The organism is Microcoleus sp. PH2017_08_TRC_O_A, assembly GCF_020738665.1.
Lineage (GTDB): Bacteria > Cyanobacteriota > Cyanobacteriia > Cyanobacteriales > Microcoleaceae > Microcoleus.
Map to the genome: position 1 here is coordinate 57672 of NZ_JAEQCE010000036.1, position 40548 is coordinate 98219.

The 40548-nt window shown below is 44.4% G+C and carries 36 protein-coding genes and 1 tRNA gene; 15 read left to right on the forward strand and 22 right to left on the reverse strand.

The window, feature by feature from the left end:
• Nucleotides 1–76: 76 nt before the first annotated feature.
• The 5 genes from JGK22_RS14735 to JGK22_RS14755 all read right to left on the reverse strand — a co-directional run bounded on the left by JGK22_RS14735 (nucleotide 77) and on the right by JGK22_RS14755 (nucleotide 2686).
• A complete protein-coding gene (locus JGK22_RS14735) occupies nucleotides 77–271 on the reverse strand; it encodes a hypothetical protein (RefSeq protein WP_293186914.1) in 195 nt (64 codons plus the stop codon).
• Between the two features lie 67 nt (nucleotides 272–338).
• Complete coding sequence (locus tag JGK22_RS14740; RefSeq protein ID WP_293186913.1) at nucleotides 339–653, reverse strand: hypothetical protein; 315 nt, start codon at nucleotides 651–653, stop codon at nucleotides 339–341.
• Between the two features lie 56 nt (nucleotides 654–709).
• Nucleotides 710–928 (reverse strand): hypothetical protein, encoded by a 219-nt coding sequence (locus JGK22_RS14745; protein ID WP_293192599.1) that lies wholly within the window; start codon nucleotides 926–928, stop codon nucleotides 710–712.
• A gap of 24 nt (nucleotides 929–952) precedes the next feature.
• Nucleotides 953–1159: a hypothetical protein gene (locus JGK22_RS14750; protein WP_293186911.1), complete on the reverse strand. Its 207-nt coding sequence runs from the start codon at nucleotides 1157–1159 to the stop codon at nucleotides 953–955.
• 186 nt (nucleotides 1160–1345) lie between these two features.
• Nucleotides 1346–2686 carry an adenylosuccinate synthase gene (locus tag JGK22_RS14755; protein WP_293186910.1) on the reverse strand — a complete coding sequence of 447 codons (1341 nt, stop codon included), beginning with the start codon at nucleotides 2684–2686 and terminating at the stop codon, nucleotides 1346–1348.
• Between the two features lie 450 nt (nucleotides 2687–3136).
• Here JGK22_RS14755 and JGK22_RS14760 point away from each other — a divergent pair, with 450 nt between their 5' ends.
• From JGK22_RS14760 to JGK22_RS14780, 5 genes are all read left to right on the forward strand, one after another.
• Nucleotides 3137–4174 (forward strand): adenosine deaminase, encoded by a 1038-nt coding sequence (locus JGK22_RS14760; RefSeq protein ID WP_293186909.1) that lies wholly within the window; start codon nucleotides 3137–3139, stop codon nucleotides 4172–4174.
• A gap of 206 nt (nucleotides 4175–4380) precedes the next feature.
• Nucleotides 4381–5685, forward strand: a complete 1305-nt coding sequence (locus JGK22_RS14765) for an aspartate aminotransferase family protein (RefSeq protein WP_293206065.1) — start codon at nucleotides 4381–4383, stop codon at nucleotides 5683–5685.
• A 376-nt stretch (nucleotides 5686–6061) separates the two neighbouring features.
• On the forward strand, nucleotides 6062–6397 hold the full coding sequence (locus JGK22_RS14770; protein ID WP_293186907.1) for a DUF433 domain-containing protein: 336 nt from the start codon (nucleotides 6062–6064) through the stop codon (nucleotides 6395–6397).
• Entirely contained in the window at nucleotides 6394–6753 is a 360-nt protein-coding gene (locus tag JGK22_RS14775; protein ID WP_293206068.1) for a DUF5615 family PIN-like protein, read from the forward strand. The genes JGK22_RS14770 and JGK22_RS14775 overlap by 4 nt, the downstream gene beginning before the upstream one ends.
• A gap of 412 nt (nucleotides 6754–7165) precedes the next feature.
• Nucleotides 7166–10585, forward strand: a complete 3420-nt coding sequence (locus tag JGK22_RS14780) for a tetratricopeptide repeat protein (protein WP_293277107.1) — start codon at nucleotides 7166–7168, stop codon at nucleotides 10583–10585.
• 387 nt (nucleotides 10586–10972) lie between these two features.
• On the opposite strand, the gene tnpA is transcribed toward JGK22_RS14780, so the two are convergent.
• Nucleotides 10973–11425, reverse strand: coding sequence for an IS200/IS605 family transposase (gene tnpA, locus JGK22_RS14785; RefSeq protein WP_293218460.1), 453 nt, complete (start codon nucleotides 11423–11425; stop codon nucleotides 10973–10975).
• A gap of 524 nt (nucleotides 11426–11949) precedes the next feature.
• Between tnpA and JGK22_RS14790 the strand changes: the two genes are divergently transcribed.
• Entirely contained in the window at nucleotides 11950–13428 is a 1479-nt protein-coding gene (locus JGK22_RS14790; protein WP_293206074.1) for a hypothetical protein, read from the forward strand.
• Nucleotides 13429–13472: 44 nt separating this feature from the next.
• Nucleotides 13473–14951 (forward strand): TldD/PmbA family protein, encoded by a 1479-nt coding sequence (locus JGK22_RS14795; RefSeq protein ID WP_293198831.1) that lies wholly within the window; start codon nucleotides 13473–13475, stop codon nucleotides 14949–14951.
• On the opposite strand, the gene JGK22_RS14800 is transcribed toward JGK22_RS14795, so the two are convergent.
• Nucleotides 14929–15057 carry a hypothetical protein gene (locus JGK22_RS14800; protein ID WP_293186284.1) on the reverse strand — a complete coding sequence of 43 codons (129 nt, stop codon included), beginning with the start codon at nucleotides 15055–15057 and terminating at the stop codon, nucleotides 14929–14931. The two genes, JGK22_RS14795 and JGK22_RS14800, sit on opposite strands and share 23 nt — an antisense overlap.
• A 48-nt stretch (nucleotides 15058–15105) precedes the next feature.
• On the opposite strand from JGK22_RS14800, the gene JGK22_RS14805 reads away from it, so the two are divergent.
• Both JGK22_RS14805 and JGK22_RS14810 read left to right on the forward strand, forming a co-directional pair.
• The gene (locus tag JGK22_RS14805) at nucleotides 15106–16452 is read left to right on the forward strand and encodes a TldD/PmbA family protein (RefSeq protein ID WP_293206078.1); all 1347 of its coding nucleotides are present in this window, start codon (nucleotides 15106–15108) and stop codon (nucleotides 16450–16452) included.
• A gap of 205 nt (nucleotides 16453–16657) precedes the next feature.
• Complete coding sequence (locus tag JGK22_RS14810; RefSeq protein WP_293192577.1) at nucleotides 16658–17137, forward strand: GNAT family N-acetyltransferase; 480 nt, start codon at nucleotides 16658–16660, stop codon at nucleotides 17135–17137.
• Nucleotides 17138–17166: 29 nt separating this feature from the next.
• On the opposite strand, the gene JGK22_RS14815 is transcribed toward JGK22_RS14810, so the two are convergent.
• The 3 genes from JGK22_RS14815 to JGK22_RS14825 form a co-directional block, all read right to left on the reverse strand.
• Complete coding sequence (locus JGK22_RS14815; protein WP_293206079.1) at nucleotides 17167–18228, reverse strand: sucrase ferredoxin; 1062 nt, start codon at nucleotides 18226–18228, stop codon at nucleotides 17167–17169.
• Between the two features lie 73 nt (nucleotides 18229–18301).
• Nucleotides 18302–19450 (reverse strand): cupin domain-containing protein, encoded by a 1149-nt coding sequence (locus tag JGK22_RS14820; RefSeq protein ID WP_293206081.1) that lies wholly within the window; start codon nucleotides 19448–19450, stop codon nucleotides 18302–18304.
• 159 nt (nucleotides 19451–19609) lie between these two features.
• Nucleotides 19610–19762: a hypothetical protein gene (locus JGK22_RS14825; protein WP_293186292.1), complete on the reverse strand. Its 153-nt coding sequence runs from the start codon at nucleotides 19760–19762 to the stop codon at nucleotides 19610–19612.
• 649 nt (nucleotides 19763–20411) lie between these two features.
• Between JGK22_RS14825 and JGK22_RS14830 the strand changes: the two genes are divergently transcribed.
• The 3 genes from JGK22_RS14830 to JGK22_RS14840 all read left to right on the forward strand — a co-directional run bounded on the left by JGK22_RS14830 (nucleotide 20412) and on the right by JGK22_RS14840 (nucleotide 23603).
• The gene (locus JGK22_RS14830) at nucleotides 20412–21536 is read left to right on the forward strand and encodes a THUMP domain-containing protein (protein WP_293186293.1); all 1125 of its coding nucleotides are present in this window, start codon (nucleotides 20412–20414) and stop codon (nucleotides 21534–21536) included.
• Between the two features lie 65 nt (nucleotides 21537–21601).
• A complete protein-coding gene (gene yhdJ, locus JGK22_RS14835; RefSeq protein WP_293186295.1) occupies nucleotides 21602–22453 on the forward strand; it encodes an adenine-specific DNA-methyltransferase in 852 nt (283 codons plus the stop codon).
• A 4-nt stretch (nucleotides 22454–22457) separates the two neighbouring features.
• Nucleotides 22458–23603, forward strand: coding sequence for a restriction endonuclease (locus JGK22_RS14840; protein WP_293186297.1), 1146 nt, complete (start codon nucleotides 22458–22460; stop codon nucleotides 23601–23603).
• A 71-nt stretch (nucleotides 23604–23674) separates the two neighbouring features.
• Here the strand turns inward: JGK22_RS14840 and JGK22_RS14845 are convergent, their stop codons facing one another.
• Together JGK22_RS14845 and JGK22_RS14850 are read right to left on the reverse strand one after the other, a co-directional pair.
• Nucleotides 23675–24094 (reverse strand): peptidylprolyl isomerase, encoded by a 420-nt coding sequence (locus JGK22_RS14845; protein ID WP_293186298.1) that lies wholly within the window; start codon nucleotides 24092–24094, stop codon nucleotides 23675–23677.
• A gap of 236 nt (nucleotides 24095–24330) precedes the next feature.
• A complete protein-coding gene (locus JGK22_RS14850) occupies nucleotides 24331–25200 on the reverse strand; it encodes a prohibitin family protein (RefSeq protein WP_293186300.1) in 870 nt (289 codons plus the stop codon).
• 144 nt (nucleotides 25201–25344) lie between these two features.
• On the opposite strand from JGK22_RS14850, the gene JGK22_RS14855 reads away from it, so the two are divergent.
• Nucleotides 25345–26133 (forward strand): RNA ligase family protein, encoded by a 789-nt coding sequence (locus tag JGK22_RS14855; protein ID WP_293277110.1) that lies wholly within the window; start codon nucleotides 25345–25347, stop codon nucleotides 26131–26133.
• An 85-nt stretch (nucleotides 26134–26218) separates the two neighbouring features.
• A complete protein-coding gene (locus JGK22_RS14860; protein WP_293313105.1) occupies nucleotides 26219–27388 on the forward strand; it encodes an AAA family ATPase in 1170 nt (389 codons plus the stop codon).
• Nucleotides 27389–27915: 527 nt separating this feature from the next.
• Here JGK22_RS14860 and JGK22_RS14865 read toward each other — a convergent pair.
• Together JGK22_RS14865 and JGK22_RS14870 are read right to left on the reverse strand one after the other, a co-directional pair.
• Entirely contained in the window at nucleotides 27916–28131 is a 216-nt protein-coding gene (locus JGK22_RS14865) for an acetyltransferase (protein ID WP_293186305.1), read from the reverse strand.
• A 27-nt stretch (nucleotides 28132–28158) separates the two neighbouring features.
• A complete protein-coding gene (locus JGK22_RS14870; protein ID WP_363319742.1) occupies nucleotides 28159–28335 on the reverse strand; it encodes a hypothetical protein in 177 nt (58 codons plus the stop codon).
• 726 nt (nucleotides 28336–29061) lie between these two features.
• Here JGK22_RS14870 and mutS point away from each other — a divergent pair.
• Nucleotides 29062–31689: a DNA mismatch repair protein MutS gene (gene mutS / locus JGK22_RS14875; protein WP_293198835.1), complete on the forward strand. Its 2628-nt coding sequence runs from the start codon at nucleotides 29062–29064 to the stop codon at nucleotides 31687–31689.
• Nucleotides 31690–31807: 118 nt separating this feature from the next.
• On the opposite strand, the gene JGK22_RS14880 is transcribed toward mutS, so the two are convergent.
• The 8 genes from JGK22_RS14880 to JGK22_RS14915 form a co-directional block, all read right to left on the reverse strand.
• Complete coding sequence (locus JGK22_RS14880; protein ID WP_293186307.1) at nucleotides 31808–32515, reverse strand: hypothetical protein; 708 nt, start codon at nucleotides 32513–32515, stop codon at nucleotides 31808–31810.
• Between the two features lie 29 nt (nucleotides 32516–32544).
• On the reverse strand, nucleotides 32545–33261 hold the full coding sequence (locus tag JGK22_RS14885; RefSeq protein WP_293218450.1) for an actin-binding WH2 domain-containing protein: 717 nt from the start codon (nucleotides 33259–33261) through the stop codon (nucleotides 32545–32547).
• Between the two features lie 351 nt (nucleotides 33262–33612).
• Nucleotides 33613–33683: transfer RNA gene (locus JGK22_RS14890), tRNA-Gly, on the reverse strand.
• A 138-nt stretch (nucleotides 33684–33821) separates the two neighbouring features.
• The gene (gene uvrC / locus JGK22_RS14895; protein WP_293218448.1) at nucleotides 33822–35906 is read right to left on the reverse strand and encodes an excinuclease ABC subunit UvrC; all 2085 of its coding nucleotides are present in this window, start codon (nucleotides 35904–35906) and stop codon (nucleotides 33822–33824) included.
• A 365-nt stretch (nucleotides 35907–36271) separates the two neighbouring features.
• The gene (locus tag JGK22_RS14900) at nucleotides 36272–37024 is read right to left on the reverse strand and encodes an amino acid ABC transporter ATP-binding protein (protein WP_293186314.1); all 753 of its coding nucleotides are present in this window, start codon (nucleotides 37022–37024) and stop codon (nucleotides 36272–36274) included.
• Nucleotides 37025–37185: 161 nt separating this feature from the next.
• Nucleotides 37186–38418, reverse strand: coding sequence for an amino acid ABC transporter permease (locus JGK22_RS14905; protein ID WP_293226464.1), 1233 nt, complete (start codon nucleotides 38416–38418; stop codon nucleotides 37186–37188).
• Between the two features lie 19 nt (nucleotides 38419–38437).
• Complete coding sequence (locus JGK22_RS14910) at nucleotides 38438–39046, reverse strand: hypothetical protein (RefSeq protein WP_293186316.1); 609 nt, start codon at nucleotides 39044–39046, stop codon at nucleotides 38438–38440.
• Between the two features lie 87 nt (nucleotides 39047–39133).
• Entirely contained in the window at nucleotides 39134–40348 is a 1215-nt protein-coding gene (locus JGK22_RS14915; protein ID WP_293218446.1) for an ABC transporter permease subunit, read from the reverse strand.
• Nucleotides 40349–40548 lie beyond the last annotated feature (200 nt).

Genomic DNA, 40548 nt, shown 5'->3' on the forward strand with positions numbered 1-40548 from the left:
TTGAAGGGGAATCACCAAGCTTAGTCAGAACTAAATCGCTTTCACTGATGATTGCTTCGCTGAAAATTTTCTTGAACTACTGGCGAATCTCCTGATTTAATTCAACTAGAGGCAGAATTACATTTTCTTCATCTAAGTGAATTTCGGTATCGATTGATGCGCCACCTATTTTGGAAAAATCAGACTTTGCCAACCATTCGTAAGTATTTGCTGTGATTCTTACACTATCAGACGGTTCACCATTGGCTGAATAAAAACTGATGTCAAACATTGGGATTGCTCCTCCCACTAAACATCTGAAAACTCGTTATTATGATAGGGCGATCGAACTAACTTAATTAAAGGACTCGTTGAAGATATTGATAATCTTCGTTTTCAACACATTTTAGCAAGTCTAGCAATTTCCTCAAACGGTAGGTTGCTGATTGATACTCTTCTTTGAGAGGAGAATCTCCCAGCTTGGTGAGGACGGTATCGCTTTCGCAGATAATTGCATCGCGGAAAAAACTTCTGAGCTTCTGGCGAATATCTCGATCTAACTCAACTAAAGGTAGTTTCTCCTCTTCTTCATCTATCAAAATATTTCTGGGAACAGATTTGCCAATTTTGGAAAATTCTGATTTTGCCAACCACTCGTAAACGTCTTCAGACATTTCGATATAGTGCGGCGGTCGATCAGTTTTGAAGGTATAAAAAATAAGATCTAACATTAGCTTTCCTCTTGACCTTCCTGATTCAATAACTTACTTTCTGGAAAATTTTCTACCCAAGCTATATCTGCTCGATCGAATACAGTTTTAGCAGGTTTAGTAATTCCTCCTGTGGTAATAACTCCAATCACAGTTCCTTTTTGACATATTTCCTTAGCTTTGGTTGAATCTATTTTCTTGGTTTTCCAGGCTTTAATTTCAATATGCGGTTCATTCATTATTGTTTATATTTTTTTGATAAATTAACTATTGAATTCTACCTGCAAATTACGGAGTAGCTGTTTAATTCGCGGAACATCTTGCTGGTTGACTATCAAAATATCACCTTTGGGATTGTTTCCGGTTGTTCTTTTGGCTTCTATTCCTTCTTTGCTCAACTCCATTATAAGCCATCCAATCATGTCCCTGTGAACTTCTAGCCGTGCTATCTGTTCATCCTCGTCAGTCATTTACTTGACTCCCTGTAAATAATACCAATTCTCGCCTCGTCTTGCAACAATCATGAGTGTTGGGCTAGCGTGGAACGGAGGGTTGTTTCCTGAAAGACTGTATGCAGCGGTGCGTCGCTGCGAGATTGTGGCTCTTTTTTGGGATTTTTGATGGCGACGCACTCTACAGCTACTGTTGCATGAGTTTTATGATTGTGCTACTACAGCCGTGCCATCAACCGACAATAATCCCCGCTTCGGCCCGTGAATCGGGTCTTCGACAATAATAGTTTGGTCGCGACTGGCTCCGAGAGATACAATGGCGATCGGCACTTCCATCAAATCTGCCAAAAACTTTAGATAATCCAAGGCTTGCGATGGCAAATCTTCCAAATTGCGACATTCTTCCGTGGACTGTTTCCAACCGGGAAGGGTTTCATAAATCGGTTTACAGCGAGCAAATATCCGGGAACTTTTCGGGAAATCAATGCAGCGTTCCCCGTCAATTTCGTAAGCAACGCAAACCTTGATTTCTTCTAATTCATCCAAAACATCTAGTTTGGTAACAGCGAGACAATCAAGGCCGTTGATGCGGACTGCGTAGCGGCCGATTACTGCGTCGAACCAGCCGCAGCGCCGTTTGCGGCCGGTTGTGGTGCCGAATTCTGCACCTCTTTCGCCCAAAACTGCACCAATTCCATCGACCATTTCGGTAGGGAATGGGCCTTCTCCGACGCGGGTTGTATAGGCTTTTGCTACGCCAATTACTCGATCGATCGCTGTGGGGCCAACTCCGGTTCCCACACAAGCGCCGCCAGCGATGGGATTGCTGGAAGTAACGTAAGGATACGTGCCGTGATCTAAGTCTAATAAAGTGCCTTGGGCGCCTTCAAACAGAATATTTTTCCGCTTGTGAAGTCCCTCATAAATCTTTAGGGAACTGTCTACTACGTGCGGCCGCAAACGATCGGCATAAACTCGATATTCATCAATTACCTCTTGCGGATTTAGAGGCGGCAAATTGTAGAGTTTTTCCAGAATGACGTTTTTATGCTCGATCGTCCATTCCAGTTGTTCTTGCAAACCTTCCAAGTCCATTAAATCGAGCATCCGAATGCCAGTGCGTTCGGATTTGTCGGCGTAAGTCGGGCCGATACCGCGTCCCGTCGTGCCGATTTTATAATTTCCGCGCTGCTCTTCCGATGCTACATCAATTAATCGGTGATAGGGCATCGTGACGTGAGCAGTCTGTGAAATCATCAGCGAGGCAGTCGAAATATTCAGTTTTTCTAACTGATCTAATTCTGCTATTAAAACTTTAGGGTCGATTACCGTGCCGCAGCCGATGATACACTCTGTCTCAGGGTAGAGAATCCCGGACGGAATTAAGTGCAGCTTGAAAGTTTGACCGTTGACTACTACCGTGTGACCGGCGTTGACGCCCCCTTGGTAGCGGACAACGATATCTGCGGATTTGCTGAGCAAATCGGTAATTTTGCCTTTTCCTTCATCGCCCCACTGGGCGCCGATCACAACTACGTTAGCCAAGGGTTTCTCGCGTTCAGTTCAGGTTGACACAAACTCCGATTATGTACGAATGCGTCCCGGATGTCAAATTAATTTTTGTTACAATTTAGAGAAGTGAGGCTGTATTGGTCTCAAGAAAAGACTACCAGGACGATCCGGGGAGAGGGGGAGAGGGGGAGAGGGGGAGAATGGGAGAGGGGGAGAATTGGAGAATGGGAGAGAATTTGATGAGTTTTTATGGGAATCCAATGGGTAGCTTAAATGGGGAACAGTTTACCTGCTGGAGGTTGTTGGCTAGTATTTGGGAAAACCAGGTTTCTGGCCACTGATGTGTCTAGGACTAAATTACAAATTCTTAAATTCCTTAAATTCCTTAAATTCCTTAAATTCCTTCAATTCCTTCAATCCTTCAATTCCTTCAATCCTTCAATTCTTTCAATCTAAAATCTAAAATCTAAAATCTAAAATCGCATGACTTTACACGCTGAGTTGCACCGACATCTAGGTGGTTCTGTGGTTCCTCGAATTTTGTGGCGGTATTTCGATCGCCATAATGCCGAAATGGTCGATCGCTTTCAACAATATTCCGCATTTGAGGAGTTTTACACTCGCCCGCGCAATACTCTCGACGAGTATTTGGAACTGCACACGCTGGTGGAAAGCGTGCAAACTGTTGAGACTTTGCCTTATTTCATCTATCGGTTGATGCGGGGCGCTTACGTGTTTGAAAATCTGGCTTATTTGGAGTTGCGCTATACGCCTTATCTGCGGACTCCTGAGCATTTGGATCAGTCAAAACGCATTGATTTGATGGCAGAAATTGTCCAAGTTGTGGGTAAGGCAAGTCAAATTAGTGATTGTCCGATTGTTACTAGCCAAATTTTGTGTATGCACTCGCGCTTACCCTATGAGGTGAATCGGGCGATCGTAGATTTGGCTGCACAAATGGGAGAATATGTTTGTGCGATCGATCTGGCGGGCGGCGATGCTGCTATTGGCGATCGCCTGGATGAGTTTGTGGGATTGTACCAGTACGCAAGGTCGATCGGCATTAAAACCACCGGACATCTCTACGAAACAAGCTCTGGCTGCTATCCCGAACTTTTGCCTTATCTGATGCGGATCGGTCACGGGATTCAAATTCCGTTAAAATATCCCGAACTGCTGCCAGAGGTGGCGCGTAGGGGTCAATGCTTGGAAGTTTGCCCGACTACCTATCTGAAAACGGGAACCTTGCAGGATATGCGGGAATTGAAGGTTGTGTTCGATCGATGTTTTGAAGCCGGTGTCGATATTGCGATTTGTACTGACAATGCGGGATTGCACAACGTGCGACTGCCTTTTGAATACGAGAATTTATTGACTTTGGATATCATTGATTTTCGGCAATTGCAAGCCTGTCAAAATGCCGCTTTCCGCCATGCTTTCGCGTGGCCTTACGGGGAGCAACCGGCGCAAATGCTGACTGGTTTGTTGCAGAATGAGTCTGTGAGTGCGATCGTGAATTAAGATGAGACGGCGGTTGAAACCGCGTCTACACAAAGGAAGTCCGCCTCCGCGGACTGAAGAAAATAAGGTAATTTCAACCGCCGTTTCATCTTTAACCCGCGAAGGCGGGTTTTGTTTGTATAGATGCGGTTTCAACCGCCGTTTGATCTGAACCGTATTGAGTTATATTTGGGAAACAGAAACATCAATAAAAAAGGATAAAAAATATGACAAATATGGACGCTTACTGGATGCCATTCACTGCCAACCGACAGTTTAAAGCGAATCCGCGAATGTTAGTTTCGGCAAAAGATATGCACTTTACCAGCGATGATAATCGCTCAATCCTCGATGGTACTGCGGGGCTTTGGTGCGTGAATGCTGGCCACGCCCGGGAGACAATTGCCGAAGCAGTTAAACAACAAGTTTTAAACTTAGATTACGCGCCACCTTTTCAAATGGGACATCCGGCTGCTTTTGAATTAGCCGAACGTTTGGTGAAGATGATTCCAGGCAATTTCGATCGCGTTTTCTTTACTAATTCTGGTTCGGAATCGGTGGAGACTGCGTTAAAAATTGCGATCGCCTATCATCGAATTAGAGGTGAAGGAACTCGCCAAAGATTGATTGGTAGAGCACGCGGTTATCACGGTGTTGGTTTTGGGGGAATTTCTGTGGGCGGCATTGGCCCAAATCGCAAGTTTTTCGGCAGTTTGCTCACGGGAGTCGATCATTTACCTCACACTCACAATTTAGAACACAATGCTTTCAGCCGCAAACAGCCGGAATGGGGAGCGCATTTGGCCGATGAATTAGAAGGGATTGTGGCTTTACATGATGCGTCGAATATTGCGGCGGTAATTGTGGAACCGGTGGCTGGTTCTACGGGGGTTTTGATTCCACCAAAAGGTTATTTAGAAAGGCTTAGAGCGATTTGTGATAAGTACGGAATTCTGCTGATTTTTGATGAGGTAATTACAGGTTTCGGGCGTTTAGGTTCGAGTTTTGCAACCGAATATTTTGGTGTGGTTCCGGATATAGTGGCGACGGCAAAAGGGATAACCAACGGTACTGTGCCGATGGGGGCGGTGTTTGTGAAGGAGGGAATTTATGATGCTTTCATGAATGCTGCTGAAAATGCGATCGAGCTGTTTCACGGTTATACTTATTCGGGGCATCCGGTGGCTTGTGCGGCTGCTTTGGCGACGCTGGATATTTATGAGGAAGAAAAGTTATTTGAACGGGCGGATAAGATTGCTGGTTACTGGGAAGATGCGGTGCATTCTTTCAAAGGAGTTCGCCACGTGATTGATGTTCGCAATTTGGGACTTGTGGCGGGGATTGAGTTGGAATCTATTGCTGGGAAACCGGGGAAACGGGCTTTTGATTGTTTTGTAAAGTGCTACGAAAATGGGTTGTTGATTCGCACGACTGGTGATATAATTGCGTTGTCGCCGCCGCTGATTATTGAGAAGGAACATATCGATCGCATTGTGGAAATTTTGACAGGGGTTTTGCAGGGGATGGAGTAAATCCCCGCCACCAAAATCCCCACGCTACCCCACAAGTCCGCCGGTGGTTGAAAACCCCCGTCTCATAGCGAAAGTCCTCTAAAAGAGGACTGAAAAGTAGATGAAATTAACAAATATTCGAGTATTTTGCAGCAGTCTTCAGTCGGTTTCAACCGACTTTAGCTATGAGACAGGGGTTTTAACCCCTGGCGGACTCGCGGACAAACAAACAGCCCCCTGAACAAATAATCGCACTACGACATAAACCAAAGAAACCGGGTTTTTCGCAGTTTTTAGGCGGTGTATCGATATTTTCGGAAAAACCCCGGTTTCTCGCCACTCCACACATCCCAATTTATGATAAAATGCGATTAACTAAGTATTCGGAGATAAACCGATGCAACTAGAAGACTATTTTGAGTTTCTCGACCCCGATGACATCCGCATCAAAGGACATCGGATCGGCATCGATGACGTGATTAAATATTACTTGGATGGATATTCTCCCGACCAAATTCTGGTGGAATTACCCACTCTGAATTTAGAGAAGATTTACGCGACGCTAACCTATTATCTGCAAAATCGCAGACAGATGGATGCTTATATGTTGCGGCTGGCGAAGTGGCGGGAAGAACGCTATCAGGAATGGTTAGCTAAAGAACCTTCTGATGTAGTAAAACGTTTGAGAGCAATCAAAGCACAACGAGAACAGGAGTTAATTCTACTAAAGTGAAAATTCGTTTTTTACTCGATGAAAATTTGCCACCTAAGCTCAAAAGTGCTGTTTTGCACTTCCAGCCGGAGATAGATATTTTGCGGGTGGGGGACGCAAATGCACCAACCTTAGGAACCCTCGATCCAGAAATTATCAGCTATTTGGAATCATCACAAAGGCTATTAGTAACGGATAACCGCAAAAGTATTCCAGGACATTTGACAGAATATTGGGCGACGGGAGGACAAATTTGGGGACTTTTTTGGGTGCGTCCAAGTGCGAGTTTAGGCAGATGGGCAGAAGAAATTGTGATGGTTTGGGAGACTTCTGAGGCTGAAGAATGGATTGATAAGTTGGATTGGATTCCATTATAAAAGATTGTTGCAAAAAGTGCGTGAAGCGTAGCTATCCCGTAGGGAATCGACCAAAACCCAAAATCTCAGAAACCGGGTTTTTGCCCAAATCACCGACTGTAACCAACTATTCTGGAAAAAACCCGGTTTCTCGCCACCCCGCGCATCCAAGACTACGACATAAACCAAAGAAACCGGGTTTTTCGCAGTCTTTAGGCTGTGTATCGATATCCTCGGAAAAAACCCGGTTTCTGGCCACACCCAAAATCTCAGAAACCGGGTTTTTTCCGAAATCTTCGACTGTAACGAAGGATTCTCGAAAAAACCCGGTTTCTCGCCACACCTACAACAATCTTGCCATCGCCCGCCCCAAACAGATGAGTTTCACCGATAATAAATTAATATAGCGAACCATCCCAAATCCCAAATCGCCATGAACTTAGATCGCCAACAAGCCTATCTCAACCTGATAAATCAACTGCTAAATAGTCCCAGCGGCGATGAAGCCCAGATATTGAAAACTCACCCGGAATTGCTGGATGATGGCTTGGTGGCGGCAATGCTAGAAGAGGCGGATAATCTCATAAAATTTGGGCAACTAAATAATGCGGATCGGTTAATGAATTTTGCAGGGACGCAGATTGAGATGAATAACAAATCTTCAGTGGCAGTTACCCTACAAGCAGAAGCAGACAGACTGTTTGAACAAGGAACTCAACAGTATAATATCGGTCAATTTCGAGAAGCTTTGCAGTCTTGGGAACAGTCATTAACTATCTATCGGGAAATCGAAAATCGCCCTGGAGAAGCTAATTCCCTCGGCAATTTGGGCGTTGGTTACAATTCCCTAGGGCAATTCCACAGGGCGATTGAATTTCACGAACAGTATTTAGAGATTTCACGAGAAATTGGAAATCGCCCTGGAGAAGCTATTTCCCTCGGCAATTTAGGCATTGCTTACAGTTCCCTAAAACAATTCCATACAGCTATCTATTTTCAGGAACAGTCTTTAGTGATTAAGCGCGAAATCGGAGATCGCAATGAAGAAGCTAAGTCCCTGAGTAGTTTGGGTGTTGCTTACTATTTCCTAGGACAATTCTACAGGGCGATCGAATTTCACGAACAATCTTTAGTGATTGAACGGGAAATCGGAAATCGCCCTGGAGAAGCTAATTCTCTCGGCAGTTTGGGCGCAGCTTACAATTCCCTAGAGCAATACCACAGGGCGATCGAATTTTACGAACAGTCTTTAGTGATTAGACAGGAAATCGGAGATCGTCCAAAAGCAGCTAATTTCCTCGGCAGTTTGGGCAATGCTTACCATTCCCTAATGCAATACCACAAGGCACTCGAATTTTACGAACAGTCTTTAGTGATTAGACAGGAAATCGGAGATCGCCAAGGAGAAGCTAATTCCCTCGGCAATTTGGGCGCTACCTACTGTTCACTAGGGCAACTTCACAAGGCGAGCGATTTTCTCGAACAGTCTTTAGTGATTAAACGGGAAGTCGGAGATCGCGATGGAGAAGCTGCTTCCCTTTGCAATTTAGGCAATATTTACAATTCCCTAGGACAATACCACAGGGCGATCGAATTTTGTGAACAATCTTTAGTGATTTCACGGCAAATAGGAAATCGCCAATGGGAAGCTAATTCGCTCACCAATTTGGGCAATGCTTACCAATACTCAGGACAATACCAAAAGGCGATCGAATTTCACGAACAGTGTTTAGTGATTAAACGGGAAATCGGAGGTCGCCAAGGAGAAGCTAATTCCCTCGGCAATTTGGGCAATGCTTACTATTCCCTAGGGCAATTTCACAGGGCGATCGAATTTCACGAACAGTCTTTAGTAATTAAACGGGAAATCGGAGACCGCAATGGAGAAGCTGCTTCCCTTTGCAATTTGGGAATTGCTTACAATTCCCTAGGGCAATACTACAGGGCGATCGAATTTTACGAACAATCTTTAGTGATTTCACGGGAAATAGAAAATCGCCAATGGGAAGCTAATTCCCTCAACAATTTGGGAAGTAGTTTAATAAAAATCTACCAACTTGGTGAAGCTGAAAAAGCACTTCGTGCATCAATCCAAAATCGTGAAAATCTGCGTTCTGAGTTAGTCAATGACAACCATAAAATATCATTTTTTGAAACTCAAATATCGGCTTATCACGGTTTACAAAAAGTCCTAGTCGCCCGATCGCAATTTAACGAAGCCTTAGAAATATCTGAAATGTCCCGCACCCGTGCCTTCGTCGAATTATTACAACAAACCTTATTAATAAATGAATTACCAACCAAGGACCAAACAAATAAATTATCAATCCCCAAAATCCAACAAATCGCCCGCGACAGAAACTCCACAATAGTTGAATATTCGATTGTCGATCCAGAAATTTACATCTGGGTAATCCAACCAAACGGCAACATCACCCATCGCGCCGCCAACCTCGAACCCCTCAACCAACAAAACCAAACCCTCAAACAAATCATCCTCCAAACCCGCGTCTCCATCGGCACCGTAGAAACCGACGACGCAGGCAACAAAATTCAGCTAGAATCCCAGTACAATCGAGACGAAACAGGCCGCTTTCCCCTACTGCAACTCCTCCATCAAATCCTGATCGAACCCATCATCGACTTACTGCCCACCGATGCCAATTCCCCCATCATCTTCGTCCCCCACTACGACTTATTTTTAGTTCCTTTCGCCGCCTTGCAAGATAGCCACAACCGCTACCTAATCGAACATCATACCATCCTCACCAGCCCATCCATCCAAGTATTAGAATTCACCCGCGAACATCAAAACCGAGTCCGAGGATTGAGACAAGCCGCCCTAATTGTCGGCGATCCAACCATCCACCAAAACTTCCAATTAGACCCCCACAAACTCCGCCAAATTCCCAGGGCAAAAGAAGCCGCCGAAGCCATCGCCGCCACTTTACAAACCCAAGCAATTAGCGGAGACAATGCCACCAAAGTCGCCATTTTAGACAGAATGCTAAACACGCGCATCGTCCATTTATCCGCCCACGGACTCCTCGACGATTTCCAAGGTTCCGGCATTCCCGGCGCGATAATTTTAGCACCATCGGGAGACGACGACGGCGCAATTCATGCCGTGGATATCCTGCAATTAAAACTCGATTCCGAACTCGTAGTATTGAGCGCGTGCAGCACCGGGCGCGGTAAAATCACGGGAGATGGAGTCATCGGATTGTCGCGCTGCTTCATCCTCGCCGGAGTCCCCAGCATCATCGTTTCCCTGTGGAATATGGGAGTGATTTCAGCCAAGTTGCTAATGACGGAATTCTACCAAAATTTAGCACGGGGCGACAATCGAGCAGCGGCCTTGCGGTGTGCTATGCTAACCACAAAAGCTCGATTTCCGAGTCCCATAGCTTGGGCTGCATTTACCCTAATTGGCGAAACCGAAACTTTACCGCTGTCAACTGAAAAAATAGATTTAAGGAGTCTCAAAATGTCACTTCCCGATGATGCGAAACCTGAAGAAATTGTGGCGGCTTTTAGTAAGTTATTGAAAATATCAGAACCGCAATTTGTGGCAGAATTATCCGCGATTGATGTTGGTGCGATGGATAATGTGAATGTTATAGCTGAAAGAATCAAGGATTGGTGCGAAAGTCGGCCTCAAATTGAAGAGAATTTAGAGAATGAGATTTATCAAATGGGTGCGGGCGGGACTGATAGTGATGCGCCGGAGGAAGTGGTGAGGGAGTTTTATGAGGCGTTGAAGGAAAATCAGATCCGATTGGGTTTGTCTAGGGATTCTGTGGCGGTTGAGGGCCCGGCCCCGGCGGTGGGTGAAGAAGGCCCCGGCGGTTGAAACCGCGGCTACACAAACGATGTCCGCCTCCGCGGACGAAGAGGGAAGAGGGTCTTCGGCGGTGGTGAGGGCCCCGGCGGTTGAAACCGCGGCTACACAAACGATGTCCGCCTCCGCGGACGAAGATGGTATTCGGAGATGAGAAATCATTGTGTAGAATCTTCAACCCGCGGAGGCGGGTTTTGTCTGTGTAGCCGCGGTTTCAACCGCCGGGTAATTAGAAATCACCGATTGGAATCTTCAACCCGCGGAGGCGGGTTTGGTTTGTGTAGACGCGGTTTCAACCGCCGGGGGATATGGAAACCGCCGGGGATATGGAAACCGCCGGGGATATGGAAACCGCCGGGGATATGGAAACCGCCGGGGGATATGGAAACCGCCCGGTGATTAAAAACCACCGCGTAAATTTTTGGAACCTGCGAAAGCAGGATCAGAAACCCATTCCCATTCAGGAATCATTGATTTTTGACGGTGGTGAATAGCCTGATTTCTGATATAGTTGGCTACATTGTCGATCGCATCACGGCTAACCGTAAACGCCCCATAGCTACCTTGCCATTTAAAAAAAACACCAGGTTTAAGTTCGTGAGTTACTAAATGAGAAGAACTACCCTTAACTTCTTTAATAATTTCAGCTATTGTCAAAGTTGACGGAAAACCGACTAGCAAATGTACATGATCCTCTATACCGCCAATAGCAATTACAGTGCATTTTAAATTATTACATTTTCCAATAATCACCGCATAAATTGCTTCTTGAATATCGGGAGTAATCAAAGGCAATCTATCCCAGGTTGCCCAAACATAGTGTACATACAACTGCGTGAAATTATCTCTCATTTCTCGTACAATATATGAAATTTATCTTCAACCCGCGGAGGCGGGTTTTGTCTGTGTAGCCGCGGTTTCAACCGCCGGGTGATTGAAAACCACCGGGTCAAATCTTCAACCCGCGCACCATCCGGGTTTTGTCTGTGTAGCCGCGGTTTCAACCGCCGGGTGATTAGAAACCTCCGGGATTGATTGACGGCACAATGAAATCATAATGATTATATTCTAATTGAGGCCCCGGCGATTGGAAATCGCGGCTACACAAACAATGTCCGCCTCCGCGGACTAAGAGGGTATTCGGAGATTAGGAATCGGCGATTGAGGAATTCGGAGATTAGGCCCCGGCGGTTGAAACCGCGGCTACACAAACAATGTCCGCCTCCGCGGACTAAGAGGGTATTCGGAGATTAGGAATCTGGCGATTGAGGAATTCGGCGATTAGGCCCCGGCGGTTGAAACCGCGGCTACACAAACAATGTCCGCCTCCGCGGACTAAGATTGAATTAACATCATGTCTCATCACGGATTCGATTATGCAGGAACCACCGAAAATTAAAAATCCCAGCATTACTCTCTATCCTTTCCACCTGCGGGATGATGGCGATGAAGGCTACGGCGAAGTAGCCAAAAATGCTCAATCTCTGTGGGAAAATTTAGCAGATAATGTCGGTACAAAATTTAAAAGCAACGAGCTAAAATCTCTCCGAGAAAAGCTGATTTGTTATAAAGACAAACAGTATTATCCTCAAGGCGAACAGGAAAAACCCAATAATCGCGAACTGCTGATTCCCGATGGCAAAACTCTGGATTTACAACCAATTACTCAGCCAGATAACCAGAAACTTGATGGTTCAATTTATGCCCTGCGAATTCACGATACTTATACCGCAGATTTGACATTTTACTATCGAAATGCGACAATCAAAGTAGCTGACTTAAATCAATTAAATCCCCAAGGTTGTTTGTTACCAAACGCAATTAAACCGTCCCTAGGACAAACTTTATTGTTGTACGCCGCACCAGCAGTTTATGGTACTTACCGCAAGCTAGCTGACGAATCCGTTACAGCTTTTGTTCACAATCAACAGCAAGCATTACCAGAGTTTCGCGCGTCAGGGATATTATTTGGGAGTCCGATTTTTGAGTATAACAGCCGCGAAGATGATGCGTCTAAACGATGTCACATTCTAGTATGGTTACAAGACAATCCCCAAACTTTGCAATTCGCAACCTCAACGTTTAATTCTTATTTGATGAATCTGTTGTGTTCTCGTGCTAAAATTGTATTTGTGTATCGCGAAGCTCGGAAAAGATATCGCAATGCACAGAAAATTGTGGGCGAGTTAGAAAAGAAGCTTCCTAAATTCGGTGAAATTGAAAGGGAAGCAGATAGACAAGTTAAGCTGCGGAAGTTAAAGGAATTGCTGGCTGAAATCCGCACCAAAATGTTTGATTGTACTCAGCAAGTGCGGTATTTGCAAGAAGATAGAAATACCATTGATATTAATGCTGAAAATTATGGTGAGACATTGACAAAAATTAGGAATTTGTCCATCGTCGGTGATAATCTGGATTTTTTGCAGAGGTTTCTAGATTTGGCTGAGGATACATATCAGCGGCAAATTGAAATCGATTTAAACTACCTAATTGCTAGTCAAGATTTGTTCCACCAGTCGATATCCACTGTGCGCGGGATGGTGGAAATAGAACAGGTGGAATCGGACAGGGAACAAATGGAATTATACAGGGACGAGGAAGACAATGAGAAAAAGCGCGATCGCCAACTTGAGAATATCATATTCTTTGTCGGAACTGCGATCGGTGGTGGCCAAATCTTCTCCGCAGCCTATCCTCTCATCAAGAAGGAGACACCGATTCAATGGTTTCCCGATATCTCTCTCCCGCTGCATCCCTTTGCTGCGACAATTCTCTGGAGTCTCGTATTTGGCTTAGTATTTGGCGGGTTAATGCTGGGTATCGTCGCCCCGTTGATTCGGAAAATATTTCGATAGTAGCGCTATAATGATTGATAACTCATAACAAATGACTAATAACTATGGTACAATTAACCGCAAAAGTCTCTGCTAAGGAGTTAGCAAATTTAGCCGTAAGTTTGATTCGGAAAACAGGTTGCGAATACGGTGATGTGCGTTTTTGTAGTTATCGAAGGCAGAGTCTCTACGCGCGCGATCGATCTTTAAGCAATATCTCCGATAATGTAAGTTCCGGTTTTGGCGTGCGAGTGCTGCTAGACGGCGCTTGGGGCTTTGCCGCCAGTCACAGCAAAACACCCGCAGAGGTTGCCAGAATAGTCGCTTTGGCTGTTGAAATCGCTAAAGGCAGCCGCTTGACTCAAAAGGAACCGGTGCGCTTAGTACCCGTCGAAAAATATGTCGATACTTACATTACTCCGATCGCAATTGACCCATTTTCTGTACCCGTTGCTGACAAAGCCGAACTTTTATTAACCATCAACGAGCGACTGCTAGCCCACGATTCACAAGGCATCAAAAAAGCTTATTCTTTTTTGCAGGCAAACCGCGAAGACAAGGTTTTTGCTTCCACAGAAGGCTCGCTAATCGAACAAACAATCTACCGCAGCTATCCGGGTTTGGGCTGTACCGCAATTGCGGGCGGCGATGCCCAAAGTCGCAGTTACGAACGCCCGCCGCTAAATATCGGTTACGAACACATTAATCCCGATGATTTGCTTAGTCAAATAGACAGAGTTGCGGCCGAAGCGATTGAGAAAGTCGCTGCGCCTAAAGTTCCGGCTGGTATTTGCAAATCCCTGATTCTCAAGCCGACAAATTTGTTTCTGACCATCCACGAATCCGTCGGACATCCAACGGAATTAGACAGAGTTTACGGTTACGAATCTAACTTTGCCGGCACGAGTTTTGCTACTACCGATAAATTGAATAAGCTGCAATACGCTGCGCCTTGGGTGAACTTTAAGTGCGATCGCACTCAACCCGCAGGCCGTGGCACAATGGGTTACGATGATGAGGGCGTAAAATCACAGGATTGGTACGTTGTTAAGGATGGAATTTTAGTTGATTATCTCACTGATAGAGAAACAGCTTATCGCCTCGGACGCGGTAGCAGCAACGGTTCTGCTTGCGCTGATAGTTGGTCGAGTGTACCGATGGTGAGAATTCCGAATTTGGGATTGGAACCAGGCCCGGATGGCGGCAGTCATACTGCTACTTTGGATCAGATGATTGCTGATACGGAAGATGGGATTTTAATTGACGGTATTGGCAGTTTTTCGATTGACCAACAACGGCGCAATTTCCAATTCGGCGGCAATGCTTTTTGGAAGGTGGAAAAAGGTAAAGTTGTCGGTATGTTGAAGGATGTAACTTATCATTCGATGAGCACTGATTTTTGGAATCAAGTAGATGCGATCGGGCCTGCTTCGGAACGGGTTCAATGCGGTACTAATATGTGCGGTAAAGGTGAACCGATGCAGGTTGCTCAAATGACTCACGCTTGTGTGCCGGTGCGGGTTAGGGATATTCAAATTGGGTAATTGGTAATTGGTAATTGGTAATTGGTAATTGGTAATTGGAAGTAATAAATAACCAATTCAAAATTATCAATCCCCAATTATCAATTTCTAATTCCGAATTCCCCATTACCTATTCCCCATTCCCCATTCCCCATTACCTATTCCCCATTCCATCATGATTTTAACAACATCTTCCGCAATTTTAAGTGAAGACCAAGCCTTATCTTTAGTAGAAAAGGTGGTCAAACAATCGGAAGCAGAGGAAGTATTTGTCAGTCTCTATACTGGCGAAGAATCTCTCTCCAGATTTTCGGAAAATCAAATCAGTCAAAATATCAGCAAGACTGTATTTAGGCTCAACATTACTAGCTATTTCGGCAATAAAAGCGCTTCTGCATCTGTGACAGATTTTGATGAAGATACGATCGCCCAAACGGTCAAACGATCGCAAGAATTAGCCAAAATTGCCCCCGCAGACCCCGAATGGATGCCCCTGCTACCCCCTCAAACCTACGATTTACCCCCGGCGGCATTTGACGAAGCAACGGCCGCTGCATCGCCTTTAGAGCGGGCAGAAATGGTGCGACAAGCTTGTGCGATCGCATCCACAGCAGGCGCTAACGCTTCCGGTACTTTGAGCGTTGATGCGTCCTTGTATGCGATCGCATCGAGCACCGGACTCCGCGCCTGCAACCATTCTACAGAGGCGAATTTTGGCTTTACAGCCCGCATTGACAACGGTTCTAGCTGGACTGAAAGCACAGCTTGGAGTATTGGTCAACTGCCGATCGCCCAATTGGCCCAACAAGTAGTCGATCGCGCGATCGCATCCCGCAACCCCCGCGAAATCACTCCGGGCGTGTATCCTGTAATCTTTGATGGCGCTGCGTTTGCGGATTTGTTACCGTGGATTATTTGGGGTATGGATGCGCGGGCGGCGGATGAAGGGCGATCTTTCATGTCGATCGCAGATTCAGAAGGTAAACCCGCTGGAAACCGCGCTGGTGAACAGATTTTCAGCCCGATGGTACAAGTACAGCGCGATCCCGCTCATCCTTTATTGCGATCGGGTAATTTTTTCGGCGATGGATTGAGCAATAACTATTTGGAAATAATCAAAAATGGCGTACCTCAAAGTTTGTCTTATTCCCGGTATTGGGCCGCGCAAAAAGGCCAAGAATCAAAAGGTGCTTATTACCCGATCGCGATGACAGGTTCAGACCAAAGTTTAGCAGATTTGATTGCTCAAACCGATCGCGGAATTTTCGTCAGTCGAGCTTGGTATGTCAACTACGTCAATCCCAAAACATCGGAAGTAACGGGCATGACTCGCGACGGTACTTTCTGGATTGAAAATGGTAAGATTGTTTATCCGATTAAAAATTTCCGTTTCAATCAAGTTTTACCTGATATGTTGCGCGATGTTGATGCCATTAGCGAAGTGAAACGTTACGGTAGCAGCGTAGTACCAGGAGTGCGAGTTAAAGCTTTTAATTTCACCAGTATTACTGATAGTTTGTAACTCCATATTTCCCATAATTTGTAGGGGCGGGTTCACCAACAATAATTGCCTAAAACCCATAATCTCGTAAACCCGCCCCCACCCAAAATTCCCCATAATTTGTAGGGGCGGGTTCACCAACAATAATTGCCTAAAACCTATAATCTCGTAAACCCGCCCCCGCCCAACGACAAATTATAATCTACCTCTTCAATCTGATCGAAAAATGCTACAATTAGACATCCGTGAAGTCAATAACCAACAAGAATTAGCAGAAATGTTCGATCAGCGATGGCTGGTTTTGCGATCGCCTCTGGGTATGGAAAGAGGCAGCGAAAGGGACGATCGCGAAAACGGTGCTTGTCATATCATAGCAAAGGGCGATCGTACAATTATCGGATCCGGCAGACTCCGAGAATTATCCCCTGAATTGGGAAGCATCTCTTATATTGCTGTACTTCCTGAATTTCAAAACCAGGGAATCGGCACTAAACTGATGGAAAAACTGATCGCACAAGCTAAGGAAAAGAATTTCAAAACTGTTAGATTAATGTCTCGTATTAACGCCGTTAAATTTTACAAAAACCTCGGATTTATAGAAAAAGACAATCCCTTTGACTACCTGGGAATCCCGCACATATTCATGGAGTTGAAGACGGCGGTTGAAACCGCGTCTATACAGACAAAACCCGCCTCCGCGGGTTGAACACAACGGTTGAAATTAGGTTATTTTATTTAGTCCGCGGAGGCGGACATCGTTTGTGTAGACGCGGTTTCAACCGCCGTCTTATCTCTACGAAAATCCCGAAAAGGATAAATCACAAACCTTGACTCATCTTTCTTCGAGTAAAAGTAAGAATATTTTACCAAATATTTGACAAACTCTGACTCTTGCTTAGCGCCGCAGGAACCTTTCAACCTGACTGTTTTAGCTTCATCTTTAACCAACTCAGCCCGATAGATATAAGTGCCATTTACGTTTTCAAAAGTTAATTCAGCAACAAAATCATCATTTTCAGGATTTTTATCTACAATACAGCCTGAGACTTTGTAGTTGAACCAATCCCACCCGTAGCGGATGATGAATTCTCGTTCCAAAACCTGAATTTGGTTCGGCAAAATCCCCCAACCCCGATAAACCTGATTCAAACATTCAATATCGCCCGATCGCGTTAGAATAGATTTGAACGAAATGCGATCGAGATTTCCGTAATATCTGCCGTCACGCAAATCAATCGCAGTCGGCGCCATGCGGTGTCCGCCAAAATGACTAGATTTCCAAAGACGAACATCACTCAATTCTAACTCCGAAACCAAAGCCGTTGCTTGGGCATAAAAAGGATTGCCATATCTCGCGCAACATCTATCATGACTCCCGTGAGTGCAAACCAAAATATCTCTACTTGGGTTATTTTCAACTTCGCAATCCGGGACTTCTCCAGCTAAATAGCTTTTGACAATTGCCGCTACTTGCTCAATATTACTCGCGTTAAATTCGTATTTTTCGTAGCCCTCAAAAAGTGCTTGACTTTTGTTATCATAAATCAACACTTTGCGCTGATCGGCACATTTAGTTTGGTCGCTATTTATCAACAAAAATCTAATTTTTTGCTTTGAATGCTCTACTTCCTCCACCAAATCCCTGAGATTCTGGGGGACTTGTTTGGAATCAAAAGCTTCTGATTCCCAAGGCAAACAGCACTCAATCAATATATAGGTTTGGTAATTCGTACCAGTACCAATAATATCCTCTTGAACGCATTTAGAAGCATCGGCGCAAAAAAAAGTATCCGGCATTTTTTACCTCGTTATGTGTCATAAATTACTCTTTTAACAACCCATTCATTACAGCTAGTACCCTTCTCTAGTTTTAACCAACAAAAATCACTCCGTCAACTACTAACTTAGACAAAAGTGGCACTACATCTATTTCCCAATCATAATCTGGCAACCAATCCATCACATCATCTCCTGTAAAAAATTCTGTACTGAATAGATTGTCCATAAATTTCTCCGTTACTCCTTTCAGAGATACTTCTTTGCCTCCAACAACAACTTTGTATCCACACCCGTCAGGTAATTCGCGAATTCTCACCCGCAGAAACTTGGGAATCCTAAACTTAGTTTGAATCCCGTAGGGAAAAATGTTGAACCCTGCTTGATAAGGGAGAGAGTATTTCGCCACTGGTTTTGCTAAACTGTCAAGGTAGCTGCTGTACTCTTCTCCAAGATTTTTACTGTTTGCGTAGCGGTGCAATTCAGTAATTAAATTATTTACACTTACATCAATGGAATCTGGATTTATTCGCAGCGGTAAACTTTGACGCCACTCTTCTTGTTGTCGCAATTCGCCCACCAACCATTCTAAAACGTCAATTCCAGTTTTGCAGTGAATTCCTAATGTTAAATGCAGCGATGGTTCATCTGAAGCAACTGCATAATGCCAATGTCCGCGCGGTATGTAAAGCACATCTCCGGGATGCAAAGTGCAGGTTAAATATGGTGGAGTTTCTGGTGGCGAAAATGCGGAGGATTTTTGGTCGATCAGCGGGTATTTAATTGTGTCGGCAAATACATACCACTGCTTAATCCCGTCTGTTTGCAATATGAAAACTTCGTGGGTATCGTAGTGGGAAGAAAACCCCTGTTTTTCCGGCCAAGAACAATAGGCATTTACTTGGTTTGGATAACCTAAGTCTGCTTTTATTTCTGCTGCAAATTCAGCTATTTCTGGGATGAGTTTGTGAACTTGATTGACGATTAAAGTTGCTCCCGATTGGCACAGTTTTATGAGATTGACGTTTTCGCTGGCGTCGAGAACTTTTCCTGCTACTGCTAAGCGAATGTCGGGATATTTTAATTCGTGAAAGTTGAGCAGGTAGTTGAGTTTTTCCCAGGAAAATAAATGTGCAAAGTCTTTTTTCCCTTCGCTGGGAATGACAACTGCTTTGTTTGTCCAGTTGTTATTTAGAAAATCTTCGAGATTGTATGGTTTGATTAAATTGGCGATCGATCGCATAAATTCTATTGATAAAACTTCTCAATAAATTTTGAACAATTGAATAATTGAGGACAATGCTTTACGCTTGCCCTCAATTACTCCACATTTCCCGACAGACAACAGTAAAATCTACTACTTGTTGCTTGGGGATGCGAAGTCTAACTGAAAAACCTGCTATTACTCGTTGGTAACATCGCTGCCATCGGCATCAACATTAAGCGCAGAAGAGATATTTTTAGCTGTGGCGTGCTTGGCAATTTCCTTGACTTCTACTTGGATTTTGCTAGCGCGGGACAGTTTGAGAGCAGATCCGTTGATTGCCTTTGACATAATGGTCTCCAATTGTTGTATGACACCCATTTAGCTGAAATTTTCCCTGACTGTGACGTTAGGGCTTGAATTCTCAACTTTGACTAGAAGCCTAACATGAAGTCAATAAAATGTGCAAGTAGTTAAGAATACTTTTCAACAAGCGGGCTGCAAGGGTACTTCAGACCCCTTGCTAACCCAGTTGACAATTAAGCACAAATCCTCTCTAGCTATTGATTCTGGACATTCAGTAGTCGCGGGCTAGCCCGATCGCCCTTACGCACATACTGCTAAACCGGCAATCCACTCTTGACAATAAGTAGTAAAAATATCAGTCTTTTGAAACAGAGGCATCTACCTTAAGGTAGAGTGTTGTTTGTGAGACTTAGGATTAAAACGAGCTACTATCTAATTTGGGCGATCGAGAAAAACCGATTCCCAATCCCCAACCACCTATAGCGGTTATCAGAAAGATGAGGTATGTTGTTGGGCTTTAGCCCTCTTAGCTTAAGGGTGATAATAAGCTGTCAGTCATACCTCATCTTTTTGAGAAAGGCTATAGCTATTTCTTCCCTCCTACATCCGTTAACATCCGTTAACATCCGTTACATCCGTTACATCCGTTACATCCCGTACATTGCTCGCTGCCGAACTTCCTTCGTAATCATCAATGAATCAATATTTTGCTACAGTTGCGCGCGGTTTAGAAACCATTGCCGCCCAAGAATTAGAAAGTTTAGGGGCGCAAGATGTCAAGCCCGATTTTACAGGAGTTTACTTCGCGGGCGATCGCGCTTTATTGTACCGCGTCAATCTGTGGTCGAGAACTATTTTTCGAGTGCTAATGCCGATCGCCGAATTCCGGTGTTACGACTCAAATATGCTCTACCGCGAAGTCCAGAAAATTCCTTGGGACGAATACCTAGAGCCTCACAATACATTAGCAGTCAACTGTACCGGTGGCAACGAAAATTTAAATCACACCCACTTTACAGCTTTGCAGGTCAAAAATGCGATCGCCGACCAACAGCGCCTGCAATTTAACAAACGTTCCAATGTTGATGTCGAAAATCCCGACTTACTAATTAACCTTCACATCCATCGAGACCGCGCTATCTTGAGCTTAGACAGTTCCGGCGGCAGTTTGCACCGCCGGGGATATCGCCCCGCAATGGGGCTGGCTCCGCTCAAAGAAACCCTGGCTGCGGCTTTGTTAGAGATGGCAGAATGGACGGCAGATTTACCATTTTTAGACCCGATGTGCGGTTCCGGAACTTTGCCTTTGGAAGCGACTTTAAAGGCTTTGAACATTGCGCCTGGATTGTTTCGAGACAAGTTTGGATTTATGACGTGGCGCGATTTTGACGAACCTTTGTGGGATAAATTGTGGGCTGAAGCTGAAAACAGCGAATTGCCCGAACTTAAAGAAATAATCGCCGGGTGCGATCGCGATTCTGATATGTTAGATCAAGCTCGCACCAACGCCCAGCAAGCAGGTATTTCAGGTAAAATCAAGTTTGCTCGTACCGAGTTATCCGAGTTGGAAGCACCGACAGATAGAGGCGTTCTGATTTGCAATCCTCCCTACGGAGAGCGCCTGGGAGATGCTAGCGAATTGGGAGATTTGTACAAGATGTTGGGCGATATTTTCAAGCAGCGTTTTAAAGGTTGGAATGCGTTTATTTTGACTGGGAATAAGGAGTTGGGTAAACAGGTTGGACTCAGAACATCGAAGCGAATTCCGGTTTTTAATGGCTCGATTCCCTGTACTTTGCTCAAATATGAACTGTATTGAGGAGTTCTAGTAAATATCAACTCTAGCTGACAAAATGACGTATTGATTGGAAAAGATTAGGCAAAATGAAAATCTTTGAAGTAGACAGACACAAGCTCATATTGGGAGATGTGTTAGAAGTCCTTTCTCATGAAATTAAAGACAACTCAGTCGATTTGATTTTTGCCGATCCTCCCTATAATATTGGCAAAGACTTCAATGGTTTTAAAGACAAGTGGGAATCAGAGAGCGATTATTTAGAATGGAGTTATACCTGGTTGAATTTATGTATTGATAAGCTCAAGCACAACGGCAGCTTGTATCTGATGGCTTCAACTCAATGTATGCCTTACTTCGATTTATATTTGCGCGATCGTTTGACAATTCTTTCACGAATAGTGTGGTACTATGACAGTTCGGGAGTCCAAGCAAAAAAATACTACGGTTCTCTGTACGAACCTATTTTATATTGTGTCAAAGACAAACGAAATTATACATTTAATTCCTCCGATATTCTGGTAGAGGCAAAAACCGGCTCAGTCAGAAAACTAATTGATTACCGCAAGTCTACACCATCAGTATATAATTCTCAAAAAGTTCCAGGTAATGTATGGGAGTTTCCGAGAGTCAGATATCGTATGCCTGAGTACGAAGATCACCCTACCCAAAAACCAACATCTTTGTTAGAACGAATTGTCAAAGCAAGTAGTAATGAGGGAGACGTTGTATTAGACGTATTTTCTGGGACTTTTACCACATCATTTGTTGCCAAACAGCTTAAGAGAAAGTCAATCGGAATAGAATTACAAAACAAGTATGTAGAAATAGGATTAAATAGGTTACAAGCTACTTATAATGACAAAAAAGAGCAGCAAACATCGGAAATAAATCCTGGTGAAACTTCACCCACACAGTTAACACTTAACTTACAACTTTGATTCAATGGAACACGAGTTTACTAAAACAATCAAGCAAATTTTAGCAGAAAATTTGGGCGCGTCTGGCGAGCAAATATTTACTGGAAGCGAGCTAATTCAATATTTGAATATCAAAACTAAATCTGCAAATAGAGGCTCAAAATCAAGAGGAAGTTTTGCGAATTTATATGCTATCTATGTTTTAGTTGAAGACTATTTTTTAAGAGGTTTTCATCAAAGCGATATGTATTCAGATTATGCAGGTGCAGTTTATACAAATATTTTTAAGAGACAGCGCGAATTACCGTTTGGACAAAAGCTTCAAAACCATGCTTTGAACCACAGGCTTAATGAAGAATTTAAAAGATATTTTCCTACTTGTGACTTTATCCCAGTTCTGAGAAATCCCAAAACTAACAGGTATTGGTTTAACGAAAATTTATTAAAAGTTAAAATTCAGGAAAATGTACATAACATAGCAGAAACAGTAATTCAAATCATTGATGCTTACGTTGAAGCTAAGAGAGATAGCTTTGACAAGTTTCTGCAACTTTGTAAAGAGGCTCAAGCATTGACCCAGAAGCAAGTAATACAATTTATCAAACAAATAGTTGCACCAACTGTAGATGCTAGAATATTCGAGATAGTCAGCTACAGTATCTTAAAATACTACTATAGTGACATATGTATCTATTGGGGTTATGAGCTTGATAGGCTCCAGCAAGAAAATTTACAACTGTTTAAAACAGGTCGGACAAATGCAAATGATGGCGGAATTGATTTTGTAATGAAGCCTCTAGGACGTTTTTTTCAGGTAACAGAAACTGTAGATATGAATAAATATTTCCTAGACATTGATAAAATTGAAAGGTATCCGATAACATTTGTAGTTAAATCTTCAGATTCCGATATTGAGATTAGACGTAAAATTGAAGCGCAGGCTCGAAAACAGTATTCAATAAATGCGATCGTCTCGCGTTATATGGAATGTATAGAAGAAATAATCAATGTTGCTATTCTGATAGACAGATTTGAAGAAGCTGTTGCCAAAGGGTATTTAAATAATATATTAAATGAAATTATCAAGCAGAGCAAATTGGAATTTAATTATGAGGATGATGAAGAAAATTTAGAAATTGAACTGTTAGACACTTCCCTCGAAGATGAATGATTCAATTTCAACTAATATTGTTTGCAATAAGGACTAAAGTCCTTACTACAAACATCACTAATTACTGAAAATTAATGCTCGATTTTGAGCGAAATAATCTTGTCGCCTTGGCGGATCGCATTCACGACAGACATATCCTCAGTTTTGCCAAAAGTTGTGTGAACTCCATCTAAATGAGACTGGGGAGAATGGCAAATAAAGAATTGGCTCCCACCCGTATCGCGGCCTGCGTGAGCCATCGATAAAGTGCCTGCCAAATGTTTGTTTGAGTTGATTTCACACTTGATTTTGTAGCCGGGCCCGCCTGTTCCAGTGCCTTTGGGACAGCCACCTTGAACCATAAAGTTAGGAATGACTCGGTGAAACAATAGTCCGTCGTAAAAACCTTTTTCCGCCAAGTCAACAAAATTTTTCACTGTATTCGGCGCATCCGCATCGAACAGTTCTAAATTGATTGTACCTTTGTCGGTTTCCATAATAGCGCGGGTCATAATTTCTCCTTGCTTCCTAAAATGAGTGTGCTGTCTGCGTTTTAATTGCGGACTTTGGTTTAATAGCGAAAGGTTTTAAGCTGTCGCTATATTTTGACTCTCAGAAGTGTAGCATACTCCGGCAAATCTCATAGGACTTCGGCAGGCTTTCTGAGCAAACCCGGTTTCGGGCGAGATTTGTGGTTAGCAAAGCCAACATTTTCCCAGAAACAAGGTTTCAGAGGGTAAGTGCTATTTTAATTGTCGATCGCTTTTGGGCGATCGGGTTCTTCCTGCGTATCGTTCATATTAAAAATGAAAGGAACCCGACTCGAATTGCTACCCATAACCAATACCTTTGGCATCTGAGCGCCGCCGCTTCTCCAAGCTTCGATCGCCTCTTTTTGCAGAACCAAATCGCCGCCTTGAGCCTTCAGAGTTTCCGCCAAAAGTCTTTGAGCTTCAGCCCTACCTTGAGCGCGGTTAATATCAGCTTGAGCTTGTTGTTCAGCTTCTTGAGCAACATAAACAGCCCTTTGCGCCCGCTGTTCAGCAACCTGTTTCTCCTCAACCGCCTTCGCAAAATCTGTGGAGAATCGAATGTTAACAACGCTAGTATCAAGCACGATTACATCATACTTTGATAACCTTTCCTTAAGTGCACTATCAAAGTCTCGTTTCAGTTCGCTTCTTTGAGTAATAGATTGTTCGGCGGTTCTCAGCGCAGCGGCTGTTTTAAATGCTTCTTGCGTCTGAGGAGCAATAATTTTAGAAACTATATTCTCTAAAGTTCCTTGAGTCCTTCTGACATCTACTACTTTGGCAGGATCGAGGCGAAAATTGATCGCAAAACTAGCATTTAAATCCTGAAGGTCTTTAGTAGCACTCTGGGCGGGAACTTCAAATTTTTGCACTGTGACATCGTAGACATCTACCTTAGATATCAGCGGGGGTCTGAAGTGAAATCCCTCTAACAACGCTCCATCAGTCGCTTTTCCTAAAATGCTAACCACCCCTGCTTCACCTGGATTGATGACAACAAAAGAGTTGAAGCCCAGGAGTAGCGCGACTACTAATAGAATTCCAGCGATCGCTGACGTTACGCTCTGGAAACTTTGACTTTTCAAAATATACGCTCCTTTGTGATGCATCTATTATAATGGTAATATACCTCTTGTGAAAATCATTGTCCGAAAATTTGATTCAAAAGACTTTTACAATCTAGTCTAATGAATTGGCTGGCCTCTAAAATCTCAAATATAAAATCGGTTATGGAAATTGTCAAATATCCTAGAACTTATCACATCGAAGGTTCGCGTTTCCAGCCGGGTGATGAAGACCTCGACAGCGTGCCGTTTAGCGCTATTGCCGATCGCCCTTTAATTATCGAAGAAAAGGTAGACGGCGCCAATACAGGCATCAGCTTCGCGCCAGACGGGCAAATGCTGCTGCAAAGTCGCGGCCACTATCTCACCGGCGGCCCGCGAGAAAAGCATTTTAACTTATTCAAACAGTGGGCTTTCAGTCTCAGCGGAGTCCTGGGAGAAGTGCTGGGAAATCGTTATATTTTGTACGGCGAATGGCTTTATGCCAAACACACAGTTTTTTATGATTTTCTGCCACACTATTTTATGGAATACGACGTGCTGGACTTGGAAACCAGTCAGTTTTTGAGTACAGAAGCCCGCCGTCAGTTGTTAAGCGGAGTGCCGTTAGTGTCAGTTCCTGTTCTTTTTTCAGGAGTGGTAAAATCGCCCAATCACATGATGCAGTTTATGGACAAATCTAATTTTATTCAACCTGGACATTTGGAGCGGTTGCGCTTGCAATGCCGGGAATTGGGATTGGATGAAGAGCGCTGTTTGAAGGAGACTGATAATAGTAATGTTATGGAGGGTCTGTATATTAAAGTCGAAGCAGATGGAATTGTCAAGGCGCGTTATAAGTACGTGCGCGCTAGCTTTTTGACTGCGATTAAAAATGCGGAGGGACATTGGTTGAATCGCCCGATTGTACCGAATATTTTGCGTCCGGGTGCTGATTTATTTAATTTTAGCTAAGAGTCGGCGGTTGAAACCGCTGCTACACAAACAATGTCCGCCTCCGCGGACGAAGAAATTGCGTTATTAATAAATAGGTGAAACTATGACTGCTTTATTATCACACTCTGCAACTTGGACTTTTCCCTTTTGTCCAGAACCGCCCGATTGGTTCCTAGATTGGGAAAGCATTTACAATCATTTCGATTGGATTCAAAACTTAGAAGGATGCCAGCAAGACCCGATTTATCACGCTGAAGGTGATGTTTTAATTCATACCAAAATGGTCTGCGAAGCCTTAATATCCTCCCCCAAGTGGCGACAGCTTTCTGCGCCAGAACGTTCAATGCTTTTTGCGGCGGCTTTGCTGCACGATGTCGCAAAACCTGCTTTTACAAAGATAGAAGAAAATGGCAGAATTAGCTCGAAAGGTCACGCCCGTCAAGGTGCGAGGATGGTCAGACAAATTTTAGCTCAATTTGACCCGCCGGTGCAGTTTATCATTCGGGAGACTGTTTGCGCGATCGTCCAATTCGGCAGTTTACCCATCTGGCTGCTAGACAAACCCAACCCGCAGCAGTCTGTAATTAAGGCCAGTCAAGTTGTCCGCTGCGATTTCCTCGCACTTTTAGCAGAAGCAGACGTGCGCGGCCGCGAGTGTAGCGACAGACAAGAAATTCTGGATAAAATACAGCTATTTCGGGAGTTTTGTCAAGAAAATAATTGTTTGGATTCTCCGCGACAATTCGCCTCAGACCACAGCCGATTTATCTACTTCCGCAAAGACAACGGAAACCCCGATTATGAAGCATTTGACGATACTCGATGCGAAGTTGTTTTGATGTCGGGATTACCCGGAAGCGGTAAAGATTATTGGATTAAAGAAAATCTACCCAATTGGCCTGTTATTTCCTTGGATGCGCTGCGAAGAGAGATGAACGTTCCTCCCGATCGAACTCCCGGAAATGTCATCGTAGAAGCTAAAAATCGTGCGCGGGAATACATGAAATCGGGACGTTCTTTTGTGTGGAATGCCACCAATACGACTAAACAAATGCGCCAGCAATTAATTAATTTCTTTGCTGGTTATCAAGCGCGTATTCGGATTGTTTACCTGGAAGTTCCCCTACAAGAAGTATTGCGGCGGAATCGATCGCGCACAGCAGCAGTCCCAGAAGCAGCCATTCAACGATTGGCTAATCGCCTCGACATTCCCGATCGCACGGAAGCGCATCAGGTAGAGTGGATTGTAGACTTCTTGCAAAAGTCCTTTTAATCAAATGTTAGTAGGTATAAGTTGGTCGCCTCCCATCCCAATTAGCGGGCGAACTTTCTCAAAAGGCACCTCGTATCCGTAAGCAGCAAACGCCTCTACCCAAGCTTGAGCGTGAGCATCTTTGCTGAGTATGAGAGTGCCGTCAATCGATTTTAGATTTTAGAGGCGACCCCACGGATAAATTCGGGGGAAGAGAGGATTTTAGATTTTCGATTTGGGATTGATTCCACGGATAAATCACGTGGCGTGAAATTCGCTTGTCAACATCGAGAATTACTGCTTGCAATTCCATAACTTATTGGCTGTTAGTGATGACAATAATTATTGCAAAAATCTAGTTTGTAGTAAGGACTTAAGTCCTTAAATAATTAACAAATCAGGGACTCAAATCTTTCTTAGGTACGTAGTTGCGCTTCAGCGCTCTTTCATAGATATAAGCAAAGAGCGCTGAAGCGCAACTACGTACCTTTATTAAGGTGACAGTTGCGTCCAAGACTTAATGAGTCAATCGAGGGCTGAAGTCCCTACTACGAACCTTGAGTTTTATAATTTTCCTCTGTCCAGCAGCGCGGCAGGACTTCACCGGAGGGAAAAACCAATTTATTCTTCTCAAAAGTAGTCGGCTCTTGCTCCTCTTCACCTGCTTGACTTTTGCCGCCCACCTCTGTTTTTGTAGGGCTGACTAAAGTCGCGATATCGATGATTTCTATCAAGTCGCCGGATTCTTTTTCTTGTAAAAGCATAGTTTCTCCTTGTGAATTAATGGTGAATTATGGTTTGAGAACAACTTTGATGCACTTGTCTTTTTTGTGTTTGAAAATCTCGTAAGCGTCGGGCGATCGATCCAATTTCATACGGTGCGTAATCACGAAAGTTGGGTCAATTTCGCCTTTTTGAACGCGATCGAGCAAAGGGCGCAAATAGCGGTGAACGTGCGTCTGTCCCATTTTGATGGTCAAGCCGGCGTTGCTTAATCAGGGTATGAAAAAAATCAGTTGAAAATCCCCAAGCTTTGTCGATACTGGTTTCTATGACTGGCATATTAGCCTTTCATACCGTGAATCAGCAACTCCCTATTTTTGCAAGATGTCTATTATCAACTCGCACGTCATTTGCTCCGTGCCAGCAAAGAGCTTTCATTATTGTGTTCTCCTCTAGTTAACTCCCAGATTTTTAATTCTAAATCTTAAATTTACTCCGCAGCTAAATCACTTGGCTGGATGCTTTAATTTTAAGCATATAAGATGTGGCATCTCTCTATCCGAGGTATAATTTATAAATCTATCTTTCGGCTGTTTTAAGTTGTAAAAAAGGTAGAGTTTATCCCAGAGTAAATTGCAATAAATTTAGCATTATTGTTTTAACAGCTAACAGGGATGGCTGAGGTTGTTTTTGGCGATCGCCAGTCGCTGCTCTCTCATATCGTGTCCGCTCGATTAACCGCACGCGCGGTTTGTAGTGCGGACTTCAGTCCGCAGGATAAGAGCGGACTGAAGTCCGCACTACGAACGGCACTACGAACGGCACTACGAACCATATAACTGGGCTCGCATCTTGAGAATCGCGCACCCTGCTGGAGGAGGATTAATCGTCAAAAATTGTATCATTAGCTATAGCTAAAAGCCGAGCTTGCGCTAAAGTTGTTAAAGATCAAAATTTATCGATCGCCTTTTATGCCTTACACTGCATCTACCCCAACAGACCCCAGTCAAGCCAACATCCCCAATGCCGACCACCGCCTATTAGAATTCACTAAGCTGACGCCGATGATGCAGCGGTATGTGGAAGTGAAAGAACAGTATCCCCACGCACTTTTATTGTTTCGAGTCGGAGATTTTTTTGAGTGTTTTTTTCAAGATGCAGTGACGATTTCGCGGGAATTAGAACTTGTTTGCACTAGCAAAGAAAGCGGCAAAGAAATCGGTCGAGTGCCGATGACAGGAGTGCCGCATCACGCCCTCGATCGCTATACTTCTGTGTTAGTAGAAAAAGGCTATGCTGTAGTAGTTTGCGACCAAGTTGAAGATGCCTCGATCGCCGCCCGCGAAGGCCGCCAAGTCAAGCGCGAAATCACCCGCATTCTCACTCCAGGAACTTTGACGGATGATGGAATGCTCAAACCCCGACAAAATAACTTTTTAGCAGCAGTCGTCATCGCTGGGGAACATTGGGGATTGGCTTATACTGATATTTCTACGGGAGAATTCGTCACTACCCAAGCCGACAGTTTAGAACAATTAACATTAGAATTGCTCCGTTTGCAGCCTTCGGAAGTCCTGGTTCCGACTAATGCGCCGGATTTGGTGACGATGTTAAGGCCGGGAGAGAAATCCGAGCATTTACCCGATTGTTTGCCGAATTCGTTTTGCTATTCTTTGCGATCGCAAATCCCGTTTACTTTGTCCGAAGCAAAACAGCGAATCCTGCAAAAGTTCAAAGTGCGATCGCTCGAAGGCCTCGGATGCGCGCACCTTTCCCTCGCAGTGCGCGCCGCCGGCGGTTTGCTGCAATATCTCGAAGAAACTCAAAAAGAAAAAGCAGTTGCTTTGCAAAGATTGCACACTTACACACTCACCGATTTTCTGACACTGGACTATCAAACCCGCCGCAATCTCGAAATTACTCAAACAGTCAGAGATGGCGTGTTTCACGGTTCGCTGCTGTGGGCTATAGACAAAACCAGCACCGCCATGGGAGGCCGCGCTTTGCGCCGCTGGGTGCTGCAACCTTTGCTCAGCATTAAAGGTATTTGCGCCCGCCACGATACGATTCAAGAATTAGTAGAAAACAATCCGCTGCGCCAAGATTTGCAGCAGTTGCTGCGCCAAATTTACGACATCGAAAGACTCACGGGGCGCGCGGGTTCTGGAACCGCTAGCGCTCGGGATTTGGTCGCTTTAGCCGATTCTCTCTCAAAATTACCCCAACTGGCGGCGATCGCAACTGAAGGAATCTCGCCCTATTTAAAAGCGCTGCAAAATGTCCCGCCCATTTTAGAAGAGTTAGCAACTCAAATTCACGCTTATTTAGTTGAGGAACCGCCGATTCATTTAAAAGAAGGAGGTTTGATTCGATCGGGCATTAATCCCATGCTTGATAAGATGCGCCACACTGCATCAGCCGATCAAGAATGGATTGCCCGTTTAGAGGCTAACGAACGGCAACGCACCGGAATTTCTAATTTAAAAGTCGGCTACAATAAAGCTTTCGGCTATTACATCAGCATTACCAAATCGAAAGTTGACCAAGTACCGAACGACTACACCCGCAAGCAAACTCTCACCAATGAAGAACGCTACAGCACAGAAGAATTAAAAGAAAGGGAAGTGCGAATTCTGACGGCGCGGGAAGATTTAAATCACTTGGAGTACGATATTTTTGCGAAATTGCGATCGGAGGTAGGAGAACACGCCGAAATTATTCGCAACGTTTCCCGCGCGGTGGCGGCGGCGGATATTTTGTGCGGTTTGGCGGAAGTAGCGGTTTATCAAGATTACTGTCGCCCGATGATGACAGAAAGTCGGGAAATTAAAATTATTGAAGGTTGTCATCCGGTGGTGGAAAAGTCTTTACCGCCGGGATTTTTTGTCCCGAATTCGGCTTTTTTGGGTCGGGAAGCAGCGCTAAGTCGCCCAGATTTAATTATTTTAACTGGGCCGAATGCTAGCGGCAAGAGTTGTTATTTGCGCCAGGTTGGTTTGATCCAGTTAATGGCGCAGATGGGCAGTTTTGTCCCGGCGAAGGCTGCGACTTTGGGAATTTGCGATCGCATTTTTACCCGTGTCGGCGCCGTGGACGATTTAGCAACCGGTCAGTCTACGTTTATGGTAGAAATGAACGAAACTGCCAATATTCTCAATCACGCGACGCCGAAATCATTGGTGTTGTTGGATGAAATTGGTAGGGGAACGGCAACGTTTGACGGGCTTTCGATTGCTTGGTCTGTGGCAGAATATTTAGCCAGCGAGATTCGCGCGCGGACGATTTTTGCGACTCACTATCACGAGTTAAATGAGTTAGCTTCTATTTTGGATAATGTGGCAAATTATCAGGTGACTGTAAAGGAATTGCCGGATCAAATCGTATTTTTGCACGAAGTTCACCCCGGCGGTGCTGATAAGTCCTACGGCATTGAAGCGGGGAGATTGGCTGGTTTACCGCCGTCGGTGATTGATAGGGCGAGACAGGTGATGAAGCAGATTGAGAAACATAGCAAAATTGCGATCGGGCTGCGGAAGGGTGTTAAAAAAGATGGCAAAAAAGAGTCGGAGGGACAACAGTTGGATATATTTGACGATTAAAATTGTCCCCAAAAAAGGTTCGTAGTTCCTACAGATTCAATAAAGGTACGTTGTTGCGCTTCAGCGCTCTTTCTGTATATACATGAAAGAGCGCTAAAGCGCAACAACATACTTCAAATTATTTGCCATTTTGCAACTTTCTTACCTCTTTGTGCACGCTCATCCCAATTTCCAGAGCCTCATTTAGCAACCGGCCGTATTCGCTCGCGCGATCGCTCACATCCAGCGCCATCAAAGCCGCCAAATTACTTTCAATATTAGCAAATAACTCGTAACGGCGACCAATGAATTTCTGATTTTCCCTGAGAATCCTTTCTGTTTTCAAAGCACAGACTAAACTTTCTCTAGTAATTTTTAAGGCCTCAATTGCATCTTGTCGATTAATTAAATTGGCTTGTAAATTGCCAGCAGCCGTTAGGCGATCGATAATATCTAAAGCCTTAATCACCTCATGATACTTCTCAACTTCATCCAAGAGACCCGCCAGGGTTGCTAAAGGCTTTGCTTTTACCCATTTATAGACATTCCAAACAACAGTAATCGCCAGGGACAAACCCAAAGTTATTTGTAAAACCCGGACAAATATCTCAGCATCGCTAAAACCAACTTGATTTCTATTGGCGAGTAAAGCAATAGGCAGCGAGACAACAAGCGTCACGCAAAATATCAGCAACTCATGCAACAAAAAAGCAAACAGCTTTTTGCCGTCCCGGAGTGTATCAGGGTGATAAAAATTCCCTGAAAAACCGTCGCTCAAAGCTATTCCGCTCAAATCTTCCAACTCCTTTTCAGGAATTATCAACTCATCCAAATCCGCTTGTATCACTAGGGCAAATCTCCTTAAATTAGCATTAATTAAAATCCTCCCAGAGACCTAATTGAATCCCACAGACTCATATAAAAATTGCTGTCTCGGCTTCGGAACAGTTGAAAAGCTTTTCCCGGCGCCCCAAAAAACGGTCTCAGCGTCCATCCCAACTGACTGCCCACAAAGGCATACAGTCCCAACCAGAAGCGCAAAATATTTAGCCTGATGTCTTTTCCTTCCGCATCTTGTTCGGACAGAAAGTGCATTCCTTGATAAATGAAGCTTACTCCCAAAAATCCTGTGACTGCCATGATCGCAACATTTAGCAGCAAATAAAAATTGTAATTGGTACTGCTGATCAGAAAAAATAGACTGACAGGTGCAAATCCAAACAGCAAAACGCTAATCATCGCCATTGCTGTCATCAACAATGTCAAATACTGTTCAAAAGTTCGTTTTGAACCAAACATGACATTAAAAAAGTACAGTGTGGGAAAGCAGATAATCAGCGTCAGTAAGTAAAGCGCTGGCAACTTGATTGCTGAAACCAGACATTGCATCCACGTACTTGATGCACCTAGTATCGCTCCGTAAATACCAAAAAATATGGTACTGGAAATTAACAAACCAAAAATTTTAGATTTGAGCTTAACACCGTCGCGAATTTCTTCGAGAAATTGTTGCCGTTCCCGCAGCAAATACATTACTACTGAAAAATATTTCACGGGTTCTCCTTGTGACTGATGCGACTCCGAATCAGTCATAACTCAAGCTGAGTGCGATCGACAATCTTGCCAACTGGAGGCACTCTATGTTAACCGATTATTCTTCCAGATACGGGACTCAGACAACTCCCATTATCTAGGGTTCCATGCACGCCACACCATACCGCTATTGACTCTCGGCTGGATATTTCTAGTCAAATTGTATTCAAATTCTAGTCAAATTGTGTTCAAAAAGGGCGATCGGGCAGTCACTTGATACTCAGTTTGGTCGTTTTGTCGTCAATTTGTATCCAATTTCTAGTCTTTTTGACGCCCCACCCAGCCAAAAAATCGGCAATAAAAAACCCCAAACCGTTGATTTCTCGTTGGTTTGAGGCTTTTTGTTTAATAAGCGGGTGGCGGGAATCGAACCCGCATAGTTAGCTTGGAAGGCTAAAGTTTTACCACTAAACTACACCCGCATTCACACAGAACCTAAACATACCACAAGCTTCTGAGAATTGCAATAGGCCCGTGCAAAATTTCTCAAGTTCTCCTTGAAAGTGGTTGAATAGGGACTCGTAGCCTCCCAAATCCCCTCTTCCACGCTACTAAAGGCTTTACGGATGGAAATAAGCGTAGATTTGCTGCGCCAGACGCGGGCCAATCCCAGAAACTTCCGCCAACTGTTCGGGAGTTGCTAAACGCAGGTAGTCGATCGACCGAAAATGCGCTAACAACAGTTTTTGGCGGTGGTGTCCCAATCCCGGAATCTCATCTAAGCGCGATCGCTTCATTCTCTGACTTCTTTGATCTCGGTGAAAACTCACAGCAAACCTGTGCGCCTCATCCCGCACCCGCCGCAGTAATTGTACACCCGGTTGCTCAGAATTAGTTGGCAGCGGCAAAGATTCCCCCGGCAAAAAAATCTCTTCTCGCTGCTTCGCCAAACTCACAACTCGCAACTCATCTAGCAAATTCATCTCCCGCAAAACAGCCACAACTGCTGACAGTTGACCTTTGCCGCCGTCTATCATAATCAAATCCGGTTTGTCAGCAATATTAGGAGAAACTGAAGACAAATTACTGACTGCTTCCGCTTCTGCTAACTCGCTAAATTCATCTTGCTTCTTGCTGTTTCCTTCTGCTTCTTTGATCCTAAATCGTCTGCCGATAACTTCTGCTAAACTAGCAAAGTCGTCAGAATGACCGGATTTTATTTCAGGATTTTTAATTTTGTAGTGGCGGTAGTGTTGATTGGCTGGTAAACCGTCGATAAATACGACACGGGAAGCTACCGTATCCGAACCTTGAATGTGAGAAATATCGTAACCTTCTATGCGGTGCGGCATTTCTGGTAAATCGAGAATTTCGGCTAAATCTTGCATTGCTTGAGAATTGCGATCGCTCAATCGTTGCATTCTCGCCAATTCATACTCAGCATTGCGTTCCACCATCTCAATTAACTCCGCCTTAGTTTGGCGCTGCGGAGTCAAAATCGTCACTTTTCGCCCCTTGCGGTTGCTCAACCAATCTGCTAATATTTCGCCTTCTGGTAAGTCGTACTGCACAGAAATTTCGCTGGGAATTTCTACGGCTTCGACATTTTGATAATGTTCCTCCAAAACTCGCTGCAAAATCGCTCCCGCTTCTACCCCCCCTCGTTCCCCCCCTTGGTAAGGGGGGGAGGTAAGAGAAGGTTGAGATAATTCTTGTCCCCCATCGATCGCGGGTTGAGACAACTCTTGCGTCTCCTTCGTAAGGGGTTGAGACAACTCTTGCCCCCCCTTAGCAAGGGGGGGTTGGGGGGGTATCTCCGCCATAAAGCCCAGTCTGCCGACTAATTGACCTGCACGAATCTGGAATAATTGAATGCAGGCGTGCTGCGTGTCTGCTGCCAGGGCGATCGCATCCCTGGAAACGGTATCATCTGGTAAAGACACTTTTTGACCCGCGCTCAAAGATTGCAAACCCTTAATTTGGTCGCGAATCCTGGCCGCAGTTTCAAAGTTCAAATCTTCGGCTGCTTGTTCCATTTGTGGTTCCAGAATATCCAGCAATTCCTGAGTCCTTCCCTGGAAAATCATGGCTACCTTTTGGATGATTTTTTGGTAATCTTCCGCAGACATTAACCCTTGACAAACACCGACGCAGCGGCCGATATCGTAGTTCAGACAGGGACGGTCTTTAAATAGCGGTTGAGGGCGCTGTCGCAAGGGGAAAATCCGCTTAATCAAATGCAGCGTACTCCGCAGCGCCCCTGTATCGACGTAGGGGCCGTAGTAGCGGTCTTTCGCACTACCCGCGCGGCGTTTGCGGGTGATGAAAATGCGCGGGTATTTTTCCGACCAAGTTATGCACAAATAAGGATATTTTTTATCATCTTTGAGGAGGACATTAAAGTGAGGTTGGTGCTGTTTTACGAGGTTTGCTTCTAAGGCCAAAGCTTCGGCTTCTGTGTCGGTGGCGATGAATTCAATTTCGCGCACTTGCTGTACCATCATCGCGATGCGAGGACTGAGGTTTTGGCTTTCGCGGAAGTAGGAACGGACTCGGTTTCGGAGTTTTTTGGATTTGCCGATGTACAGGATGCGATCGCTCTCGTCGCGCATTAAGTATACACCAGGAACTGCCGGAATTTCTTTGAGGCGGCTTTCTAGGCGTTCTGCATCTTTAATTAGTGGCAGCGTTTTTGTGGACGGCATATAAATTTGAGATTTTATGACTTATATCTACTATTCTAACGCTGTTATCCAAGTCAAGGGAATGAATCACAAATAACGGTTCGTAGTGAGGACTTTAGTCCTCTGATCTTATGCGGACTGAAGTCCTCACTACGAACCTCACTCTCTGGTTTTTAATTATGAGTTTAGTCCTCTGATCTTATGCGGACTAAAGTCCTCACTACGAACCTATTAATGTTTTTAATGATGAGTTTAGTCTTCTGATTGGATGCGGACTAAAGTCCTCACTACGAACCTCACTCTCTGGTTTTTAATGATGAGTTTAGTCTTCTGATGGGATGCGGACTAAAGTCCTCACTACGAACCTATAATGACGTAAGTTCTGTTTACAATATCTGAGATAGAAACTTGCGTGTGCGTTCTTCCTTCGGGTTCTGAAAAAACTCTTCTGGCTTCGCTTCTTCCACTAAAACGCCGCCGTCCATCAATACAATGCGATCGGCAACTTCGCGCGCAAATCCGACTTCGTGAGTCACCACTACCATTGTAATTCCTGTTTGCGCTAAATTTCGCATGACATCTAAAACTTCCCGCACCATTTCCGGGTCTAATGCTGATGTCGGTTCGTCAAATAGCATGATTTTCGGCTGCATTGCTAGGGAACGTGCAATAGCAACCCGCTGCTGCTGTCCGCCAGATAATTGTCCGGGATATTTTTGGGCTTGGGACAAAATCCCGACTCTTTCTAACAGTTGCATTGCTACTTCTTCTGCTTTTTTCTTCGGCCAGCGGCGCACCCATACGGGCGCTAGCATGACGTTTTGCAGGACTGATAGGTGGGGAAATAGGTTGAATTGCTGAAACACCATTCCTACTTCCTGGCGAATTTTTTCGATGTTTCGCAAGTCGTGGGAAAGTTCGATTCCGTCGATCGTAATTTTGCCTTGCTGATAGGCTTCTAAAGCGTTAAAAGTGCGGATAAACGTGGATTTGCCGGAACCTGAAGGGCCCATCACGACGACGACTTCGCCTCGGTTCACGTTCATGCTGACGCCGCGCAGTACGTGAAATTGTCCGTACCATTTGTGGACGTTTTCGGCGACGATTACTGTTTCGGGAACTGTTAGTGTATCTTGCATAATTTTCTCCTTTAAATAATGACGAATAATTATTGCCTGATGACTGTTGACTACTTCATTGGAGGGGGGGTTTATATATATTTGGGTTGGGAGGGCGGGTTTATATATATTTGGGTTGGGAGTTCTATTTTGTTGGTGAACCCGCCCCTACAGACTGTGGACTAATGACTTTTTTCTAAACTTTTCTCTATTTTGCGGCTGGCCAGTGACATTGAGTAGCAAAATACCCAATAGATGATGCCGACGAATATGTAAACTTCGGCGTATCTGCCGATGTAGGATGGATTTGCTAAAACGGCGCGGGATATGCCGATTAATTCTAACATTCCAAATAGCGAAAGCAGGGATGTATCCATGAATAATCCGATGAATTGACCGCCGATCGCCGGAATGACTGTTCGCAGTGCTTGAGGTAGTACAATCAGAATGGTCAGTAGGGGTGTGTTTAGCCCGATCGACCTTGCTGCTTCTATTTGTCCTCTGGGCACAGCCTGCAAGCCCCCGCGCACGTTTTCCGCCAAGTATGCCGCACTAAATAATGTTAATCCGGCGATCGCCCGAATCACTCTATCCAATTTGGGATATTCCGGCGGTAAGAATAATTGCAGCATGACTTGACCTAAAAACAAAATGCCAATTAAAGGCAAGCCGCGCACTATTTCAATGTACAATGTTGACAGCAGTTTGACGACTGGCAAAGAACTTTGTCTCCCGAGGGCAAGCAATACTCCCAGGGGAAATGAAAGCACAATGCTAATAATTGCTAAAAACAGCGTCAGCACTAAACCGCCCCAGTCATTTGTCGAGACTTCTGTCAAACCTAATCCGCCTTTAATTAGCCACAGAATCAGCGGGAAGGAAAGAGCCCAAATTCCGGGTATCCAGCTAACCCCCCCTCGCCCCCCCTTACCAAGGGGGGGTTGGGGGGGGTTGGGATTAATTTGTCTCGCGGCGACATAGCTGGCGGCGGTTGCGATAATAATTCCTAAGAGGTAGAAGCGAGAGGTAAGGTCGATCGGCGTAATGACCGCACCAACAACCGCTGCACCAAGTAAAATCAGTGTAGGCCGATTCCAAAGACGTTCATCTCGCTGAATATTTCCCCAAGTTAAACCGCCCAACAAGGCAATTATTCCGGCTACTATCCACAGCCGCCAGTAGGATTCGCTGGGAAATCTGCCCACAAAAAATAGTGGCAAGTTGGCTTCTAACACGCGCCATTTAGCTTTTGTAGTTGCCCAAACGATAATTCCTTTAACTGTTTGGAAGGCGACAATTAAGCAAACTATTGTCAGAATGCTGTTGTACCAGGTACTAAATAGGTTTTTGCGCGCCCAATTCCAAGGGGTGGGCGATTCGGTGGCGGGAGGCGGCAGTACGGGGGTTGTTTCCATGTATTTTAGATGTTAGATTTTAGATTGCTTGCTGAATTGCACTTGCTAATATTCCTAATATTTTCTTGACATCTGTTACGTAATATTCTGTCAAGTCAATTTCAATTACTTGTTCTTTGAGTCTTAAGAATCTCCAGGTTTGGCCGCTAGTAACAGCCCCATAATTTATTGTTGCATTTGTGTTGCCTTCGCATTCGTTAAATATTCTAGCTGCTAACATTTGGGCTACACATGGCCCCAAGCTTGCATTAATATCTTCGTTTTGTGCTTCTACGATCGCAATTACTGGTTCGGTAAGCATTAATAAGTATGAAGAACGACTAATCAAAAAATCGCAATTTCCAGCTAATCCTTTTTCGGCATCAACTGTAAAATCTATTCCACAAAAAAGACCAATTTGATGGTTAAACAGTTTTCTAAGTTCGATTAAAATCGGTGCGGTTATCATGGACGAGCGAGACTTGTCAGTATTGCTGCTTAAGGCAATGCCTGCGTTCTCTTTGAGAATTTCTACAAGTAAGGGACTTGGTTCTAATTCTGGCACAGGAGAGAACATATTGATGCGATCGCTAATCGTCAAACCGAATTTTTTTGTTACTGTTTTTAAGTTAAAATCTCTGTAAGTCATTTCAACTTTAGTTCCAGATTATAATAAACTTAACTTTTGACTTCGCTATCCACTGTCAACTGTCAACTGTCAACTGTCAACTGTTATTTACCTTTCCTTGATTTGTACCGTGTGATTGTACCAATTCATAAACAGAGAAACTATCAAACTAATTGTTAGGTATGTTACCATGATAATTAGCATTGTTTCGATCGCCCTTCCGGTCTGATTCAACGTCGGAGAACCCACCACAAAGTAAACGTCGGGATAAGCCACCGCCACGGCTAAACTTGAATTCTTCGCTAAATTCAGATACTGACTGGTTAACGGCGGCACAATTACCCGCAAAGCTTGCGGCAAAATTACCATCCGCATCAGGGTTCCAGATTTAAGTCCCAAAGACTTTCCCGCTTCCCACTGGCCTCGCGAGACTGACTGAATTCCGCCGCGGACAATTTCTGCAATGTAACTGCCAGTATACAAGCTGAGTCCTGTCACTAGGGCTGCAAATTCTGGAGTTAATTTTAATCCTCCTTCGAGTTGCAATGCTGGTGTCAGGCGCGGAAAATCGACGCGAAAAGGCAGATTTTGGGTGATAATCAAAGCTAAAATTGCACTCAGGACGATCGCACCAGCAGCCCAAAACAACTGTCTTCCCGGCTTCGCTTCTTCCACCATCACCCGCGCCCGCCACATCCACAGCCCCGCCGCAGCCAAAACTCCCACAGTTAACAAAATCAACCAAATCTCAAAACCTGGCAAAGGCGCAGGCCAAGGTACAGCAATCCCGCGATTTGTCAAGTAAATCGGGCCGCGCATCTGTTGATTGTCTTCCAGTTTTGGCATGGAAATGAATACTGCAAAATACCAGAAAAATAATTGCAGCAATAACGGTGTATTCCTCAAAATCTCCACGTACAAAGCTGCTAAATTACGCAAGATCCAATTGTCGGAAAGGCGGGCAATTCCTACAGTCAAACCCGCAATTGTTGCGAAAACAATCCCCAGGCCCATTACCCGCAGCGTGTTGATCAAACCAACAAAATAAGCTTGTCTGTAACTGTTTTCGGGACTGTAGGGAATTACGCTTTCGCCGATGTCGAAGGATGCTTGGGAATTGAGAAAGTCAAATCCAAATGCAATTCCTAGTTGCGCGTAATTGGCGGTGAGGTTGTCCCAAAGAATAGCGATGACTGTTATTACTAAAATTAGGGCGATCGCCTGTCCGGTTATTTTCCAGAAGCGATCGTCCCGCAGCAGTGTTGATATATCTTTAATTTTGGATGATTTCTCGGATTTGCCCGGTTGAGGTTCTGTATTCATAACTTAAATTATATTTCATTCAATCTGCTGCGTATGTTGTGTACCAAAGAGCGCTGAAGCGCAACTACGTACCTAAGAGCGCTGAAGCGCAACTACTTACCAAAGAGCGCTGAAGCGCAACTACGTACCTAAGAGCGCTGAAGCGCAACTACGTACCTAAGAGCGCTGAAGCGCAACTACGTACCTAAGAGCGCTGAAGC

Bases quoted from the DNA above. Each gene is read 5' to 3' on its own strand.
- JGK22_RS14825 (WP_293186292.1), bottom strand. From the start codon at position 19,762: ATGTCAAAGGCAATCAACGGATCTGCTCTCAAACTGTCCCGCGCTAGC.
- JGK22_RS14905 (WP_293226464.1), bottom strand. From the start codon at position 38,418: ATGGAAACAACCCCCGTACTGCCGCCTCCCGCCACCGAATCGCCCACC.
- JGK22_RS14735 (WP_293186914.1), bottom strand. From the start codon at position 271: ATGTTTGACATCAGTTTTTATTCAGCCAATGGTGAACCGTCTGATAGT.
- JGK22_RS14740 (WP_293186913.1), bottom strand. From the start codon at position 653: ATGTCTGAAGACGTTTACGAGTGGTTGGCAAAATCAGAATTTTCCAAA.
- JGK22_RS14810 (WP_293192577.1), top strand. From the start codon at position 16,658: ATGCTACAATTAGACATCCGTGAAGTCAATAACCAACAAGAATTAGCA.
- JGK22_RS14805 (WP_293206078.1), top strand. From the start codon at position 15,106: ATGATTTTAACAACATCTTCCGCAATTTTAAGTGAAGACCAAGCCTTA.
- JGK22_RS14790 (WP_293206074.1), top strand. From the start codon at position 11,950: ATGCAGGAACCACCGAAAATTAAAAATCCCAGCATTACTCTCTATCCT.
- JGK22_RS14885 (WP_293218450.1), bottom strand. From the start codon at position 33,261: ATGACTGATTCGGAGTCGCATCAGTCACAAGGAGAACCCGTGAAATAT.
- tnpA (WP_293218460.1), bottom strand. From the start codon at position 11,425: ATGAGAGATAATTTCACGCAGTTGTATGTACACTATGTTTGGGCAACC.
- JGK22_RS14915 (WP_293218446.1), bottom strand. From the start codon at position 40,348: ATGAATACAGAACCTCAACCGGGCAAATCCGAGAAATCATCCAAAATT.
- mutS (WP_293198835.1), top strand. From the start codon at position 29,062: ATGCCTTACACTGCATCTACCCCAACAGACCCCAGTCAAGCCAACATC.
- uvrC (WP_293218448.1), bottom strand. From the start codon at position 35,906: ATGCCGTCCACAAAAACGCTGCCACTAATTAAAGATGCAGAACGCCTA.
- JGK22_RS14865 (WP_293186305.1), bottom strand. From the start codon at position 28,131: ATGCTTTTACAAGAAAAAGAATCCGGCGACTTGATAGAAATCATCGAT.
- JGK22_RS14800 (WP_293186284.1), bottom strand. From the start codon at position 15,057: ATGGGGAATTCGGAATTAGAAATTGATAATTGGGGATTGATAATTTTG.
- JGK22_RS14745 (WP_293192599.1), bottom strand. From the start codon at position 928: ATGAATGAACCGCATATTGAAATTAAAGCCTGGAAAACCAAGAAAATA.
- JGK22_RS14855 (WP_293277110.1), top strand. From the start codon at position 25,345: ATGGAAATTGTCAAATATCCTAGAACTTATCACATCGAAGGTTCGCGT.
- JGK22_RS14750 (WP_293186911.1), bottom strand. From the start codon at position 1,159: ATGACTGACGAGGATGAACAGATAGCACGGCTAGAAGTTCACAGGGAC.
- JGK22_RS14815 (WP_293206079.1), bottom strand. From the start codon at position 18,228: ATGCCGGATACTTTTTTTTGCGCCGATGCTTCTAAATGCGTTCAAGAG.
- JGK22_RS14780 (WP_293277107.1), top strand. From the start codon at position 7,166: ATGAACTTAGATCGCCAACAAGCCTATCTCAACCTGATAAATCAACTG.
- JGK22_RS14795 (WP_293198831.1), top strand. From the start codon at position 13,473: ATGGTACAATTAACCGCAAAAGTCTCTGCTAAGGAGTTAGCAAATTTA.
- JGK22_RS14910 (WP_293186316.1), bottom strand. From the start codon at position 39,046: ATGACTTACAGAGATTTTAACTTAAAAACAGTAACAAAAAAATTCGGT.
- JGK22_RS14870 (WP_363319742.1), bottom strand. From the start codon at position 28,335: ATGGGACAGACGCACGTTCACCGCTATTTGCGCCCTTTGCTCGATCGC.
- JGK22_RS14900 (WP_293186314.1), bottom strand. From the start codon at position 37,024: ATGCAAGATACACTAACAGTTCCCGAAACAGTAATCGTCGCCGAAAAC.
- JGK22_RS14830 (WP_293186293.1), top strand. From the start codon at position 20,412: ATGAATCAATATTTTGCTACAGTTGCGCGCGGTTTAGAAACCATTGCC.
- JGK22_RS14820 (WP_293206081.1), bottom strand. From the start codon at position 19,450: ATGCGATCGATCGCCAATTTAATCAAACCATACAATCTCGAAGATTTT.
- JGK22_RS14770 (WP_293186907.1), top strand. From the start codon at position 6,062: ATGCAACTAGAAGACTATTTTGAGTTTCTCGACCCCGATGACATCCGC.
- JGK22_RS14840 (WP_293186297.1), top strand. From the start codon at position 22,458: ATGGAACACGAGTTTACTAAAACAATCAAGCAAATTTTAGCAGAAAAT.
- JGK22_RS14760 (WP_293186909.1), top strand. From the start codon at position 3,137: ATGACTTTACACGCTGAGTTGCACCGACATCTAGGTGGTTCTGTGGTT.
- yhdJ (WP_293186295.1), top strand. From the start codon at position 21,602: ATGAAAATCTTTGAAGTAGACAGACACAAGCTCATATTGGGAGATGTG.
- JGK22_RS14765 (WP_293206065.1), top strand. From the start codon at position 4,381: ATGACAAATATGGACGCTTACTGGATGCCATTCACTGCCAACCGACAG.
- JGK22_RS14860 (WP_293313105.1), top strand. From the start codon at position 26,219: ATGACTGCTTTATTATCACACTCTGCAACTTGGACTTTTCCCTTTTGT.
- JGK22_RS14845 (WP_293186298.1), bottom strand. From the start codon at position 24,094: ATGACCCGCGCTATTATGGAAACCGACAAAGGTACAATCAATTTAGAA.